At 55.9% G+C, this 47,397-nt stretch carries 35 protein-coding genes, 2 tRNA genes and 2 pseudogenes; 16 read left to right on the top strand and 23 right to left on the bottom strand.

Annotated features, from left to right (window positions below; all coding sequences use genetic code 11):
- The coding region (locus tag HMPREF2796_RS11485) for a hypothetical protein (protein WP_210385338.1) at window positions 1-277 on the top strand (277 nt) is incomplete at its 5' end.
- A complete protein-coding gene (gene hemB, locus HMPREF2796_RS02355; protein WP_064087325.1) occupies window positions 274-1,281 on the top strand; it encodes a porphobilinogen synthase in 1,008 nt (335 codons plus the stop codon). The genes HMPREF2796_RS11485 and hemB, both read left to right, overlap by 4 nt.
- Before the next feature lie 127 nt (window positions 1,282-1,408).
- Here the strand turns inward: hemB and HMPREF2796_RS02350 are convergent, their stop codons facing one another.
- The 6 genes from HMPREF2796_RS02350 to HMPREF2796_RS02325 all read right to left on the bottom strand — a co-directional run bounded on the left by HMPREF2796_RS02350 (window position 1,409) and on the right by HMPREF2796_RS02325 (window position 9,502).
- On the bottom strand, window positions 1,409-1,747 hold the full coding sequence (locus tag HMPREF2796_RS02350; protein ID WP_210385337.1) for a DUF4328 domain-containing protein: 339 nt from the start codon (window positions 1,745-1,747) through the stop codon (window positions 1,409-1,411).
- Complete coding sequence (locus HMPREF2796_RS11325; RefSeq protein WP_070630651.1) at window positions 1,738-2,049, bottom strand: hypothetical protein; 312 nt, start codon at window positions 2,047-2,049, stop codon at window positions 1,738-1,740. Before HMPREF2796_RS11325 ends, HMPREF2796_RS02350 begins: the two co-directional genes overlap by 10 nt.
- Before the next feature lie 208 nt (window positions 2,050-2,257).
- Window positions 2,258-3,361: a peptide chain release factor 2 gene (gene prfB, locus HMPREF2796_RS02340; protein ID WP_003824699.1), complete on the bottom strand. Its 1,104-nt coding sequence runs from the start codon at window positions 3,359-3,361 to the stop codon at window positions 2,258-2,260.
- Window positions 3,362-3,580: 219 nt separating this feature from the next.
- Window positions 3,581-4,897: a putrescine-ornithine antiporter gene (gene potE / locus HMPREF2796_RS02335; protein WP_023887953.1), complete on the bottom strand. Its 1,317-nt coding sequence runs from the start codon at window positions 4,895-4,897 to the stop codon at window positions 3,581-3,583.
- Between the two features lie 128 nt (window positions 4,898-5,025).
- A complete protein-coding gene (locus HMPREF2796_RS02330) occupies window positions 5,026-7,188 on the bottom strand; it encodes an ornithine decarboxylase (protein ID WP_003824702.1) in 2,163 nt (720 codons plus the stop codon).
- Between the two features lie 517 nt (window positions 7,189-7,705).
- Complete coding sequence (locus tag HMPREF2796_RS02325) at window positions 7,706-9,502, bottom strand: aminopeptidase P family protein (RefSeq protein ID WP_070630649.1); 1,797 nt, start codon at window positions 9,500-9,502, stop codon at window positions 7,706-7,708.
- A 141-nt stretch (window positions 9,503-9,643) separates the two neighbouring features.
- Here HMPREF2796_RS02325 and HMPREF2796_RS02320 point away from each other — a divergent pair, with 141 nt between their 5' ends.
- Window positions 9,644-9,871 carry a hypothetical protein gene (locus HMPREF2796_RS02320; protein WP_070630647.1) on the top strand — a complete coding sequence of 76 codons (228 nt, stop codon included), beginning with the start codon at window positions 9,644-9,646 and terminating at the stop codon, window positions 9,869-9,871.
- On the opposite strand, the gene HMPREF2796_RS02315 is transcribed toward HMPREF2796_RS02320, so the two are convergent.
- The 4 genes from HMPREF2796_RS02315 to HMPREF2796_RS02300 all read right to left on the bottom strand — a co-directional run bounded on the left by HMPREF2796_RS02315 (window position 9,868) and on the right by HMPREF2796_RS02300 (window position 17,232).
- On the bottom strand, window positions 9,868-11,355 hold the full coding sequence (locus HMPREF2796_RS02315; protein WP_246826827.1) for a peptide MFS transporter: 1,488 nt from the start codon (window positions 11,353-11,355) through the stop codon (window positions 9,868-9,870). The two genes, HMPREF2796_RS02320 and HMPREF2796_RS02315, sit on opposite strands and share 4 nt — an antisense overlap.
- A 726-nt stretch (window positions 11,356-12,081) precedes the next feature.
- Window positions 12,082-13,875, bottom strand: coding sequence for an aminopeptidase P family protein (locus tag HMPREF2796_RS02310; RefSeq protein ID WP_070630646.1), 1,794 nt, complete (start codon window positions 13,873-13,875; stop codon window positions 12,082-12,084).
- Between the two features lie 246 nt (window positions 13,876-14,121).
- Window positions 14,122-15,564 carry a peptide MFS transporter gene (locus tag HMPREF2796_RS02305; RefSeq protein WP_070630644.1) on the bottom strand — a complete coding sequence of 481 codons (1,443 nt, stop codon included), beginning with the start codon at window positions 15,562-15,564 and terminating at the stop codon, window positions 14,122-14,124.
- Between the two features lie 222 nt (window positions 15,565-15,786).
- Entirely contained in the window at window positions 15,787-17,232 is a 1,446-nt protein-coding gene (locus HMPREF2796_RS02300; RefSeq protein WP_070630643.1) for a peptide MFS transporter, read from the bottom strand.
- Between the two features lie 714 nt (window positions 17,233-17,946).
- Between HMPREF2796_RS02300 and HMPREF2796_RS02295 the strand changes: the two genes are divergently transcribed.
- Window positions 17,947-18,183: a GlsB/YeaQ/YmgE family stress response membrane protein gene (locus tag HMPREF2796_RS02295; protein ID WP_003824718.1), complete on the top strand. Its 237-nt coding sequence runs from the start codon at window positions 17,947-17,949 to the stop codon at window positions 18,181-18,183.
- 236 nt (window positions 18,184-18,419) lie between these two features.
- On the opposite strand, the gene topA is transcribed toward HMPREF2796_RS02295, so the two are convergent.
- From topA to dprA, 3 genes are all read right to left on the bottom strand, one after another.
- Window positions 18,420-20,720 (bottom strand): type I DNA topoisomerase, encoded by a 2,301-nt coding sequence (gene topA, locus HMPREF2796_RS02290; RefSeq protein ID WP_070630641.1) that lies wholly within the window; start codon window positions 20,718-20,720, stop codon window positions 18,420-18,422.
- 190 nt (window positions 20,721-20,910) lie between these two features.
- Window positions 20,911-21,381, bottom strand: coding sequence for a Smg family protein (locus HMPREF2796_RS02285; protein ID WP_070630639.1), 471 nt, complete (start codon window positions 21,379-21,381; stop codon window positions 20,911-20,913).
- Window positions 21,378-22,670, bottom strand: coding sequence for a DNA-processing protein DprA (dprA, locus tag HMPREF2796_RS02280; RefSeq protein ID WP_070630637.1), 1,293 nt, complete (start codon window positions 22,668-22,670; stop codon window positions 21,378-21,380). The genes HMPREF2796_RS02285 and dprA overlap by 4 nt, the downstream gene beginning before the upstream one ends.
- A gap of 224 nt (window positions 22,671-22,894) precedes the next feature.
- On the opposite strand from dprA, the gene HMPREF2796_RS02275 reads away from it, so the two are divergent.
- The 5 genes and pseudogenes from HMPREF2796_RS02275 to HMPREF2796_RS02260 all read left to right on the top strand — a co-directional run bounded on the left by HMPREF2796_RS02275 (window position 22,895) and on the right by HMPREF2796_RS02260 (window position 26,677).
- Complete coding sequence (locus HMPREF2796_RS02275; RefSeq protein WP_003824723.1) at window positions 22,895-23,332, top strand: type II toxin-antitoxin system RatA family toxin; 438 nt, start codon at window positions 22,895-22,897, stop codon at window positions 23,330-23,332.
- Window positions 23,325-23,630 carry an RnfH family protein gene (locus tag HMPREF2796_RS02270; RefSeq protein ID WP_070630636.1) on the top strand — a complete coding sequence of 102 codons (306 nt, stop codon included), beginning with the start codon at window positions 23,325-23,327 and terminating at the stop codon, window positions 23,628-23,630. Before HMPREF2796_RS02275 ends, HMPREF2796_RS02270 begins: the two co-directional genes overlap by 8 nt.
- Before the next feature lie 24 nt (window positions 23,631-23,654).
- Window positions 23,655-24,398 (top strand): annotated as a pseudogene (locus HMPREF2796_RS11815) (UvrD-helicase domain-containing protein); the annotation flags it as partial.
- A 24-nt stretch (window positions 24,399-24,422) separates the two neighbouring features.
- Complete coding sequence (locus HMPREF2796_RS11810) at window positions 24,423-25,676, top strand: 3'-5' exonuclease (RefSeq protein ID WP_371327459.1); 1,254 nt, start codon at window positions 24,423-24,425, stop codon at window positions 25,674-25,676.
- A gap of 377 nt (window positions 25,677-26,053) precedes the next feature.
- On the top strand, window positions 26,054-26,677 hold the full coding sequence (locus HMPREF2796_RS02260; RefSeq protein WP_070630632.1) for an apurinic/apyrimidinic endonuclease family protein: 624 nt from the start codon (window positions 26,054-26,056) through the stop codon (window positions 26,675-26,677).
- A gap of 409 nt (window positions 26,678-27,086) precedes the next feature.
- Here the strand turns inward: HMPREF2796_RS02260 and apbC are convergent, their stop codons facing one another.
- The 9 genes from apbC to tatA all read right to left on the bottom strand — a co-directional run bounded on the left by apbC (window position 27,087) and on the right by tatA (window position 36,105).
- Complete coding sequence (gene apbC / locus HMPREF2796_RS02255; protein ID WP_070630629.1) at window positions 27,087-28,169, bottom strand: iron-sulfur cluster carrier protein ApbC; 1,083 nt, start codon at window positions 28,167-28,169, stop codon at window positions 27,087-27,089.
- A 107-nt stretch (window positions 28,170-28,276) separates the two neighbouring features.
- A complete protein-coding gene (locus tag HMPREF2796_RS02250; protein ID WP_083308616.1) occupies window positions 28,277-29,527 on the bottom strand; it encodes a cell division protein ZipA C-terminal FtsZ-binding domain-containing protein in 1,251 nt (416 codons plus the stop codon).
- Between the two features lie 189 nt (window positions 29,528-29,716).
- On the bottom strand, window positions 29,717-31,156 hold the full coding sequence (locus HMPREF2796_RS02245) for a sensor histidine kinase (protein WP_070630627.1): 1,440 nt from the start codon (window positions 31,154-31,156) through the stop codon (window positions 29,717-29,719).
- A gap of 182 nt (window positions 31,157-31,338) precedes the next feature.
- A complete protein-coding gene (locus HMPREF2796_RS02240) occupies window positions 31,339-32,016 on the bottom strand; it encodes a response regulator transcription factor (protein ID WP_023887968.1) in 678 nt (225 codons plus the stop codon).
- A gap of 302 nt (window positions 32,017-32,318) precedes the next feature.
- A complete protein-coding gene (locus tag HMPREF2796_RS02235) occupies window positions 32,319-34,172 on the bottom strand; it encodes a PglL family O-oligosaccharyltransferase (RefSeq protein ID WP_070630625.1) in 1,854 nt (617 codons plus the stop codon).
- Window positions 34,169-34,516: a DUF2069 domain-containing protein gene (locus HMPREF2796_RS02230; RefSeq protein ID WP_371327458.1), complete on the bottom strand. Its 348-nt coding sequence runs from the start codon at window positions 34,514-34,516 to the stop codon at window positions 34,169-34,171. The genes HMPREF2796_RS02235 and HMPREF2796_RS02230 overlap by 4 nt, the downstream gene beginning before the upstream one ends.
- A 153-nt stretch (window positions 34,517-34,669) precedes the next feature.
- Window positions 34,670-35,419, bottom strand: a complete 750-nt coding sequence (gene tatC / locus HMPREF2796_RS02225) for a twin-arginine translocase subunit TatC (RefSeq protein ID WP_064104090.1) — start codon at window positions 35,417-35,419, stop codon at window positions 34,670-34,672.
- Window positions 35,416-35,868, bottom strand: a complete 453-nt coding sequence (locus tag HMPREF2796_RS02220; protein ID WP_246826832.1) for a twin-arginine translocase TatA/TatE family subunit — start codon at window positions 35,866-35,868, stop codon at window positions 35,416-35,418. Before HMPREF2796_RS02220 ends, tatC begins: the two co-directional genes overlap by 4 nt.
- A 27-nt stretch (window positions 35,869-35,895) precedes the next feature.
- Complete coding sequence (gene tatA / locus HMPREF2796_RS02215; RefSeq protein ID WP_023887973.1) at window positions 35,896-36,105, bottom strand: Sec-independent protein translocase subunit TatA; 210 nt, start codon at window positions 36,103-36,105, stop codon at window positions 35,896-35,898.
- 417 nt (window positions 36,106-36,522) lie between these two features.
- On the opposite strand from tatA, the pseudogene HMPREF2796_RS11480 reads away from it, so the two are divergent.
- The 5 genes and pseudogenes from HMPREF2796_RS11480 to dusA form a co-directional block, all read left to right on the top strand.
- Window positions 36,523-36,629 (top strand): annotated as a pseudogene (locus tag HMPREF2796_RS11480) (IS5/IS1182 family transposase); the annotation flags it as partial.
- Between the two features lie 111 nt (window positions 36,630-36,740).
- Window positions 36,741-39,986 carry an exodeoxyribonuclease V subunit gamma gene (gene recC / locus HMPREF2796_RS02210; protein WP_070630617.1) on the top strand — a complete coding sequence of 1,082 codons (3,246 nt, stop codon included), beginning with the start codon at window positions 36,741-36,743 and terminating at the stop codon, window positions 39,984-39,986.
- Between the two features lie 238 nt (window positions 39,987-40,224).
- A tRNA-Asn gene (locus HMPREF2796_RS02205) sits at window positions 40,225-40,300 on the top strand.
- A 2-nt stretch (window positions 40,301-40,302) separates the two neighbouring features.
- Window positions 40,303-40,378 (top strand) — tRNA-Lys (locus HMPREF2796_RS02200).
- A gap of 55 nt (window positions 40,379-40,433) precedes the next feature.
- Window positions 40,434-41,435, top strand: coding sequence for a tRNA dihydrouridine(20/20a) synthase DusA (gene dusA, locus HMPREF2796_RS02195; RefSeq protein WP_070630614.1), 1,002 nt, complete (start codon window positions 40,434-40,436; stop codon window positions 41,433-41,435).
- Between the two features lie 350 nt (window positions 41,436-41,785).
- Here the strand turns inward: dusA and yccS are convergent, their stop codons facing one another.
- Window positions 41,786-43,981 carry a YccS family putative transporter gene (gene yccS / locus HMPREF2796_RS02190; protein WP_070630612.1) on the bottom strand — a complete coding sequence of 732 codons (2,196 nt, stop codon included), beginning with the start codon at window positions 43,979-43,981 and terminating at the stop codon, window positions 41,786-41,788.
- Between the two features lie 523 nt (window positions 43,982-44,504).
- Between yccS and pnp the strand changes: the two genes are divergently transcribed.
- Both pnp and HMPREF2796_RS02180 read left to right on the top strand, forming a co-directional pair.
- Window positions 44,505-46,610 (top strand): polyribonucleotide nucleotidyltransferase, encoded by a 2,106-nt coding sequence (pnp, locus tag HMPREF2796_RS02185; RefSeq protein ID WP_003824754.1) that lies wholly within the window; start codon window positions 44,505-44,507, stop codon window positions 46,608-46,610.
- A 252-nt stretch (window positions 46,611-46,862) separates the two neighbouring features.
- A complete protein-coding gene (locus HMPREF2796_RS02180; RefSeq protein WP_070630609.1) occupies window positions 46,863-47,357 on the top strand; it encodes a winged helix-turn-helix transcriptional regulator in 495 nt (164 codons plus the stop codon).
- Window positions 47,358-47,397: the final 40 nt, after the last annotated feature.

The raw sequence follows: 47,397 nt of genomic DNA, 5'->3' as shown, positions 1-47,397 counted from the left end.
CGGTAATCTGATTGTTAAAGAGCTGCTGAACCAAACCGGCGACAAACAAATTGCGCCATGCGGGACAGCGAAGATGCGAACTATACGCCTCAAAAAAAACTTTGTCAAATACCTAAAAACAAAATATCCAACAAATAAGATTAAGCCTCTAACACAAAACAGAATTTCATTAGCAGAAAATTGCGCAACATCTCTACCACCTATCTTACTCACCCATTTCCCTGCTAAGCAGCGTAAAATATACGCCGTTAAAACTTTCGATAGGTTTTCAGTATGAATTTCCCATTCCGCCAAGTTCCCTTCATCCGCCCGCGCCGGATGCGTAGAGATGACTTTTCCCGCCGCCTCATGCGTGAGCATACCCTCAGCGTTGATGATTTAATCTACCCCGTATTCGTGTTGGAGCAAGGTTCCGGAAACGAACCCATCCCTTCCATGCCCGGCATTGAGCGGCAAACCTTGGATAATCTGCTGCGCCACGCTGAGCAAGCTTGCGAACTGGGCATCCCGATGCTGGCCTTATTTCCTGCTTCCGTGCCACACAAAGATTTGACCGCCAGCGAAGCCTACAACCCGAAAGGTATCGTACCACGCACCGTGCGCGCCTTGCGCGAGCGCTTCCCGGAGCTGGGCGTGATGACTGATGTGGCGCTCGATCCCTACACCAGCCACGGACAAGACGGCCTGATTGATAAAAATGGCTACGTATTGAACGATGAAACTGTGGAAGTTCTGATCAAACAAGCGCTATGCCACGCCGAAGCCGGAGCACAAGTGATTGCCCCATCCGACATGATGGACGGCCGCATCGGCGCCATCCGCGAAGCCTTGGAAGATGCCGGCCACATCCACACCCGGCTGATGGCCTATTCTGCCAAATATGCTTCCGCCTTCTACGGCCCGTTCCGCGATGCAGTGGGCAGCAGCGCCAACTTAGGCAAGGCCGACAAACGCACTTATCAAATGGACCCCGCCAACAGCAACGAAGCCTTACACGAAATCGCGCTCGACCTACAGGAAGGCGCAGATATGGTGATGGTGAAGCCGGGCCTGCCCTATCTTGACGTTATCCGCCGCGTGAAAGACCAATTCGGCGTGCCCACCTATGCCTACCAAGTGTCCGGCGAATACGCCATGCTCCAAGCCGCAATCCAAAACGGCTGGCTGGACGGCAAAAAAGTCATCCTTGAAAGCCTGCTCGCCTTCAAACGCGCCGGTGCAGACGGCATTCTCACCTACTACGCCATCGAAGCAGCCAAACAGCTGAAGCAGCAAAGCTAACTGCCTCGCCATATTAAAGGCTACCTGAAAACTGGTACACCGCTTTCAGGTAGCCTTATTGGCAAAATTACTCACTTCAGACAAACTTCAGGCAGCCCCCATCATGCACTCAGGCTACCTGAAAACCCTATTCCCCAGCCAGTCTATTCTGCCGCCGATTGATTTCGCCCACCAGCCGCAGCAAAGCATAAGCACTTGCCGCCGTTAGCCAAGCCGACAGTGTATACAGCAACAGTCTGATGCCCCATTCACCGCCCTGCGTTTCCCAGCCTGCCGATATATCGGCAAACCGGCTCAATGCCATGCTACCGAGCAAACCGAACCACCAAATTCTCAGCCATATGCTGTCCGGCTCACTATCCACCGGCCCATTTACCCAAATTTCCTTCACTGCCTGATAAGGCAGAGACAGATGGATAATCGGCACGAAAAAACCACTCACCGCCCAAGCCGGGCTCACCTGCATTCCCTGTGCCCCAAAGCCCGTGCATTGCAGGCCGCTCGGTACAGCCAACATAAAAACACCAAACCCGAACACAACAGCAAACCAATCAGCACCCAAGCGCCAAACTCCGCCACCCCCGCCAGGCTATCAAGCACCTCGTCCGATATTTCCAGCCAACCCAATGCTTTCGGCAAAGCTGTTCCTGCCAGCAGCAGCCAGCTCAATAATTGGCTCAGACATACCAAGGCTGCCAGCAGCTGCACCAGCTGGGTAAGGCTGTCGGCTGGGCGAAACGTATATTCGCATTGTCGTTTGGTCATCATGTTGTCTTTCGGATTAAACAGTTGAGGCTACCTGAAAATCCTGCTTACACTTTTCAGGTAGCCTGAGCTTTTGCAAAACCCACTCCCCCATCGGCTTCGGCAGTTCGCATGCCAATCGTGCTATTTTCGCCGGGCAAGTAAAGGCTACCTGAAACCTATCTAAATCTTTTTCAGGTAGCCTTTTGCGTTCAATTTGCTGAGGCGGTAATCACACGCCCTGCTTCAGGCTGGCTTCGATAAAGTCGTCCAAATCGCCGTCGAGCACGGCTTTGGTGTTGCCGGTTTCGTGGCTGGTGCGCAAGTCTTTGATGCGGGAAGAGTCGAGCACGTAGGAGCGGATTTGGCTGCCCCAGCCCACGTCTGATTTGCCTTCTTCCAGCGCCTGTTTTTCTTCGTTGCGTTTGCGCATTTCCAGCTCAAACAGTTTGGCGCGCAGCATTTCTTCACACACGCGACGGTTGTCGTGCTGCGATCGACTATTTTGCGACTGCACCACGATGCCGGTGGGGATATGCGTCATGCGCACGGCGGAATCGGTTTTGTTGATGTGCTGCCCGCCGGCACCGGATGCGCGGAAGGTGTCGGTGCGCACGTCTGCCGGGTTGATTTCCACTTCGAAGCTGTCGTCCACTTCGGGATAGACAAACACGGAGGCGAAGGAGGTGTGGCGTTTGTTGTTGGAATCGAATGGGGAGTGGCGCACGAGGCGGTGCACGCCGGTTTCGGTGCGCAACAGGCCGTAGGCGTACTCGCCTTCCAAGCGGATGGTGGCGCGATTGATACCGGCAATTTCGCCGTCGTCCTGCTCCATGATTTCCACTTTGAAGCCTTTGCGCTCGCCATAGCGCACATACATGCGCAGCAGCATGCCGGCCCAGTCTTCGGCTTCGGTGCCGCCGGCGCCGGCTGTGATGTCGATAAAGCAGTTGTTCACGTCGGCAGGCTGATTGAACATACGCTTGAATTCGAGCTCGGCCATTTGTTTTTCCAGCTCGGCTACATCTTCCTCAATCGCAGCAAAGCTGTCTTCATCGCCCTCTTCCAGCGCCATATCGATGAGCAGGCGGTTGTCGTCGATGCCGCCGGCGATGTTGTCGAGCGTGAGCACAATGCCTTCGAGCACTTTGCGCTCTTTGCCGATTTCTTGGGCGCGTTTTGGATCGTTCCAAAGCTCAGGATCTTCGGATAGGCCGACCACTTCTTCCAGCCGGTCTTTTTTGCCGTCGTAATCGAGATACACGCGAATTTCGCCACTGCGTTTTTCCAAGTCGGCGAGGGTGTTGTTGAGCAGGTTGATGCGTTCGGCTTCCATGATTATTGTCTTGGTGTTTAATACGTTAAATTCAGGGGGGCGTATTGTAACAGATTCAGGAAGAACGCCAGAAAAGCAGTGGTAGTATTTTTCAGGTAGCCTTTAATCCATGAGGCTACCTGAAAAAGCGCAGCCCCCGAATTCTCCTCTATTTAGAATTCGGGGGCTGCTTTTAGCAGATTTGTCTAAACTGTGTTCAGACCGGTTTGCTGTAACCGATTAGTACGGCTGTTTCAGGTCGAATTTTTTACCAGCAACTTGGCCGTAAATTACCCAACCGAAGAAGGTTACCAAACCGCCGCCGAGCATAGCTTCGGCACCTGAACCATACAGAGCATAGAAGCTGTAGATATTACCAATCAGGGCAACGAAATTGGTTACTTTCATTTCACCTGCCGGCACGTTGCTAACTTTCTGCATTACATTCAAGGCAGACATAGACAGTACGTAGGGCACAAGGTTAGTTACCACAGCGAGGTTCACCAATACGTCGAACTGTTCGCTCAAGCTCGGGCTCATGGTCATCAGGGAGAGCAGGGTTTGCACCACGCACAAGATGATCATACCTACCAGCGGAGTGTTAGATTTGGTAACAGAGCTGAATACTTTCGGGAAGTAGCCTTCGTCAGCACTGGATTTAAACACTTGAGCCACAGTGAACTGCCAACCCAACAGAGAACCAGTACAAGCCAGCACCATCAAACCCATTACCACTTTACCGATGGTCGGATTAAAGATTTGGGCAAATACCAAACCGAACGGGCCATCAGAAGCAGCCAAAGCAGGATTGTCTACAATACCGGCTACTACGTTGGTAGAAACGATGTAGATTACCGCAGTCATCAGGGTACCGCCCAATACAGCGATCGGTACGTTTTTCTCGGGGTTTTCTACAGCATCGGAGTTTGCACAAGCAGATTCCAAGCCAAGGAATGACCACAGAGTGATTGAGATGGATTTCGGCAGAGCTTCAAACACACCGTAGTTATGCGGGTTCCAAGCAGCAGCGTATTTAGCGCCATCAAACCAGAACCAACCGATAATGGAGATACCAACCACCGGGATCACCACGCCCCACACAGTGAAGCTACCAATCTTACCGGTAATTGACGCACCACCAAAGTTAGCTACTGTGGTAACCCATACGAAGATAATGGTCCACATGGTTACTTGTTGCGGAGAAAGGTGCCAGTCCATCAACTGAGCAAGATAGCCCACTGCAGTGATGGCGATAGCGATGTTGGCAATTACCAGAGAAACGGCATAGGTATAGTTGGCAATGAAGTTGCCGGATTTACCGAAGGCATACTCGGCATAGCCACCCATACCACCGGGGTTTTTACTAAAGCGGCCGCACTTAGCGAACGCATAAGCCAAGGCCAGAGAACCGCCAGCGGTAACCAGCCATGACAAAATAGAAATCGTACCAACCTGAGCCAATTTGGTCGGCAACATGATGATGCCTGAGCCCATCATATTTACCATGGTGAGAATGGTCAGTTGTACCACACCCATCTTGTTTTGAGAGGTTGACATAATACTTAATCCTTCTTAATGCGGCAGGCGGGTTTGGCCAATATTCCGGCAAAGCCTGCGCTGCCGCGCAATCAAATTTATCTAACAAAGGCTACCTGAAACCGTTTCAGGTAGCCTGATACGGCTTATTAGCCTTTAACCACTACGTGACCGAAGGCACGGCGGCTGCCGTCTTCCACGGTCTGCAGATATACACCTTGCAGCTCGGGTTCGAAACCAGGCAAGCAGTTGATGCCTTCTTCGAGAGCCAGGAAGTATTTCTGCACTGCACCGCCCCAAACTTCGCCCGGGATGGTACACAGTACGCCCGGAGGATAAGGCAGAGCACCTTCAGCAGCGATTTGACCAGCGATTTCGCTCAAGCGAACCAATTTCACTTCGTTGCGGATGAAGGCTTGCTGTGCATCGTAGGGCAGCATGGCTTGTTTCGGCCAGCCGTCGGCACGGAACATCTCGCTCTGCAACTGTTTCATGTTGTTGCGTTTGTAGAAGTCGTGCATTTCTTGGCACAGGCGACGGATGGTGTAGCCTTTGTAGTACTCGGCGTTGCGGCCGTATACAGTGGGCACCACTTCGCTCATCGGGCTGTCGGCTTCGATGTGTTTTTCGAAGCGAGAGATCAGAGCAACCAAGTGTTCCATCTTAGCCAGGTCTTCGGCCGGGGTCATCAGGAACAGAATGGAGTTCAAGTCGCATTTTTCCGGAACGATACCGTTATCGCGCAGGAAGTTAGCCAAAATGGTAGCAGGTACACCGAAGTCTTCGTATTCACCGGTTTCCACGTTGATACCAGGAGTGGTCAACAGGAATTTGCACGGGTCAACAAAGTATTGGCCTTTACCGTAGCCAGGGAAGGAGTGCCATTTAGCGCCCGGTTCAAACTCGAAGAAGCGCAGGTCGTTGGCAATCTTCTCGGTCGGGTAAGATTCCCACGGTTTGCCGTCGATAGTTTCCGGAATAAACGGTTTGATCAGCTTGCAGCTTGCACGCAGCATCTTACGAGCTTCAATACCTACGGTTACGCAGTCGCGCCACAGGTTGCGGCCTACTTCACCATCCAAAACTCGAGCGTTCACGTCCAGAGAAGCGAACATCGGGTAGAACGGGCTGGTAGAAGCGTGAATCATGAACGCATTGTTGAAGCGTTTGTGGCTGCAATAGCGTTTCTGGCCTTTAATGTGGCTGTCTTTTTTGTGAATCTGAGAAGCTTGAGAGAAGCCGGCCAGTTGTTTGTGTACGGATTGGGTAACGAAGATGCCAGGATCGTTTTCGTTCAGTTCCAGCAGCATCGGTGAGCAATCGCGCATCATCGGGATGAATTGCTCGTAACCTACCCAAGCAGAGTCGAACAGGATGTAGTCGCACAAGTGACCGATGCGGTCTACTACTTGGCGAGCATTGTAGATGGTACCGTCGTAAGTACCCAACTGAATAATAGCCAAGCGGAACGGACGTTCTTCTTTAGCACGTTCCGGAGCAACTTTAGCCAGCTGTTCGCGGATGTAGGCTTCTTCGAAGCAAGCGTTGTCGATACCGCCGATGAAGCCGTAGGGATTACGAGTAGTTTGCAGATAAACCGGAATAGCACCGCCAGTGATCAGCGCGCCAATGGTGTTAGATTTGTGGTTGTTACGGTCGAACAATACCAAGTCGCCTTTAGCCAGCAGGGCGTTGGTTACCACTTTATTGGAAGAGGAAGTACCGTTCAGAACGAAGTAGGTCTTGTCGGCATTGAACACTTTGGCAGCGTGTTGTTGAGCTGCACAGGCAGGACCTTCGTGAATCAGCAGGTCGCCCAAGCGAACGTCGGCGTTGCACAAGTCAGCGCGGAATACGTTCTCACCGAAGAATTCGTAGAATTCGCGACCGGCAGGATGTTTGCGGTAGAACTGACCACCTTGGTGTCCCGGGCAGTCGAACTGAGCGTTACCGATGCCTACATACTGCTTCAGTGCGCCAAAGAAGGGAGGAGCGAGTTTAGAACCGTATTGGTTTACGGCAGTATCTACTTGGCGGCCGTAGTACTCTTCGTTGCCGCGGCCCAGTTGAATCACACCGTTCACACGGGTCAGCAGGCTTTCAGGTACGCTTTCACCAGGTTGCAGAGCAACGAATACCGGAATGCCGAAGCCGGTGGCTTCAACCTGCTCTACAGCCTTGGCTGCATCAGCAGTAGAGGCAACAACGGCACCAATACCTGCGAGGTCGGCACCTTGCACGTCCACCACGTCTAACTGAGTGGTGAAGCCCTGTTGAACAGACGGGCTAGCTGCTACTTTCAAAAACGTCATATCAAACTCCTATATGTTAAAAACACCACCGCCAAACCACAGCGGCAGCAATGGGAAAAACTCTTTATTTGGAGTGATGAGTGTATGTTTTGCGTTTTTTGTGTAGTTTTGTGAATCGGCCTTCTGGCTCTGCATCCCATCTAAACAAATTTTAGCACTTTGCTTTTTATTAACCAAGTAACAAACTGCTGAATTCCAATGTGTTTAAATGAATGTGGTTCACATCTCTATTTCTTCTATTGCTAACATAGCGCAATTCTTAAAATTTTTTTCTTACCGCGCGGCGAAATAGTAGCATAACTGCCAAACAACTGCCAAATGTTTTTCACTAGAAAAACAGCAGAAAACGTCTCTATTGGCCGTAAGTCTATTATTTGTAAAAATAAGTTATGTAAAAATTTCTTTACACTAAATAGAAAATATTCCCGTTTGGAAGGAAAATCTGGCTGAAACGGCAAAAAAAGGCTACCTGAAATTTCAGGTAGCCTTTTATTAGCGCGTTATTAAAACCATATTATCAAATGGGCTGGGTATTTCTTTCCAGCCATTCTTTGGCTGCACCTTGGGTATGCGGGGCAAGTTTTTCACGCACAAGAGCATGGTAGTCATTAAGCCAGGCGGCTTCTTCATCGCTCAGCATACTGCGTTCAATCAGCTGCGTATCAATCGGACACAGGGTAAGCTGCTCGAAGTACAGGTATTGGCCAAATTCGGTTTCCTTCGGCTGTTTCACGCGGCGATGCACCACCAAGTTTTCAATGCGGAAGCCCCATTTGCCCGGACGGTACAAACCAGGCTCATTGGAGGTAATCATGTTTTCTTTCATGTTGTTGCATTTGAGGCCGGAGGTGTTATAGGCAATTTTCTGCGGACCTTGGTGCACGTTGAGGAAATAGCCTACTCCGTGGCCGGTGCCATGCCCATAGTCGCACTGCTCTTTCCATAGCGGTGCACGGCAGATGGCATCCAAAATCTGACCAGATAGATTTTCTGGGAATATGGCTTCAGCCAAGGCGATATGCGCCTTGAGCACGAGAGTGTAGTCGCGCTTCTGCTCGGCAGTAGGCTTGCCGATGGGGATAACGCGGGTAATATCAGTCGTGCCATCCAGATAGTGTGCACCGGAGTCGATCAGCAGAATGCCCTGCCCTTTAATGGTGCTATGGTATTCGGGGGTGGCAGCATAATGCGGTAAGGCAGCATTTTCATTGAAGCCGGCAATGGTATCGAAACTGAGCGAAATGTAATCGGCCTGACGGCTGCGGTGGTCGATTAACATGGTATCAATATCCAGCTCGGTAACGGTTTCGCCAGCAGCCAGTTTCTGCTCTAGCTCAGCAAAGAAGCCGCACAGAGCCACGCCGTCGCGCACCATGGCATTTTTGGTGTGTTCGATTTCGGCTTCAGGCTTGCAGGCTTTAAATAGAGTGCTGGGGTTGATGCTTTCAATAACGCATACACTAGCAGGGAGTTTACCCAAAGTGTAAACGGCGGTGCGGTCGGGATCGACCAAGAGGCTGCCACTGAGTTTGCCCACAGCATCCACTACACTTCGGTATTCCGCCACATCGATTTTGGCTTCGCTCAACACTTTACGGCAAGGATCGGTGAGCTTGGCGGGATTCACAAACAGAGTGGCTCGCTCCGCATCAATCAGCAAATAGGAGATAAACAATGGGTTGAACGGCACGTCGTTGCAGCGCAGATTAGTAATCCATGCGATATCGTCAAGCGAGGAAACCAAGTGGTGATCAGCACCAAGCTCTTTCATTGCAGCACGCACACGTGCAAGTTTTTCCGACACGCTCTCGGGCTCGAAACGGGCTTCATGCACGAAAATCAGATTCTCCGGCAAGCCCGGGCGGTCGTGCCAGAAGCTGTTGAGCAGATCAATATCAAGCCGCAGATGGATGCTCTTCTTGGCAAAATCGGCTTGCATTTCATGCTTGAGCGAGAGTGACAAACCGTCTGCCGGAATACCGACTACAGAGTTTTCAGGTAGCCTTTCAGCCAAGGATTCAATCATAGTGGGATAGCCCTGGCCCAGTTTTTGTAACACGAAGCCGCTGCCTTCGAGTTGGCGCTTAGACTGCTCCCAATAACGGCTGTCCACCCACAATTCAGCGAAATCGGCGCTCACGGCCAGCGTGCCAACTGAGCCGTCAAAGCCGGACAGCCAAGTGCGGCCGCGCCAATGTTCGGGTAGGTATTCGGAAATATGCGGGTCGGCGGAGGGCGCGATCCAAACATCGATCTTCTGCTCTTTCATCGCTTGCCGCAGGGCGGCGAGACGTTGCGCGTGAATATTACTCATAGCTTACTCCTTTGACAGTTGCTGGAAAGATGCTGCTGATGCAAGGTGTTGCTGCTTTAAACTTGCCCGGTTGAAGTATGTATGGTTGTCGGCTATTGTTTTCATATTAAGTACCGCCGACAGTTGTAAGGCTACCTGAAAATGGCTCGCTTGCAAAGCAGCAAATACGATTTTTCAGGTGCAAAGCTCACACTTCATCTTACTCAACAAGAAAACATGAAAACCGCCATGGCAACATGTGCCAATAGCGGTTTTCATGATTGGATAGCTTTAGGCTACCTGAAAATTATTTCATCGCAAATATTCTTCTCGGCTCATCCCGGCCAAACCCGGCTGGCGAAGAAAAATAATTTGTTTGAAATGACTTAATCCACATCACGCAACATGCGGTTCAGCATCGGCATCATCACCATCAGCAACACGCCGCCGCCGATACCCAATGCGCCGAGCAGGACGTAAAACTCTACAGCTTTTTCCGGCACATAGCACTCGTCCACCAACACCCCGCCCAAAGTGAAACCCAGCGACAAGGTCAGGAAATTGAACGACACCATCTGCGTTTTAAACGATTGCGGTGCGATTTTGGTGGCAAACGACAGCGAAATCGGCGAAAGCAGCAATTCGGAAATAGTGATGGTGAGCAGCAACAGCGCCATGATGATAAGCGGCATTACTTTTCCGGTGGACAGAAACGGGATGAAACACAGATATGACACGCCCAGAATGATCATGGCCATGGTGAATTTCATCGGCGTTCTTGGCTGACGGTAGCCCATTTTGGTCCACAAAGCCGCCATCACGCCGGCAAACACAATTACCCACAAGCTCTGCAAAGCACTCAGCCAAGCCACGGGGATTTCAAACCCGCCCACCACACGCTGTGAAGTTTGGTCGAAATACACGGTAACCACCGTGAACACCTGCGACCATACCGCCCAGAACAAGCACATCACAATAAACAGCGGCACGTAGGCCAGCATATGCTGTTTCTCGGTTTTGGTAACCTGAGAATCGCAAAACAGGCGCACAAAATATAGCAAGCTGGTAATAATTACGGTACCCAGCAAGATTTGCGAGAAATTATCCAAACGCAGCAGGCCAGTGGCGATACAGCCACCAATTACCGCCAACCCGGCAGCCGCCACGCCCAACGCAACGCCGTATTTCTGTTTGGGCAGCGGGTCAGACGGCGGCGTGTGAGGCAGGGAAACACGGCCGCGCCAGTATTGCCACAAGCCAAAAGCCATGCCCACGGCGGCAGCGCCAAAGCCGTAGTGGAAACCGAATTGCACCTGCAATACGCCCACAATCAGCGGGCCGACAAAGCCGCCGATATTGATGGCAGTGTAGAAAATGGAAAAACCGGCATCGCGCAAATCACGAGTAGATTCAGTCTCATACAATGATCCCACCATCGCACCGGCGGAAGATTTCACCCCACCGCTACCTAACGCAATCAACAGCAGACCGATCACCAAACCGCTCATATTGGGCAATGCGGACAATACAATGTGCCCCAGCATCACCACCACGCCAGACAGAAACAGCGTTTTTTCCGCACCCAAGATGCGGTCAGACAGCCAACCGCTCAGGATGGTGGCCAGATAGATACTGCCGTTATATGCACCCACGATGCCGGCAGCCTTGGTTTCATCCATGCCCAAGCCACCCTTGGAAACCTCGTAATACAAATAAATCAGCAGGATGGCCTGCATGCCGTAGAACGAGAAACGTTCCCACAGCTCGATGTGGAATAAAGTACCCAGCTGGCGCGGGTGGCCGAAAAATTTGCCTTGATCTTCTCCACCCGCGGGGGAAGGAGTGGCAAGCTGCTCATTGGTTGGTGTAGTCATAAGGTGTTCCTTACTAATAATCCGTTTTTCTATGCCTGTATGCAGGCTACCTGAAAAATGCTGCGTTGCGCCCATCCAACCATGGCAAGCCTGCTTCCGGCCAAGCGGCGCTGTTGCAACAAAAAAATAATTCCTCCTTTGGCAGAAAAATACGGGCGGTATCCAAATGAAAGCCGCATCCGTTTTCTCTTGCACAAAGGGGGACTTGGTGCGACAAATATTAGTATGCACTGCGCCTGCGTGCAAGCATAAATTTGCATTTCCCAACATTTATTTTCCCGGCCGCCAAACCGAAATGCTTTACAAGCGCCGAATACCGTGCCTTTCGGGGATTTTCGGGCAAACCGGATAGAGTGTGCGGCCTAGTGATTTTCTCGTTCTTATATAGCGGTAAAGGCTACCTGAAAATGTGCGTTGGGGTTTTCAGGTAGCCTCATTCGGCAGTATGGTGATACCGCCCTACCCCGTTGGAAAAATGGCGAAGCCGCGTTGCTGCGTCCAAACCGATTGGGGCGGCACGGCCCAATTTTCAGGTAGCCTTTGGCATAGTTGCGGGCGGACACCAAGCCCACAGTGGCAAACTATTATCCGGCCTTTCGCGGCAAGCTGTGTAGCGGCCTGTTTCATCCCCGCCGGCTGCAATAAAAAGGCTACCTGAAAACTTTCAAGTAGCCTTTCTTGCGCCAACTATTTCAACTTAGCTGATTTACCCAATAAGCCAACCGATTAAATCGGCCGGGTATTTCTTTCCAGCCATTCCCTGGCCGCGCCTTGGGTGCGTGGGGCGAGTTTTTCGCGCACGAGGGCGTGGTAGTCATTCAGCCATTGGATTTCGTCTTCGGTCATCAGGCTGCGGTCGATGAGTTTGGTGTCGATCGGGCAGAAGGTGATCGGTTCCATGCACAAATAGCTGCCGAACTGGGTTTCTTCTGGGTTTTTCACTTTGCGGGTAACCAGCAGGTTTTCAATGCGGATGCCCCATTTGCCCGGACGGTAGAGGCCGGGCTCGTCTGAGGTGAGCATACCGGCTTTCATCACGTTTTGGCCGTTCACGGGCTTGAAGTAGGAAATAATCTGCGGGCCTTGGTGCACGTTGAGGAAGTAGCCCACACCGTGGCCGGTGCCGTGGTTGTAGTCGCGCATGGTGCGCCACATGGGGGCGCGGGTAATCACGTCGAGCAGCACGCCGCTGAGGTTTTCGGGGAAGATGGCCTGTTCGAGGGCGATGTGGGCTTTGAGCACGAGGGTGTAGTCGCGTTGTTGCTCGGGGGTGGGCTCGCCCACGCACACCATGCGGGTGATGTCGGTGGTGCCGTTGTGGTAGTGCGCGCCGGAGTCCACTAAGAGCAGGCCTTGGCCTTCGATATAGCTGAATTTCTCCTTGGTGGCGATGTAGTGCGGCAAGGAGCCGTTGGCGTTGAAACCGGCATGGGTGCCGAAGCAGAGGCCGACGAAGTTGGGCTGTTGCTGGCGGTGTTTGAGCTGCATATCGTCAATATCTAGCTCGCTGATGCGTTCGCCGGCAGCCAGTTTTTGCTCGAGTTCGGCAAAGAAGCCGCACAAAGCCACGCCGTCTTGCACCATGGCTTCGATGTTGTGCTCGATTTCGGCATCGCTCTTGCAGGCTTTGAATTCGGTGCTGGGGTTGAGGCCTTCAATCAGTTTTACGCCGGCGGGCAGGTTGCCGAGAGTGGATACGGCGGTGCGATCGGGGTTGATGAGGAGGCTACCTGAAAGTTTGGCCACGGCTTTGCCCACGTCGGCATAAGGGGCAACGGCCACATGGGCATCGGCCAATACTTTTTTGCTGTCGGCATCGAGCTTGGCCTCGTCCACAAACAGGGTGGCTTCTTTGCTGCTAATCAGCAGATAAGATAGGAAAATCGGGTCGTATGGCACGTCGCTGCCGCGCAGGTTGGTAATCCAAGCGATATCGTCCAGGCCGGATACCAGATGGTGGTCGGCACCGGCTGCCTGCATGGCTTGGCGGATGCGTTCGATTTTCTGGGCAGTGCTTTCGGGCACAAACTGGGCTTTCTGGGCGAATACGGGTTTATCGGATGCGTCGGGGCGGTCGGTCCAGATGTCGTCCAGCAAATCGATGTCGTGGCGCAGGCTGATTCCTGCTTTGCCCAGCTGGCTTTCCAAATAGTGTTTTTCGCTCAGCGACAATACATCGGGGGCAATGCCGACCACGGCACCGGATTTCAGGTTTTTAATCAGGGAATCCACATGGGGCGTACCGGTAACGAGTTTGCCCAGTACGGTGCCGGTGCCAGCTAGGCAGTCTTCTGCGTGCTCCCAATAGCGGCCGTCCACCCACAATTCGGAAATATCGGTGGTGGTAATCAGCGTGCCGGCGGTGCCGCCGAAGCCGGTAAGCCAGTAGCGGCCTTCCCAGCGGGCTGGCAGATATTCGGAAAGATGCGGGTCGGCGGTGGGGATAATCCAGGCGTCGATGTTTTTTGCTTTCATGGCGGTGCGCAAGGCAGCCAAGCGTTGGGCATAAGATGCGGTCATTTCAATTACTCCTTGTATAATCTGTATTTTTTCAATTTTCCACTGCAACAGTAGGCGCAGCTAACCCGCCGGCCTGCAATCGGGTGCAATCGGATACGGGCGGGAATGCGGAAACTTAAGTTTGAATCAGTTGAATGAGCGTCGCCCCGTAGAAACTTCGCTCCATGATGCTTTCGCTATGTTGAAGTGGCGTTTTCAGGTAGCCTCACTTGGGAGGCTGTTGAGGCTACCTGAAAACGCTAGGCTTTAATCTACGTCGTGCAACAGTTTGTTGAGTTTCGGCAACAGCAGCAGCAGCACTACGAAGGAGCCGATACTTAGGCTGGCCAAAATTATGAAGTATTGCGTGGCGGCATCGTCTGAATACAGCTTGTCGCCCAGCACCCCGCCCAGCGTAAAGCCGAGGGAAAGGGTGAGGAAGTTGAACGCAACCATTTGGGTTTTAAACGCTTTGGGCGCAACTTTGGTGGCAAACGAGAGAGAAATCGGCGAGAGCAGCAGCTCGGAGACGGTAATCACCAGCAACAGCAGCATCAAGACGAAAATCGGCATCGGCGTACCAGAGGAAAGGAAGGGCACAAAGCCTAAGTAGCCCAAGCCCAACACCAGCATAGCCAAAGTGAATTTCATTTGGGATGTGGGCTGGCGTTTGCCCATTTTGGTCCACAGGGCGGCCATCGCACTGGCCAGCACAATCACCACCAAGCTCTGATAGGTAACCAGCCAAGCCACCGGCACAGTAAAGCTGCCGAAAGTGCGCGGCACAGTTTTATCGAAATACAGGGTTACAGAACTATACACTTGGGAATAAATCGCCCAGAACACGCACATGGCAAGAAATAGCGGCACATAAGCAATGATATGGCGTTTGTCGGCCTCGGTGGCCTGTTTGTCCTTCATCATCATCACGAAGTAACCGATACTGATGCAGCTTACCACGCCCAGCAGAATGCTGGAGAAGTTGTCTAAGCGCAGGATATTGGCTGCAATCAGGCCGCCGACAACGGCCAAGATAGCCACGCCCATACCGATGGCTTTACCACGCTGCTCTTTGGGCAGCGGGTTAGGCAGCGGCAAATCCGGCAGTTTGCTCTTACCTTTGATAAAAAGCGTCAAACCAATGGCAATACCCACCACCGCACCGGCAAATGCCATGCGGAAACCCATATTGGATTGCAGGTAGCCCGCCACTAGCGAGCCGCAGAAACTACCGATATTGATACCAGTGTAGAAAATGGAGAAACCGGCATCGCGCAGATTGCGGGTGGATTCGTCTTCATACAGCGAGCCCACCAAGGTACTACAGGCGGATTTCACACCACCACTGCCCAAGGCAATAAACGGCAGGCCGGCCAAGCTGCCCACACCGGAAATCATCACCAGCAGGATATGCCCCACCAGCATGGTGGCAACCGCAAAGAATAAAGTATTTTTAGGCCCGATCACGCGGTCGGCCAACCAACCGCCGATAATGGTGGAAAGATAGATACTGCCGTTATAGGCACCCACAATGCCCACAGCCAGCGCCTCCGGCATAGCCAAGCCGCCTTCACTCAATTGATGAGACAAATAAATTACTAGAATGGCCTGCATGCTGTAGAACGAGAACCGTTCCCACAGCTCAACTTGGAACAATGTTCCCAGCTGATGCGGATGGCCGAAGAATTTTTTCTCGGTCGACGTATTCATGTTAACGCCCTTACATTACTTATATTAATCAATACAGCAACATCCATCCAAATCATCTGTGCGGCACGGGGCTTTTGGCCATACTACTCCGGCACATCAAAACATCTTTATTGCAAACCAACCCCATGCTTCACACAACAACCTTGCAAATTGTTGCCGTTTCGGGAATCTGCCCGAAGGCAGATTCCCGGGTCGCGCTTAAACACAAAGCTAGCTGATACATTAGTCCACATCGTGCAACAGACGTTTGAGCATAGGCATCATTACGAACAGTACTACGGCAGAACCGATACCCATACCGGCCAGCATGATGTAGTAGCTGGTGGCCGTCTCGGCAGTATAGAGTTTGTCACCCAACACACCGCCCAAGGTAAAGCCCAAAGACAAGCTTAGGAAGTTGAACGATACCATCTGGGTTTTAAACGCCTCAGGTGCAACTTTAGTGGCGAAGGAGAGGGAAATCGGCGAGAGCAGCAGCTCGGCCACGGTCAGCAACACCAGTACCACCATCAACACGAAGATGGGCATCGGCGTACCGGTAGACAGGAAGGGGATGAAAGCCAGATAGCCTACACCAGCCACCAATGCGGCCAAGGCGAATTTCATCTGGGATGAAGGTTGGCGTTTACCCATTTTGGTCCACAAAGCAGCCATGGCACTGGCCAGTACGATAACGCTCAAGCTCTGGAAAGTAACCAACCAAGCAATCGGCACTTCGAAATCACCGAACTTACGCGGCACGGTTTCTTCAAAATACACAGTTACCACGCTATACATCTGCAAATACATCGCCCAGAACAGGCACATCACCACGAACAGGGGAACATAGGCAATCAAGTGGCGTTTATCGGCCTCGGTGGAGTTTTTGTCGCCGAACATCACGAAGAAGTAGCCAACACTGATCACGCACACCAAGCCCAACATCACGCTGGAGAAGTTGGTCAGATTCACCAAACCTGAGCCGATTGCACCGCCAATCACAGCCAAAATAGCCGCCACGATACCAACCACTTTGCCGCGTTGATCTTTAGGCAGAGGATTAGGAATCGGCGTTTCCGGTAATTTGCTGCGGCCTTGCAACAGGGTAATCAAGCAGAGCACCATACCCCCCATGGCAGCGGCAAAAGCCACACGGAAACCGTATTTAGGCTGTAAATAACCTACCAGCAGCGTACCAATAAAGATACCTACGTTGATGGCAGTATAGAAAATAGAGAACCCAGCATCGCGCAGCTCACGTTCGGATTCATCTTCATAGAGCGAACCCACCATGGCGCTGGCCGTGGCTTTGAAACTACCGCTACCCAAAGAGATGAATGGCAAGCCAACCAAGCTGGCATAGCCGGGCAGCAATACGAGGAGGACGGTACCACCAAGCATCACAACGGTGGCCAACAGCAGGGTATTTTTGGTGCCAAGCACACGGTCGGCCAGCCAACCGCCCACGATGGTGGTCAAATAAATACTACCACCGTACACACCCACAAGGCCTGCGGCAAGCGATTGCTCCATGCCCAAGCCACCGCCTTGGGTAGCCTTGTAATACAGATAAATCATCAAGAGAGATTGCCCGCCGTAGAAAGCAAAGCGCTCCCACATCTCGATATAGAACAGCGTACCCAGCTGTCGCGGGTGGCCGAAGAATCTTTTTTCGGTCGACGTAGTCATCATAGCGTCCTCTTTAATAGGGTTCACTTGAAAATCCGGCCAACCCGCCGAGTTACCTGGCGTTACAGCACTGAAACATTTGCCTTACAACATGAAAATGCCAGTGTCGGTATTCGTTGAATCGGCCATACTCTGTACAACGGCCACTTGCCGTTGCCGTTACAGTACCGCCGTCGGGTGATAAAGCTGCCGCCGAGCGGCACATGTTTTGACATCCCAGTTGGGGCAATACAGCACAATTGCTGCATCAACCGGGAAAATTTGTTAATGCAATCTTAATATTCGCAATAATATTCGTCAAGAAACATTAACTTTTTTCGTTGATGCAAGTCAAAAATGCCACAAGAACCGACATATCATGGTTGACGGCGTGCAAATAACCAGACCGAACATGAAAGATTTCTTTTATTAAATTATGTATTTACATTAACCATATTTATATACAAATCTTCCACAGACTGTCTTGGCAGCACACGCCATTTTTGAAAACTTCTGTAAACACGAAATGATAATAACCTAAAGCCATGCTAACAAAATAAATCTAATCTTGTACTTCCAATGTGTTCACCGCCAACAATATGAACTTGATTGCTACATTTTGGGTTTTCATGCCGTTAGATGGTTATCTACTTTTCAGGTAGCCTTTCTCTTGAAAAGCCGACCGTTTGCCTGATATGTATGCCACCTATCCACACCATAAGAGGAAAACCAACTATGATCAGCACCATCATCATTGGCTTCATCATCGGTATTTTGGCTAAATTCCTGTATCCGGGCGGGCAACGCTTGGGCATCATCATGACCACGCTGCTCGGCATCGGTGGCTCAGTGTTGGCCAGCTGGGTTGGGCAAACGATGGGCTGGTATGCCATCGGGCAGCCCGCAGGCTGGATTGCCTCCACGCTGGGTGCCATGGGTATTTTGGCTATCTTTGCAAGCCTGCGGAAATAAGGTTTCTGTCTCACCAAACAAACGAAAGCAGCCTCAACCGATAGCGGTTGGTAGGCTGCTTTTTTTGTGTTGGTGTGGTGCAGTAACTGTATTTGAGACCTATAGTGTTCACTCAACCCGAGAATTAAAAGCTCACCTCCTTATTTTGATTTAAATTTGATTTATCTATTTGCTCAATAAAAGGCTACCTGAAAAATATTGCTCATTTTCAGGTAGCCTTTCGCTTCTTTGCTGCTTTAGCCTTTCGGGGCGGGCGGTTCGATTTGCTCTTTCCAGCCGCATTCTTTCTGCGGGCAGACCTTTTCCACGCCCCAGCGCTTGGTGGTTTTGATGGTGAGCACCGGCCAGTGGCATTTCGGGCATTCTTCGGCCACGGGCGGGTTCCAGGTGGCGTAGTCGCAGTCGGGGTAGGTGTTGCAGCTGTAGAACAATTTGCCGTAGCGTGACTTGCGCTCGATCAGGCTGCCTTTGCCGCATTTGGGGCAGGCCACGCCGGTGTCTTTGGGTTTTTCCAAGGGCTCGATGTGTTTGCACTTGGGATAGTTGGCGCAGCCGATGAATTTGCCGAAACGGCCTTTTTTATACACCAGCTGGCCGCCGCATTTGGGACATTCGCGCCCTTCTACGATGGTGGGCTCTTCGGCGGCCTTGGCGGCTTCTTCGGCGGTTTCGTTGAGATTACGGGTGTAGTCGCAATCGGGGTAGCCGGAGCAGGCGATGAAGCGGCCGCGTTTGCCGAATTTGATTTGCAGCTTGTGCTGGCCGCATTTGGGGCAGGTTTCGTCCAACTCTTCGGTGGTGATCTTGGCGCGCTCGATGCCGGCTTTTTCCTCAATCTGTTTGTGGAAGCCTTTCCAGAATTTGTCCATCACGGGAATCCACTGCCGCTTGCCGTTGGCAATGTCGTCGAGCTGGTCTTCGAGCTTGGCGGTGAAATCGTAGTCCACGTATTGGGTGAAATGTTCGGTGAGGAATTTGTTCACGATTTCGCCGGTATCGGTGGGCAGGAAGCGGCGCTGGTCGATGGTTACGTATTCGCGGTCTTTCAGGGTTTTGATGATGCTGGCGTAGGTGGAGGGGCGGCCGATGCCGAACTCCTCCAAAGCCTTCACCAGCGTGGCCTCGTTGAAGCGGGGCGGGGGCTGGGTGAAGTGCTGCTCGCCGTAGAGCTTGTCCACAGGCAGGGCGTCGCCCACAGCCAATTCGGGCAGTTTTTTGTTGTCTTCATCCTCGTCGTCGTCATCGTGCCCTTCCTGATACACACTCAGGAAGCCGGCAAATACCAGTACTTGGCCGGTGGCGCGGAACACGCCTTCGCCCACGCCGATATCCACGGTGGTGGCATCGAATTTGGCTTCCACCATCTGGCAGGCCATGGTGCGCTGCCAAATCATTTGGTAGAGCTTGAATTGGTCGGCGGAAAGGAAGGGCTTCACGCTTTCAGGTGTGCGGTACACCGACGTGGGGCGGATGGCTTCGTGCGCCTCTTGGGCGTTTTTGGATTTGGTGCGGTACATGCGCGGCGATTTAGGCAGGAAATCGGCGCCGATTTTGTTGTCGATGTAGTGGCGGATTTCAGCTATCGCGTCTTGCGACAGGGTTACGCTGTCGGTACGCATATAGGTAATCAGGCCGACCGAGCCTTGGCCTACGTCCACGCCTTCAAACAGCTGCTGGGCAGTGCGCATGGTGCGGTCGGTGGTGAAGCCGAGCTTGCGCACGGCATCTTGCTGCATGGTGGAGGTGGTGTAGGGCGCGGCAGGCTTGCGGGTGGCTTTTTTCTTCACCACATCGAGCACTTGCGCCGGTTTGCCCTGCATGGCGGCCAACACGGCGGCCTGGGCGGCTTCGTTGGGCAGGGAGAACTGCTCCAGTTTGCTGCCCTGCCATTGGGTGAGCTTGGCGGCAAATTTTTGGCGGCCTTTGTGGCTGTCGAGGTGCACGCTCCAGTATTCCTGCGTTTCAAAGGCACGGATTTCGTTTTCGCGCTCGCAAATCAGGCGCAGGGCCGGGCTTTGCACGCGGCCGGCGCTCAGGCCGCGCCGGATTTTTTTCCACAACAGCGGGGAGAGGTTGAAGCCGACCAGGTAATCCAAGGCGCGGCGCGCCTGTTGTGCGTCCACCAAGCCCATATCGAGCTTGCGCGGCTGCTTAAGGGCTTCCTGCACGCCTTTTTTGGTGACTTCGTGGAACACCACACGCAGGGTGCGCTCGTCCAGATTTTTGATGCCGCGTTTGGTTTTGAGGATTTCGTAGATATGCCAGGAAATGGCTTCGCCTTCGCGGTCCGGGTCGGTGGCCAGATAGAGGGTGTCGGCTTCTTTGGCGGCGGCCACGATGGCGTCGATGTGCTTTTTGCTCTTGGCCGGCACTTCGTATTTCATGGCGAAATCTTGCTCGGGATCGACAGCGCCGTTTTTCGGCACCAAATCGCGCACGTGGCCGAAGGAGGCTAACACTTCAAAATCGCTGCCCAGGTATTTTTTAATAGATTTGATTTTGTTGGGAGATTCCACAATCAGCAGGTTTTTCGACATAGTTTCCTCGCATAATACTTTTGTTTTTGGCCACACTGCAGCTGAAGAAATATAGTGCTTTAGCTGATAAAAGCAAGCTTTCAGGTAGCCTTAATCCATCTTGGTGCAAGCGCGGCGTATTCAATCAAAGGCTACCTGAAAACCTTCATTTTTCAGGTAGCCTTTATAGATTAAAGAGCAGCGGCCTTTCTCAATTCATCACCGCCTGGCCGTGCAGCAGGGCATTGACCAAATCATCGCTGATGAGCATCGGCAGCTCGGATTTGTCTGCCCACAACACCAAGAGTGACAGCACTTTTACATGCGCATCGGTGAGCGGTTCGTCCGCCTTGTCTGCCAGGTGCATCAGCGCCAGCAGCACAAATTCCCGCTGCTCCACAGAGAGCGCGCCATTTTGCACCAAAAAGTGCAGTAAACCCAAAGCCTCGGGCGGCAAGGCGGCCAGCTCTTCGGGCAGATACACGCGCATTGCCTGCTCTTCGCGAAAATTGCGGTGTAGCGAGCGGCTGCGTTCTTGGAGCACGTTCATAAATAATAGCGTATCACGAATTTCCTCATCCTGGAAACCCACCTGCTCCAAGAGGCTGCCCAAGGTCTCGCTGGGCGGGCAGGTATCGAAGTCTTGGAAGTTGTTTATCAGAAAGGCAATTACATCAATCATTTGGTATTCCTATTTGGAGCAATACGTTGGTAACGGCCGCCGGAGAGCGGGGCAATTTGGCCGTTGATTTCTAATAAAGTCAGTTCGGCATACACATCGGCAGCGGGCAGTTTGAGCAGCTCGGCCAAGCTGTCGGGGTGTATCGCGTCGTAGCCCATGGCTTGCAGCAGCGGTGAAGTTTCCGTTTCAGTTGATGCCGGTGTGGCATCGGCCAAGGCTGGCTGTTCGCTTGGGAGCGATTTGGTTTGGCGATGTTCGACATCTGCGTTTTTGCTTTGCAGAAACTCACTACGTTCGTTTTTACTATGTAGAAACTCACTACGCTCGTTTTGGCGAAATTCACTGCGTTCGTTTTCAGGTAGCCTTTTGGTTTGGGCTGCTGTTTGGCGGTTAGTCGATGCGGTTTGCGGCAGCTGCGGGCATTCTTCCAAAATATCGGCCAGTGTTTCGGTGAGCTTCGCGCCTTGCTTAATCAGCGCGTGGCAGCCTTTGCTGTGCGGGTTGTCGATGGAGCCGGGCACGGCGAACACTTCGCGCCCCATGTCTGCCGCCAGCCGCGCGGTAATCAGCGAACCGGATTCCAAAGCAGCTTCCACCACCAGCACGGCAGAGGAGAGGGCGGCAATCAGGCGGTTGCGGCGCGGAAAGTTGCCGGCCAACGGACGCGTGCCCAAGGGGAATTCGGAGAGCACGCAGCCTTGTTCGGCAATGCGGTGCGCCAGTGCTTTGTTGGCCACGGGATATACGCGGTCGATGCCCGTGCCCCACACCGCCACCGTGCCACCCTGCTTGCGCAACGCGCCTTCGTGGGCGGCGCTGTCGATGCCGGCGGCCATGCCGGATACGGTTACGATGCCGGCAGCGGCCAAGGCTTCGCCAAATTCACCGGCAATCCGCATCGCTTGCGGCGTAGCGTGCCGACTGCCCACGATGGCCACCGAAGGCCGGTGCAGCCATTCGGTGTTGCCGCGGGCAAACAATAAGGGCGGGGCGGTGATGCCTTCGCCCAATTGCGGCGGGAAATCTGCGTCGCAAGCCAACAATAAACGGCAGTTTGCCTGCTGCTCCCATGCCAACGCAGCTTCAGCAGCGGCTTCGGCCTCGTGGCGGCGGCTGCGCCAGGCTTCCTGCGCCGGGCGGCTGGGCAGAATGGCGCCCACTTCCTGCTCAGCCGCCCACACGGCACCGGCCGAGCCGTAGTGGCGGCAGAGTTCGTAAAACGTTTCCGCGCCGATATACGGCATCAGTGCAAGCTGTATCCAGGCTAAACGTTCTGCGGAATTTTCCATGGGTTTTACGTGTGCGGGGAATGGGGTTGAAGAAGTAGATCGGCGGCGGCCGAACGGTATCGAATAAACTTCAAGCAAGTTTCGAGCCAAGAATAGTGGATTTGGATTAATCTATTGTTTACGATTGATAATCTGTGTTTTTAAGCGCCATATGCGTGCTTGGCGGTGGGGCGGCTTGGCGTTTCGCTATATAATGCGCACTTTGCATTGCCAAGGCCGTTTGTATGTCGCTCAAAACCGTGAAGAAATCCCTGCTCGTGCCGCATTCTGCCGAGCAGATGTTCGAGCTGGTGGACAAAGCGGAGGATTATCCGCAGTTTCTGCCGTGGTACAGCCGCACCGAAATCATCGAGCGCAGCGGCAACGAATTGAAAGCACGGCTGTTTATGGACTACATGGGCGTGCGCCAATCGTTTGCCACGCACAACCGCAACATCCCCGGCCGCGAAATCCGCATGGTGTTGCTGGAGGGGCCGTTTAAAAGCCTGAACGGAACTTGGCACTTCCTGCCCTTGGGCGACGATGCCTGCAAAGTGGAATTCGAGCTGCACTACGAATTTTCCAGCCGCGTGCTCTCCGCGCTCATCAGCCCCGTGTTCAGCCACATCAGCGGCACGCTGGTGGACGCTTTTGTGAAAGAGGCAGGCCGCCGCTATGCCTAGCAATCTCCCGCTCAATATCGAAGTGGCCTATGCCGAGCCGGGCAAACAAAGCCTGCAGGCTTTTCAGGCAGCCTGCGGCACCACCGCTCGGCAGGCCGTGCTGCAATCCGCATTGGCAACCGAATTTCCGCACGTTGATTTTGCCGCCGCGCCCATCGGCATCTTCGGCAAAAAAGTGAAAGACAGCACCCCGCTGCGCACAGGCGACCGCGTGGAAGTGTATCGTGCCCTGCTCATCGACCCGAAAGAAAACCGCCGCCGCAAAGCCGCCGCCAAACAGAAAAAAGAGGCTACCTGAAAGCCCAATCAGCCTTATCCCCCCATGTCCACATCACCCTTCCAACTCAACCCCCAGCAGCTCGAAGCCGTGCATTATCTCGGCGGCCCCCTGTTTGTGCTGGCCGGCGCCGGCAGCGGCAAAACCCGCGTGATCACCGAAAAAATCGCCCACCTCATCCGCGAAGTGGGCTACGCCCCGCACAACATCGCCGCCATTACCTTCACCAACAAAGCCGCCGCCGAAATGCAAGAGCGCACCGCCGCCATGCTCGGCAGCCGCCAAACCCGCGGCCTCACCGTCTGCACCTTCCACTCTCTCGGCATGCGTCTCTTGCGCGAAGAAGCCCAACACATCGGCTACAAAAAAAACTTCTCCGTGTTCGACGGCTCCGACAGCGGCAAAATCATCGCCGAGCTGCTCGGCAGTAGCGGCCGCGACGTCGTCTTCCGCGTCCAACACAAAATCTCCCTGTGGAAAAACGACCTGCTCACCCCCGAGCAAGCCTTTCAGGTAGCCTCCAACGAATGGGAGCGCCAAACTGCCCGGCTCTACGCAGGCTATCAGGAAACCCTGCACAGCTACCAAGCCGTCGATTTCGACGACCTCATCCTCCTGCCCACCCGCCTGCTGCAAAACGAAGCCGGCATCCGAATCAAATGGCAAATGCGCCTGCTGCACCTCCTAGTGGACGAATGCCAAGACACCAACACCTGCCAATACACCCTCATGAAGCTGCTCACCGGCGCCGAAGGCCGCTTCACCGCCGTGGGCGATGACGACCAAAGCATCTACGCCTGGCGCGGCGCCAATATGGAAAACCTCCGCCTGCTCCAGCAAGACTACCCCGCCCTCAAAATCATCAAGCTCGAGCAAAACTACCGCTCCTCCGCCCGCATCCTGCGCGTGGCCAACCAAGTCATCGCCAACAACCCCAAGCTCTTCCCCAAAACCCTCTGGAGCCAATACGGCGAAGGCGAGCCCGTTCGCATCATCGCCTGCCAAAACGAACAGCACGAAGCCGAATACGCCGCCGGCAGCATCATCCGCCGGCGCAACCAAAGCGGCGGCAGCCTCAACTACGCCGACTTCGCCATCCTATACCGCAGCAACCACCAAGCCCGCCTGTTTGAAGAAGCCCTGCGCAGCGCCCACATCCCCTACCGCGTTTCCGGCGGCCAAAGCTTCTTTGAAAAAGCCGAAATCAAAGACATCCTCGCCTACCTGCGCCTGCTCGCCAACCCCGACGACGACCCCGCCTTCCTGCGCGCCGCCACCACTCCCAAACGCGGCATCGGCGATGCCACCCTCAGCAACCTCAACCACTACGCAGCCGCCGCCTCCTGCAGCCTCTACGCCGCCGCCAACACCGCCGAAGCCCTAGCCCAGCTCCCCGCTGCCGGCCGCGAAGCCCTGCGCCAGTTCACCGCCCTTATGCAAAGCTACCAAAGCCGCGCCCAAAGCGAGCCCGCCGGCAGCCTCATCCAAGAGCTCCTGGCCGACATCCGCTACGAAACCTACCTGCTCGAACACGAAGAAGGCAAAAGCGGCGAAATCAAATGGCGCAACGTGCAAGATTTATGCGCCTGGCTGGCCAAAAAAGGCGAACAAGACGGCAAAACCCTGATCGAACTCTCCCAAACCATCGCCCTGATGAACCTGCTTGACAGCCGCAGCAAAGAAGAAACCGACACCGTCACCCTCTCCACCCTGCACGCCTCCAAAGGCCTCGAATATCCCCACGTTATCCTCGCCGGCTGCGAAGAAGGTCTCTTCCCCCACGCCGACAGCGTAGAAGAAGGCAACCTCGACGAAGAACGCCGCCTCATGTATGTCGGCATCACCCGCGCCAAACACAGCCTCACCCTCACCCACTGCGTCAAACGCCGCCGCCAGGGCGGCTGGCAATTCCCCGAGCCCAGCCGCTTTATCGACGAAATGCCCCAAGCCGACCTCAAAATCCTCGGCCGCAAAGGCGGCGAACCCATCGTGAGCCACGAAGAAGGCAAAGCCAACCTGCGCAGCATGCTCGATATGCTTAATGCCAAAATGGGGCAGAACAAATAAATATAGCCGTGCCAAATAGAAAAAACCCAACGGCAGGCCAACCCTGCCTCGTTCCTATTTAGCACGGCGATAATTTTGTTTGCAATTGCTTTTCAGGTAGCCTTTTGCCTGCCGCAGCAATCCGGCAAACGCCATGTGAGGCTACCTGAAAAAGAAACTCCAGCGACATGAACGCTGGCATCACATATCATAACCAGGTCGGTAATTGGTAAGCACCTTTCCAACTATGCTGAAAGATTTTCAGGTAGCCTTAATAAACAGCCAATTCAAAACCCAGCCAAATAAGTGAAGGACAGCTTGCTTCATGCTCCCCTAGAGCTGTTCTCTTTCTTTATAATCTGTTTGATTGCAGCCAAGATTAAAATAAGGATACACACATGATAGGCTTTGTAGTTTTGTTTGCTTTATTCATTTGGGTTATCGTAACCATCTTCTCCATGATGCTGTTTCATAAGATATGCCGAAAAATTTTCCCAAACTATCGCTGGTCAGGGATTGTTGGCGTGTTTATTGGTTTTATGCTACTGATGGGAGGATGGTGTATTTATTGGGGGATAGAGTATATTCAAGTTCGCTCTTATGTAAGTGAAATGTGCAAACAGTCTGGAATAAAGATTTATATCACACCGGAAGAGTGGAAAGAAAAAATAGGAGGAGAAGAAGCTTGGAGAAATATAAGAATAATTGATAAGAGTCCACCAGATAATATTAAAGATGAAACAATAGTATTTGAGGGAGATAAGTATTCCATTTCTTGGCAATATAATGAATTAGTTTACTCATATAAAATAAATAGAGATATTCAGCATGTACATGTTACAGATTATATTTATTATGACAGGGCGAATAAGATAGCACTGTTTAAATATAGGGATGTTAGTATATCAGCGGGGAATGTTGTAAATATATTAGGTGGTTTTAAATTTTGGATTGACAATATAGATGGATGCTCAGATGTTAACTCTTTAATTAAGACAAACAGTTCATTTTTCAATATTTAAATTTTTTGGCTGTCGAAGATTAACCCTAAATTCCACACGAATCCCGCAGGGTTTTAATCTGTCGAGACGATGTGTTGAAGCTAACCGCTGATGCGATTCTGACGATCTGTAAATCTGGCTCGCACAATAAGCCCGATCTATTGGCAACAGACTTCAGGCAGAAGGCTACCTGAAACCTGCTAAGCATCCTGCCTACAACATTAGACTACCTGAAACATCAACTTCGGCGAAGTGAAAACAACCTCGTGGCTTGTGCCTGCTCCCCAGTCCACCTATATCAGGCGGAGAAATAGCTTTCAGGTAGCCTCTTCCTAGGCTTACCCGATAACAAATACACAGATAACCAAAGGCTACCTGAAACCGCAGATAAACGGTTTCAGGTAGCCTTTTGGTATTCCCGCCGTGCTGTTTATTCCACCACAATCTGCGGGAAGCGGTTGCTGAAGTCTTTGCCTTTGGCGGCCACGGCCAGGGCGGTTTGCCAGGCGGCTTCGCTGTAGATTTGGGCGATGGCGGGGTGGGCGGCCTGCATTTGGGCGGCGCTGCCGCTATCCATGGCTTCGCGCACGGGCAGGCTCAGGGGCAGCTGGCCCAGCAGCGGCACACCGAGGCGTTCGGCCAGCGCTTTGCCGCCGTCTTGGCCGAAAATAGGCTCGTGGTGGCCGCAATGGCTGCAAATGTGCACTGACATATTTTCCAGCACGCCGAAAATGGGGATGTTGACTTTGCCGAACATATCCACGGCTTTGCGCGCGTCGATCAGGGCGATGTCTTGCGGGGTGGTCACCACAATGGCGCCGGTAACGGGGATTTTCTGCGACAGGGTGAGCTGGATATCGCCGGTGCCGGGCGGCAGGTCAACCAACAGGTAGTCCACATTATCCCATTCGCTTTGAAACAGCAGCTGCTGCAGGGCCTGGCTCACCATGGGGCCGCGCCACACCACGGCTTGGTCGGTATCGACCAGAAAGCCGATAGACATCACTTGGATGCCTTCGGCCGAGCGCACGGGGATGAAATGTTTGTTTTCCTGCTGCGGTTTGCGCTCAGGCACGCCGAGCATGGTGGGCTGGCTGGGGCCGTAGAGGTCGGCATCGAGGATGCCCACGCGCGCGCCCATGTTGTGCAGCGCCACGGCGAGGTTGGCGGCGGTGGTGGATTTGCCCACGCCGCCTTTGCCGGAAGCGACGGCGATGATGTTTTTCACGCCGCTGATGGTGCGCACGCCGGGCTGGACTTTGCGGGCGGTGATTTCGCTGCGGATGTTGGTTTGCACGTTTTGGGTGCAACCGGCTTGGGCCAGCGCGGCGGCGATGTTTTGCTTGAGCCGGTCGGCAATATGGCCGACGGGAAAACCGAAGCAAAGTTCGATTTGCAGGCCACTAGCAGTTTGTTCGATGGCTTGCAGGGCATGGCTGCGGCCGATGGTGAGGCTGCTGTTGGGTATGGCGACGGCCTCGACGGCGGCGCGTAGGGTGTTATCGTTGTGCATGATGTTTTTCCTTGAGGTGTGTGTGGATTGGGGAAACAGGCTACCTGAAAACGGGAAATGCCGTTTCAGGTAGCCTGTTTGGTTGGCCGGGTGTTTTAGCGGGTCGGCTACGAGAACAGCCGTTTGGCCAGCTCGCTGCCGGGCTCGATGCCCACCCGTTTCATTTCGTCTTGCCGCGCCACCACATAGCTGCGGATTTCTTTCAGCCATTGGGTGGAAAGCTCTTCGAGCTTGTCGTTTACCAAATCCAGGCCGAGCATGCTGGAAAGCTTAACGGCGATATCCATGAAGCGGTTGAAGTTTTTCTCGCCGTCGGGGATGTGCGGGGCATCAAACAGCATGCTGATGCCGCGATAATTCTGGGTGGAGAGCAGGGTGGCGGTGAAGGCGCTGTTGTCGAGGGTGGAGATGGCAAACAGCGGCTCGCCTTTGGCATCGTTCAGGTAGAACATGCCGTCGTGGGAAAGCTCGAAGCCTTGGCGCTCTACCGCGTTGCGCAATTCTACGCCGCTCACGTTGTTGCGGGACACCAAATGGATGGCGATGGTTTGATCCACGCGGGCGCACAGGTCGTCCAGCGGGCGGGCGATGGAAAGGAAGGTGTCGATGTCGGTGAGCAGCAGGCCGCCGTCCATTTTTTCGGCAAAGGCGTTGGCCTGTTCGCCGAATTGCTCCAAATCGGCAATGCTGGCCAAGCCGTTGCGGCTGATGGCTTGCAGGCCAATCACAAAGCCTTGGTAGTACACGCTGGGAATCGGCTCGGCGATTTGGAAGCGGTCGTCCATGGTGCAGCCGGCGATGCGGAAGCGGTGGCGGCTGGAAAGGCGCGGCATGGCATGCAGTTCCTGCGGCTCTTTCAGGGAAATGTAGCAGAGGTAGTCGAAGCGGCTGTCGAACCAGGGCAGCTGCTGTTTGGCCAAATCCTGCAAATCAAGCAGCAGCTTGCGTTTGGCCGGCTCTTGGGTTTGCGAGGGCGCGGCCGCCGGCACGGGCTGGAAGTTGAACGCGGGGGCTTCGGCGGCGGGCTCGGCCTGCAATACTGGCTCGGCAGGTGTGCTGCCGGCTTCGGTCGGCGTTTCGGCAACGGGCGTTTCGGCGGCCGGTTCGTCTGCACGGCTGAATTTAACGAAGGCCGGCTGCAGGCGCGGCGCAGCCTCTGCTTCGGCAGCGGGAGCTTGCTGCTGGCCGTCGCGCACGGAATGGGTGTGGCTTTCCATCAGTGCGTCTTTATCGGCATGGCCGAATTGGGCGCGGATGGAATCGCGGTATTTCTTTTCCTGATAGGTGTTGTACAGCAATACGCCGAACACGGGGGCGAAAATAAGGATGGCGATAATCAGAATGGTGTTGGTGCTCATTGATACTTCCGAAGGGGAGCTGTCGAAACAGCGGAATTATATAGCGAAAAGGCTTTCTTTCCCATAGACGGCCGTTTCAAACCCGGCCATATTGTGTTGGCTCGGTTTGATTTGAACGATTACTGGGGCATTAGTGGGAATAAGGCTACCTGAAAAATACGCGCTTCTGCTGCGGCAACGGCTTCCGGTTTATTTGCCTTCATCCTGCCCGCGCTCTTTTTCTTCGCGTTCTTTTTCTTCCAGCTTCTGCTGTTTGGCGGTGAGCTCGGGCAGCTCGAAGTGGATGTTGAGGCCGTTGGGCTGCACATTGGCGGCGCTGATGCGGCCGTTGTGTTTGCCGATTACATGGCGGGCAATGGCTAGGCCAAGGCCGGTGCCGGGCTTGTGCGCGCCGCTGTCGGCGCGGTAGAAGGCGGTGAAGATGTGCGGCAGCTGGCGTTCGTCCACGCCCGGGCCGTTGTCGGCAATGTCGATGTGCCAATGGTGTTTGTGGCCGGAGAGACGGACATGGATTTTGCTGCCTTCTGGGCTGTAGGCCATGGCATTGCGCAATACGTTGTCGAAAGCGCGATAGAGGTAGCCTTCGTTGGCAGAAACAGTGGCTTCGGCATCGGCCGGGTCGTAGGCAAAATCGATTTGCTGATTGTTCTGCACGGCGATGGCGCGGCAGTCTTCCACCAGGTTTTCCAAGAAGGGCACCAGCTTGAGCGGGTCTTTTTCCATTTCCACGTTGGCGGTTTCCAAACGGGAAAGGGTGAGCAGCTCGCCCACGAGTTTGTCCATACGGGTGAGCTCGGATTCGAGGCGCTTGATGTTTTGCTCCTGTTTGTGCGGCTGCACTTGCAGCAGGGCGAGCAGCGCCTGCATACGCGCCAGCGGGGAGCGCATTTCGTGCGAAACGTGGTGCAGCAGGTGGCGTTCGCGTTCCACCAGTTTTTGCAGGCGGCCGGCCATGTGGTCGAACTGGACGGCGAGTTTGGCCAGCTCGTCGCGCCGGCCGAGCAGCTGGTGGGAAATACGGGTTTCGAGATCGCCTTCGGCCAGGCGGCTCATGCCGCGCTCCAGCGTGCGGATGGGTTGGGAAATATTGCGGGCAAGGATGTAGGCCAGAAGCAGGCCGACGATGATGATGAAGCTGAGGATAATGAGCTCGTGCCACACCGGCGCCATTTCCACGCCGGGAATCATCAGCGGGGAAGGCAGGCGGGTGGGCTGTTGTTTGTCCCAATCGGCCAGCATGAAGATGTATTCTTCGCCCAATGGGTCGTAGGCCACGCGCACGGCGCGGGTGTTGGGGTATTCGGCGGCGAATTTGCGGGCGGCCAGGATGCGGGCGGGCTCGACCTGGCGCTGGAAAATATCGGCTTTGCTGTCGCCGGAAATCACGAGGATGTTGTCGAACGTGGGGGTGTTGTTCCAGTCTTGCAGGGTTTCGCGCACGCCGGAGAGGCCGCGGGTTTGAAACACGGTAACGGTGCTATTCAGCAGGCCGGTTTCGAAGGCGCGCTGCTGTTTGAAACGGCTTTCGGCCACTCTATCCTGCACCAGCCAGAAGGAGAAGCTAGCCACAAAAATGGCGGCGATGATAACGAAGAAGAAGGTGAGGAAAATCCGCTGGAACAGTTTCATGAATATGCTTTGGCGGGAAGGTTTGCCCAGCCACAAAACAATGCCGCCGTCAGTCGGTTTAGGCTTGGCGGCGGCCGTTGGGTGGATAGTGCAAATGAAGAAGCGGTATTTTCAGGTAGCCTTTATCCTGTTTGATGCAGGCTACCTGAAAGCGTAAGCTTCAAAAAAATAAAATTGAAATATCAGTTTTTCACAAACAGATAACCCAGGCCGCGCACGGTTTGGATGAGCGAGGCGTCGCCCAGTTTGTGGCGGATGCTGGAAATGTGCACATCGATGCTGCGGTCGAACTTAGCCAGCTTGCGGTCGAGCGCTTCGAGCGAGAGGGTTTCTTTGTTCACCACCTGGCCGGCATGGCGCATCAGCACTTCCAACAGATTGAATTCGGTGCTGGTGAGCTCCAGCGGGGCTTCGTTGATAGTGGCTTGGCGCTTGGCCGGATAGAGGGTAACGTCGCTCACGGAAATCACATTAGGCGTGTTGTTGTCCGGCTCGGCCAGGCGGGTACGGCGCAGGATGGCGTTGATGCGCGCCAAGAGTTCGCGCGGCTGACAAGGCTTGGGCACATAGTCGTCGGCGCCCATTTCCAAGCCGATGATGCGGTCGATGTCATCGCCTTTGGCAGTAAGCATGATGATGGGGATTTTGCTCTGCTGGCGCACGGTTTTGAGCACATCCAGCCCGCTCAGTTTGGGCATCATGGAATCCAGCACCACCACGTTGTAGTTACCGGAGAGAATTTCGCTTACGCCGGCTTCGCCGTCCGGCACGCTGCTAACTTCCAACCCTTCGGCGCTCAGGTATTCGGTTAAGAGCTCGGTGAGCAGGGCATCGTCGTCTACCAATAAAACACGGTTCATACTTACTCCTTAGTATTTTATGTGCCGTTGCAGCACGGAAACTTTGCTGCCGGGGCTTGCCCGGCAATATGGCCAACCAACGTGATTTTTCCAGCTCGGCAGCCGGGATTAGGCTGGTTGACTGTTGAATTTCAAGCGTCTTAACACTTTGCCTGATACAGGCGAACAAGCCAAATTCTTTTGCGTATCTTTGCGTAAGTCGGGCGGGATATCACGGATGTTATGCTTGTTTAAGCCCGGCAGGAAACGGCGCTTGGTTTTAACGGGGTTGCCGCTTCACTTTCAGGTAGCCTCATCCCTCGTCAAACCCCGCTGCCGCTGCGCGAAGCCGGCTGGCTGCCGCTATTGCCGGCAGGGGCGGAAGCATTGCCGCAAGTGAGGTTGCCGGCGGCCTGGGGCATGGTTTGCACATACAGCTGGCACTGCTCGCGCAGGGGCTGCACCACTTCGGGCGCGGCACGGAATGCAGCGGCGGTGCTGAGCAGGCCGGGCATTTGTTTGGGGTAGTAGCGGCCCATGTTCACCAGCCAATCGGCAGCTTCGCGCGGGTGGCCGTCTTGCTCCAAATAGAAGGCGCGCACGGCGGTGTTGGCATAGGGGCGGAACAGGCTGGCGCGCAGGGCGGCATCACGCCCCCACTCGGGTAGCGGGCGCAGCCAATCCACTTTGCGAATCAAGCCCATCTGTGCGTAGTATTTGAGGAAATAGTGTTTGCTTTCCAGCTCGCGCAAGGTATCCACCTGTTTGTATTGCGGATAGCTTTCGGTGGGATTGGCGTAGGCGAACACCAGGCGGTGGTAGGCAAAGCCGTATTGCACAATGATGGCGGCCGCCAGCGCGGCAAAGGCCATGCCGAAACGTTGCGGCCACTTGCCGGTCTGCACGATATACCAGCCGGGCGCTTTGGCCGGCGTGAGGCTCATCATCACAACAAACGGCGTGAGGAAATACACATACCACAGCGGATACTCCAGCAGGCTGTGGCACAGCGATACGGCCATCAGAGCCAGCATCAGCGCCGAAGACGCGCCCAATCCTTTTTTCAGGTAGCCTGTAGCCACCGCCAGCCAGCCGCCGAACACCAAAATGGCACCCCCCACGCCCATCTCGGCCAAAATTTCCAGCATACTGTTGTGGCTGTGGGTAAACAATACGCCCACGTCATAATTGCGAAACGCCGAGCCACGCATGGCCAGCGCGAAACTCTCGTGCGCATAGCCCTGCCAGCCCACGCCCAGCCACGGATGCTCCATAAACACCGTCCACGCCTTCGCCCATTCCGAAGAACGCCCCGGGCTGGCCGCATCGCCCGACACCAAACGCCCCACGCCGGAAGATTGCACATCGGGAGCCAGCCACGTATCCACCAGCCAAGGCATAATCAACTGCGCCGCCAGCACGCCCAAAACCAACAGCCCCGTCAGCGCGCACCAACGGCGCAGCGGCCGCCCGCCCAACACATACAGCAGCGGCACCAGTAGCAGCAACGCCCCCACATACACCATAATCGTGCGCGACGTAATCACCCCGATCACCTGCAGCAGAAACACCGCCAGCGCCAACGCAATCAGCCCCGGCAGCCGCCGCCTGCTCCACAGGTAGCCCAGCGCCAGCACGCCCCACATCATGTAGTGCCCCAAATGATTGCGCTGCCCCACTTGGCCGAACACAAAATACTTCTGCGGCGCGCGCATCATTCCCGGCAGCCAGGCAGTGTGGCCGATAAACTGAAACACGCACACCAAGCCCTGCAACACCGCCCCGCAAAGCAGCGCCCAGGCAAAAATCTCCACCACCCTGTCTTGCCCCAGCCGGGCTACCTGAAGCCGACAAGCCCAAGCCAGCAGCGCCATCACGCAAAACACCGCCGCCGTCAAATCCGACATTTCCGGATACGGCAGCCGCAAAATCCGCGCCTGCACCAGCCAAAATCCCGCCAGCAGCACAAAAAACACCATCGCCCCCGGCAGCCGCGCGCGCGCCGGATTGCGCCATAGCGTGAGCAATGCAAACAAAGCGGCAAACAGCAGCGAGCCGCTCTCAATAAACCAGCCTCCCTGTGGCCCCGTGCGCCAAGACGACAAAAACGGCACCACCGCCATCAGCGCCATGCCCAGCCACACCACCCAGCTTTCTTTCAACCGTTCCCACATCATGCCCGCTCCCTCTTGCCTGCTCGCATAAACATCAGGCACGACACAAAAAACAACATCCCCGAGGCCAAAGCCGCCGCCGCACAAACCCGGCTCGCCGGCTGCGCGTCAAACAATCGCACCACCGCCTCTGCCGCATAAAACAGCACTAACATCCCGCCCAGCAGGAAAGTTTGCCGGTTGCGCCGCAACACCCCCGGCAGCAGCAGGCACAAAGGCAGCGCCTTCAAAGCCAGCCAAGAGCCGCCCGGGCACAGCGGCGCCAGCCACAGCTCCCAAGATAGAGAAAGGAAAATCAGCGCAAACAGGCTGCACACAGCCGCGCGGTAGACAAAAGATGGCGAAATCGGCATTGCTTGTTCGAATTAAAAAAGAATCGGGTTGAATGAATAAAGAGGCTACCTGAAACCAGTAAAGGCAGGTTTTACACCCGCCTGCTGCAATGGAAAGGCTACCTGAAAATGCCAACGCAGGGCTTGGCGGCGCTAAAGCTGAGGCTTTCAGGTAGCCTCATCCGCTTCCGTGGCTTCCGCCGCATCCGCATTCGGCTTAAACAGCCGGCACATCAGCAAGCCCGCCTCATACAGCGCAATCAGCGGCACCGCCAGCAGAAACTGCGAAATCACATCCGGCGGCGTCACAATTCCCGCCACCACAAATGCCGCCACCACCACATAAGGCCGCGCCGTTTTCAGCGCCGCGAGCGATACCGCCCCCATCCGATACAGCAACACCACCAACACCGGCAGCTCAAACGCCATACCGAAAGCCACAAACATCCCCAACACGAAGGAAAGGTAGCGGTCGATGTCCGTCATCATGCTTACCCCTTCCGGCGTGGCCGAGGCAAACACTTTAAACACCAGCGGGAACACCAAAAAATAGCAAAACGCCATCCCCGCAAAAAACAGCCCCACGCTTGAGAGCAACAGCGGCAGCACCAGCCGTTTTTCGTGCCGGTAGAGCGCCGGCGCCACGAAGGCCCACAGCTGGTAGAGCGTATGTGGCAGCGACACCAAAAACGCCGCCATCAGCGCCACCTTCAGCGGCACAAACACCGGCGCAATCACATCAATCGCCTGCATATGCGCCCCCGGCGGCAGGCTCGCCATCAGGGGTTTGGCCACCAGCGCATACAGCCGGTTGGCAAACGGCACCGCTGCGAACAGGCACAGCAGCAACACCGCCGCCACCCACATCAGGCGGCGGCGCAATTCCTTCAAATGTTCCACCAAAGGCTGCGCGTTCATCTGCCACCTCCCGCCTGTTTGCGCACCCGCAAACGCGGCCGCACCCGCACGCGCGGCTGCAGCTTGCGCCGGCACGCACGCGAGCGCTGCCCCAGCGAAGGCGTGTGGAAGCCCGGCGCGGTCGGCGCATCCCGCAGGGCAGGCAGGCCGTCTTCGTCCAAGCCGAAATCCGCCGGCGTGCGCTGCGGCGGCAAACGCTCCCAGGCCGGCACATCCGGCGCGGCCGAAGAGCGCAAATGCTGCATTTCCTGGCGCAACTCGTTGGCCGTATCCGCCAGCGTTTCCTGCATCCGGCGCAAATCGGCCATATCCGCATGCTGCGCCAGCTCCGCCTTCAGGCTGCCGGCCAAACGTTGGAGTTTGCCCGCCATCCGTCCGGTAGCCCGCGCCGCCTGCGGCAGCCGCTCCGGCCCGAGCACCACCAGCGCCACCAGTGCCGCCAGCAGCATCTCGCTGAACGCGAAATCAAACATCGCCTATTCGCCCGGCTTCTCTTCTTTGTGTTCAACAATCTGCTTGGGCGCAGCCGTTTCGCTCTCGCCCTCGCTGCCTTCGTTTAGGCCCTTTTTAAAATCGTGAATTGCCCCGCCGAGGTCTTTGCCCACATTGCGCAGCTTCTTCGTGCCGAAAATCAGCACCACCACAATCAAAATCACCAGCCAATGCCAGCCGCTAGAAATACCCATCATTCTTTCCTTTCAATCCATTCAACGGCAGCACACATGAGGCTACCTGAAACCGGCGCGGCAGGTTTCGCCAAAACGTTGTTTCCGGCCGAATTAAACAGCCCCGCCGCCAATCTGTAAACAGCCGCGATTGTAACAGCGGGCGCGGCAAACCGAAAGAACGGCGCGGCAGGCGGATGGGATGACAGCGCAGCAGTAAGCAAGCTGCGGGTGTTGGGCAAGCCATGCCATGCCAATTTCAGGTAGCCCTTGTTAGGGCTGCGGGCAGATAGTCAGCCTATTCCTACGGGGTTTCAGCTAGCCTGCAAGATGGCGGGCTGCAAGTTATCCTGTTGGAACGGTTTTATCCTGCCAATCTGAATGAGGCTACCTGAAAACGGGTGGCAGCCCAAAAGCTGACTTGGCCACACCGCCATGTATAGTGAATTAAATTTAAATCAGGACAAGGCGACGAGCCGCAGACAGTACAGACGTTACGGCAAGGCGAGCCAACGCTGTACTGGTTTAAATTTAATTCACTATATTCCCGCCAAGCCCATCGTTGCCATTTCAGATAGCCTTCCGCCGCGCCGCCAAACCCGGCCGTTCGCTATATAATGCTGATTCCTTCTTAATTGCTTACTCCCGCCCGCTCCATGCTCCATCTTTATTCTTCCAACCGCCTAGAATTCCTTGCCGAAACCGCCGTTGCGCTGATGCAGGCTGCGCCGCCGGAAGCGGTGTTTGCGCCGGAGGAAATCGTGGTGCAGAGCCAGGGGATGCGCCGCTATCTCAACCACTATTTGGCCGAGCGCAGCGGCATTGCGGCCAATTTGAGTTTCAGCCTGCCGGCGGCACTGAGCTGGCAGCTCACGCGCCGCTTCCTGCCGGATGCGCCGCGCCTGAACCTGTTTGCGCCGGAAGTGTTGCGCTGGCGGCTGCTGCCGCTGTTGGAAAATGCCGATTCGACCCTGCCCGCAGTGTTGCAGGGCTACCTGAAAAGCAGCACGGCGGCGGCTTATCATTTGGCGGGGCGGCTGGCCGACGTGTTCGACCAATATTTGGTGTACCGCCCGCATTGGCTGGCGCAATGGGAGCAGGGCAAGCTCAACGGCTTGGGCGCAGACGAAGCCTGGCAGGCCGCGCTGTGGCGCACGCTCGCCGCCGAAGCCCCCGCCGCCCACCGCGCCGCGCAGCACGAACGGCTGCTGGCCGCGCTGAATCCGGCGCGCCTGCCGCAGCGTTATTTGGCGTTCGGTATTTCCACGCTGGCGCCGGTGTATCTGGATTTGTTGCAGGCCTTGGCCGAACACACCGATGTGCACCTGTTCGCGGTCAATCCCAGCCAGCAATACTGGGGCGACATCCAAAGCCCGAAACGGCTGGCCGCGCAGGCCGAACCCGCAGCCGAAGAGGCCGGCCACCCGCTGCTCTCCTCGCTGGGCAAACAGGGGCGTGACTTTTTCGACCGCCTGGCCGTGAGCACCCACGCCATGGAGCAGGTGGAACTCTTCCCTGTGCCGCCCGAATCGCCCAGCCTGCTGCAACGCCTACAGGCCGATATCCAGCTGTTGAGGCTACCTGAAAAAGGCAGCGCGCAGATGGACGGCAGCATCGTGATCCAAGCCGCCCACAGCCCCCTGCGCGAGCTGCAAATCCTCAAAGAACACCTATTGCGCCGTTTGGCAGACAAGCCCGAGCTGCAACCGCACCACATCGCCGTGCTCACCCCCGCCGTGGAAGACTACCTGCCCTTCATCCACGCCGTGTTCGGCGAAGCCGCGCCCGGCAGCCGCGCCCTGCCGTATTCCGTGGCCGACGTGCGCCTCAGCCGCAGCCAGCCTTTGATGTTGCTGGCCGAGCAGCTCATCGCCCTGATGCAAAGCCGCTTCGAAACCGAACGCCTGCTGCCCCTGCTGGATGCGCAAGCGGTGCGCCGCCATTGGCAGATGGATGCAACCGATGCCGAATTCCTGCGCCGCAGCGTGGCCGAACTCAATGTGCATTGGGGCGCGGATGCCGAAATGCGCGCCGAGCACGGCGGCAGCGGCAAGGCCTTCACTTGGCAGCAGGCCGCCGAACGCGGCGTGCTGGGTTGGTTGCTGCCCGAGGGCGAAGATGCGCTGTGGCAGGGCGTGCACCCTTGGGCGGCCGATTTTGCCCGCCAGCCTGCCCAAGCCGCTTGGTTTGTGTTGCTGGGCAAACTGCGCGAACACCACCGCCGCTGGCAAAGCCCCGCACCCGTTGAAGGCTGGATCGAACGCTTCCGCGCCCTCTTGGCCGATGCCGCGGGCGATACCCCCGCCGAAGCCGACCAGGCCGCATGGCAGCAAATCAGCCAGGCCTTGGCCGCATGGCAGGAAGAAGCCGCGCTGGCGGGCTATACCGAAGCCCTGCCGCCCGACACCGCCTGCCAGCATCTGAGCCTTTTCTTCGGCCAAAGCAGCGAAGCCGCCTTTTTGCGCGGCGGCATCACCTTCTGCAGCATGGTGCCCATGCGCAGCCTGCCGTTCGACACCGTGTGCCTGCTCGGCCTGAACGACGGCAAATACCCGCGCCAAACCCCCGCCCCCGCCTTCGCCCTGATCGCCCGCCACCCCCAATCCGGCGATCGATCCCGCCGCGACGACGACCGCTACCTGTTCCTCGAATCCCTGCTCAGCGCCCGCAGCCACCTCTATCTGTCCTACATCGGCCGCGACCACCTCAAAGACGAAGCCCAAGCCCCCTCGCCACTGCTGAGCGAACTCATCGACACGCTGGCGCAAATGGCCGGCCAGAGCAGCACCGATTTTGCCGCCGCCCATGTGCGCCAACATCCCCTGCAAGCCTTTTCCACCCGCTATTTTGCCCCGCCAGAGAATGGGGAAAACTCAGCCGGTCTCAGTGAAAACGAGCTTTCAGGTAGCCTGTCCGGCCTCCGCCAAGACTACGCCCAAGCCCTCAACCAGCCCGCCGCCGAAGCCGCGCCCTTTATCAGAAATACCCCGCCCGAAGCCGCTGTCGAGCCCACGGTATCGCTCGACAGTTTCCTAAACTTCTGGAACAACCCGGTGCGCTATTGGCTGCGCCACGCCCTGCAATGGAAAGTCCCCTATGCCGATCGTCCCGCCGATTCCGCCGAGCCCTACGCCATCGAACACCCCGACGAAGTGAAACAGCGCTACCTCGACGCCCGCCGCCAGCATGAAGATTTCGCCCAAACCGAAGCCAAGCTGCAGGCCGACAGCCTCCTGCCCGCCGGCCTGCTCGGCGAAATCCTGCAAGAGCCCGAGCGCAGCGCCGCCAAGCAGCTCGATTCCGAACTGCTCGCCAGCCCGCGCGAGCCCGACTTCCCCTTCCGTTTCGAGCACGGCGGCCACACCCTTATCGGCAGCCTCACCCACCTGCACCAACACGGCCAAATCTTCTACCGCGCCGCCGAACTCAAAGCCCCCGCCGAAATTAGGCTGTGGCTGCAACACCTGGTGTATTGCGCCGTCCACCCCCAAGCGCAAGCCACCCACCTCGTTTCCCTCGACAGTCCGCAAACCCTGCCGCCGCTGCCGCAAGCGGAAGCCGCCGAGCAACTTGCCCGCTGGTTCGACTACTACCTGCTCGGCCAACAACAGCCGCTGCCCCTTTTCCCCCGCACCAGCCTGGCCGCCGCCAAAGCCTGCACCGCCGAAGACCTCTCTGCCCAAGGGCTACCTGAAAAAGCCCTTACCGCCGCCCGCGGAAAATATCGCGACAGCCGCGACTACTCCGGCCAAAACCAAGATCGCGAAATCGCCCAAGTGTACGGCCGTGATGAAGACGAACCGATTAACAGCCCCCTATTTGCCCGCCTCGTTTTAGAGCTGCTTGCCCCGCTGCATTTATGGTTTGCTTCTGAAGAGGGTAAAGGCAAAAAGGCCGGTTAAACAGGCAGGCCGTACTAAAAACATGCCGCACTCAGACAGAGGCTACCTGAAATTTGTTTAGCCGCATCAGGCTTGCGAGCCGGTTTCAGGTAGTCTTACTTCAAATTGTATCACAATTTAACACACTGTATTTAAATTACATTTTTAAATTTTCGCACAAACTGTTAAAAAATTTCCTCATTCGTGCCAAATTTCTATTGACAACTCCCCGCCCCGTCTCTAAAATGCGCGCTTCCTTTCCCCGATAGCTCAGTAGGTAGAGCGACGGACTGTTAATCCGCAGGTCGCTGGTTCGAGCCCAGCTCGGGGAGCCAAAGGGTCGTTAGCTCAGTTGGTAGAGCAGCGGACTTTTAATCCGTTGGTCGAGCGTTCGAATCGCTCACGACCCACCAAATTTTAAAAAGCCTAAACATCCCGTTTAGGCTTTTTCTTTATCCCCTGCCCATCATGCCCGTTCGCCAAACCCTCCCCGCCCGCCGCCTATCCGTTGCCCCGATGTTGGACTGGACAGACCGGCATTATCGATACATGGCCCGCCAAATCAGCCGCCATGCCTGGCTCTACACCGAAATGATTCATGCCGGCGCCATCATCCACGGCCAGACCGAGCGTTTTTTGGGCAAAGACGAGAGCGAAAACCCGGTTGCCCTGCAGCTGGGCGGCAGCAATCCGGCCGATTTGGCCAGAGCCTCTGCCATCGCAGCAGGCTGGGGCTATGACGAAATCAACCTCAACTGCGGCTGCCCCAGCCCGCGCGTGCAAAAAGGCGCGTTCGGCGCCTGCTTGATGAACGAAGTGGATTTGGTGGCCGATTGCCTCAATGCCATGCAGGAAGCCGCGCCTAATTGTGCCGTAACCGTGAAACACCGCATCGGCATCGACCGCCAAACCGAATATCAAACCGTGTGTGACTTCGTGGGCACGCTCGCCGACAAAACCGCCTGCCGTACCTATATCGTCCACGCCCGCAATGCCTGGCTGGAAGGCCTTTCGCCTAAAGAAAACCGCGATGTGCCGCCCTTGAAATACGACTATGTTTACCGCCTCAAACAGGACTTTCCCCAGCTGGAAATCAGCATCAACGGCGGCATCAAAACCAATGCCGAAATTGCCGAACACCTGCAACACGTCGACGGCGTGATGATTGGCCGCGAGGCCTACCACAACCCGATGCTGATGCAATCGTGGGACAGGCTGTTTTACGGCGAAAGGCTACCTGAAACCGATTTCGACACCCTGATTCACGTGCTCTACCGCTATATGCAGCGCTCGCTCGCTACCGACCCGGGCCTCACCATCCGCCACATGCTGCGCCACTACCTCGGCCTGCTGCATGGCCGCAACCATGCCCGAGTGTGGCGGCAGATGCTCTCCGATGCCACCCTGCTGCAAAGCAACCGCCCCGAATTGATTTTGGAAGCGTGGGAGAGGGTTTCCGCCGGGGTTTAACTGCATAAAAGGCTACCTGAAAATTCAGGTAGCCTTTTGCTTGGGCGCTTGTTTGAGTAGCGGCATGATGCAAGACCGCATGAACAGGCTGCCAGTGCGGGCTACCTGAAAGCCATCTAGCAACGCAGCCGCCAATAGCAACCGTGTTTTATAGTGGATTAAATTTAAACCGGTACAGCGTTGGCTCGCCTTGCCGTACTATTTGTACTGTCTGCGGCTCGCCGCCTTGTTCTGATTTAAATTTAATCCACTATAGCTTCGCAGAAACTCAGCCTTGGCTACGCCAAGACATCGTTTTAACTCCGTTGAAGCTTACGCTTTCAGGTAGCCTCTTCGGGCACAAGCATCACCTAGCCGCTGGCGCCCGTTGCAACCGCCTCCTGCGTTTCGGTTTGGGTATCGTCCACATCTTGCAAGGCCTGGTAGGCGGGGAGCAGGAGTTTGGCAATCAAGGAAAGCTGCTGCCAGAGGGTGTGGGCGTGGGGGCTGGCGCTGCTGTCGGGGCGCAGGGCGGTGAGCTGTTGGCGCAGGGCGCTGTAGGCTACCTGAAATTCGGCTTCGGTCAGGCCGGGCAGTTGTTCGAGCAGGCGGGCGGTTTCATTGGCGGCCTGGGCGAAGGCGGCGTTGAAATCGGGCTCGATTTGGCCGGGGCTGAGGCGGCTGCGGTAGGCGCCGAGGGCGGAAATGTAGCCGTTGATGGCGTAAACGGTTTTGAGCAGGGTGAAACCGCCGGGCAGGTGTGCGGCGTATTTTTTCGGCTCGCCGGACATGTCGGAAAGGGTGCTGCTCAGTTGGGCGGCGCGTTCGTGGGCGCGGCGGCGTTCGCTGCGGTAGGCGGCATCGTCGCACTGGCCGCCTTGCTGGAGCTGGTCGGTGATGCTTTTCAGGTAGCCTGCGTTGCCGGCCAGGGCACGTTGGGCGGTGCGGGCGAGGGAAAGGTAGCGCCAATCCGGCCAGAGCATGGATACGGCCCACCAGGCCAGCGCGCAGCCGACGATGGTGTCGAGCAGCCGCCAAGGCAGGGCGTCGATGCCGTGCAGGCCGGCGATGTAGAGATTGGTGATGGCTTGGATAGTGATGAAGAAGGTGGAGTAGCTGTATTTGTTGGTGCGGAAGAAGAAAAACAGGGTGCTGGAAGCGGCCACCACGGCCAGCTGGGTGGCCAGCGAGGGGGTGAAATAGGGCAGTAGCGAGCCGACGGCCACACCGGCCATTGTGCCGACCACGCGTTGAATAAGGCGGCTTTTGGTGGCGGAATAGTTGGGCTGGCACACGAATACGGCGGTAAGCAATACCCAATAGCCCATGGGCAGCTTGAGGCTTTCCACTAAGGCGATGCAGAGGAACACCACAATGGAAAGCCGCACGGCGTGGCGGAATACGCCGGATTCAAAGCTGAGATGATGGCGCAGGATCTTGAGATGGCTGCGCCAGCTGCCGGCATCTTCGCGCACGATGCGGGTTTGCTCGCTGGCTTCGGTATAGCCCGCTTGCTCGCCGGCCAGGTGGGTGAGTTGGTAGTTGATGCCGTAGAGGTTGTCGATAAGGCGGCGCAGGCTGCGCGGGCTCTTATCGGCTTGGGTGGCTTGGTGGTGCTGGTATGAGCGGCGGATGCCGGCGGCCAGTTTGTCCAGCTTGGCATTGTCCGGCGCCGCGCTGCCGCGTTGCAGGCTGTGCGCCATGTCGCGGCAGGCCTGCGCCTGCCATTCGATCAGCCGCTGGATGCGGAAGATGAGGTCGCTGTGGCTGAGCTCGGCCACAAAGCGGCGGTATTCGCCGATGTAGCTGGAGCTGGCGCGCTCGTGGATGTCTTGCGCGGCAAAGTAGTAGTGCAGCATGCGGGCGGTGCGCGGGTGGCGGTGCTGGCCGCGCATGCGGTAAAACAAGGCGCTGCGCACTTGGTTGAACGCGGCAATCACTTTGCCGTTTTGCATGGCCAGGGCGATTTGCCGCTGCTCGAGCTGATCGGTGTCGTCGGGGTCGAAAAATTGGGCTTTGATGTCGAGGTAGCCCGCAAGCTCGGTATAGGCCGCAGCCATGCTGTCTTGCACCGGGCGGTGCGGCAAAATAAGGTGCAGCAGCAGGGTGTTGCCGCTGTAGAGCAGTGTGCCGCACAAAATCAGCAGGGTGTTGGCATACCAAACCATACTATGGTTGATGGTGAGGATGGTGTAGAGCGCCACCACCAGTGTGCCGAAGGAGATGGTGCGGTAGCGCAGGCTGATGGCGCCGGACAGGGTAAACACGAAGGTGAGCAGCGTCATCGCGGGCAGAAACAGCAGCGGCTGGCCGAACGTAAACTGCACGGTGAGCGAAGAAACGCTGAAGGCGGCAATGGTGGAGAGCAGATTTTGGATGCGGCCGGTGAGGCGGTTGTCTAAATCCACCAGGCCGCCGGCAATCACGCCGAGCACCAGCGGCATACACATCAGCGGCTTCTGCCAATACCACACAGCCAGCACGGCCATGCACACGCTAACCAGCATCGGCAGCGCGGCCAGCACGCGCGCGGAAAGCCATTTGAGCCGGGATGGGATAAGGGGCATGGTGGGTAAATAAAGGATGAGTGGGAAAGGGCGCTATTTTAGCGCAGGCAGGCGCGGCATGATACGGCTGCACCTTCGGCGGCAGGGTTTTCAGGTAGCCTTGCAATGCGGAACACGAGCACCCCTATCGTGTTTGTCCGCACCGCAGCAAGTATGGTCGCCTGCTTTTGTAGCGGAAAAGACGGACGGCAGGCTACCTGAAAGCGCAAACTTCAACGAAGTTATAGTGGATTAACAAAAATCAGGACAAGGCGGCGAGCCGCAGACAGTACACACGTTACGGCAAGGCGAGCCAACGCTGTACTGGTTTTTGTTAATTCACTATATCTTGTTTATACAGTGCAATCTGCCCGGCAGCGTGTTAGAATGCGCGCCGGTTTCGGGCTGCGCTTTCAGGCAGCCTCAAGCCTTTGTTTTATTTCCAACCTGCCCTGCCTGTCTGAAACCCTAACCATGCGCCTGCGTCTGTGCGGGCTTATGCTTAGTGTTTTAGCGGCAGCGGCCTTTTCCTAAAGGAATCCTAATGTTTAACAAACACGTCAAATCCTTCCAATACGGCCAGCACACCGTTACCATCGAAACCGGCGAAATCGCCCGCCAGGCTGCAGGTGCGGTGAAAGTATCCATGGGCGAAACCGTGGTGCTGGTGGCTGTTACTGCTAACAAAGAAGTGAAAGCCGGGCAGGATTTCTTCCCGCTCACCGTGGATTATCTAGAGCGCACCTATGCCGCAGGCAAAATCCCCGGCGGCTTCTTCAAGCGCGAAGGCAAACAGAGCGAAAAAGAAATCCTCACCAGCCGCCTGATCGACCGCCCCATCCGCCCGCTGTTCCCCGAAGGCTTCTTCCACGACATCCAAATCGTGGCCACGGTGGTATCGGTTGATCCGGAAATCGATTCCGACATTCCCGCCATGATCGGCGCCTCTGCCGCGTTGGTATTGAGCGGCGTGCCTTTTGCCGGCCCCATCGGTGCCGCCCGCGTGGGCTACCTGAACGGCGAATACGTGCTGAACCCGACCAAAACCCAGCTGGCCAAATCGCAGCTGGATTTGGTGGTGGCCGGTACTGCACAAGCCGTGCTGATGGTGGAATCCGAAGCCCAAATCCTGCCCGAAGACGTGATGCTCGGCGCCGTGGTATACGGCCACAATGAAATGCAGGCCGTTATCCGCGCCATCAACGAGCTGGCCGACGCGGTCAACCCCGAAGTGTGGGACTGGAAAGCACCCGAAACCGATGCCGCTCTGGTGGCCAAAGTGCAGGAAATTGCCGGACAAACCGTGGCCGAAGCCTTCAAAATCCGCCAAAAACAGGCACGCACCGCCAAGCTGGACGAAGCCTGGGCCGCCGTGGAAGCCGCGCTGATTACGGAAGACACCGACACCCTGGCCGCCAACCAAATCAAAGGCATCTTCAAGCATTTGGAAGCCAACGTGGTGCGCAGCCAGATTCTGGCCGGCCAGCCGCGTATCGACGGCCGCGACACCCGCACCGTGCGCCCCATCAACATCCAAACCGGCGTACTGCCGCGCACCCACGGCTCCGCCCTCTTCACACGCGGCGAAACCCAAGCCCTGGCCGTGGCCACCCTCGGTACCCAGCGCGACGAGCAAATTATTGATGCCTTGAGCGGCGAATACACCGACCGCTTCATGCTGCACTACAACTTCCCGCCCTATTCTACCGGCGAATGCGGCCGCATGGGCGCGCCCAAACGCCGCGAAATCGGCCACGGCCGCCTGGCCAAACGCGCCCTGCTCGGCGTGCTGCCCTCGCCCGAAGAATTCAGCTACACCATGCGCGTGGTGTCTGAAATCACCGAATCCAACGGCTCTTCTTCCATGGCCTCCGTGTGCGGCGGCTGCTTGAGTCTGCTCTCCGCCGGCGTGCCGCTCAAAGCCCATGTGGCCGGTATTGCCATGGGCTTGATTCTGGAAGGCAACAAATTCGCCGTGCTCACCGACATCTTAGGCGACGAAGACCACCTCGGCGACATGGACTTCAAAGTGGCCGGTACCACTGAAGGCGTCACCGCCCTGCAGATGGATATCAAAATCCAAGGTATCACCAAAGAAATCATGCAGATCGCCCTGGCACAGGCCAAAGAAGCCCGCCTGCACATCCTTGAGCAGATGAAAGCCGCCGTGGCCGGCCCGCAGGAGCTCTCGCAGCACGCCCCGCGCCTCTTCACCATGAAGATTAACCAAGACAAAATCCGCGACGTTATCGGCAAAGGTGGCGAAACCATCCGCGCCCTCACCGCCGAAACCGGCACCGAAATCAACATTGAAGACGACGGCACCATTACTATCGCCGCCGTGAATGTGGAAGCCGTGGAAGCCGCCCGCAAACGCATCGAAGAAATCACGGCCGAAGTGGAAGTGGGCCAGGTGTACAACGGCGTGGTGATTAAGATTTTGGACAACAACGTTGGCGCCATCGTATCCGTGATGCCCGGAAAAGACGGCCTGGTGCACATCAGCCAAATCGCCCACGAGCGCGTGAAAGACGTGAACGACTACCTCAGAGTCGGCCAAAACGTGCGTGTGAAAGCGCTGGAAGTGGACGACCGCGGCCGCGTTCGCCTTTCCATGAAAGCCCTGCTGGATCAAACCCGCGAACAATAAGCGCAGGATGATTAGATAAAGCAAAGGCTACCTGAAACCTTTTCAGGTAGCCTTTGTTTGAAAAAAGAGAATTAAAATAAGAATGCTACGGCATTGGTTTGCCTAGCCGTATTGCCTGTACTATCTGCAGATCGCCGCCCTGTCCCAGCCTTATTTTAATCCGCTATACCAATGAATGCTGAAGCAGTGATTTGCCCGTATGGCAAGCAATCGCCGCAGAGAAAACAGTGTTCCAGCACCTAGGAGAAGCCCATGCCCAACCGCCCCACCTTCAAAGAAGCCGACAGCATCGACCTCCACATCCTCAAGCTCTTGCAGGAAAATGCCCGCTTGAGCATGACCGAGCTGGCCGAACGCGTCGGCCTGTCCGCCACCCCCGTCACCGAACGCGTGCGCCGCCTGGAGCGCGACGGCTACATCACGGGCTACCACGCCCGCCTCAACCCCGCCCGCCTGGGCTATGGCTTGCTGGTGTTTGTGGAAATCAAACTGCATTCCAAATCCGGCGATATTTTTGAAGAATTCCGCCGCGAAGTGCTGAAAATCCCGCAAATCCTCGAATGCCACCTCGTGTCCGGCGAATACGACTACCTGATCAAAGTGCGCCTGCAAGACATGTCCGCCTACCGCGACATGCTCGGCAAAATCCTGTTGCAACTGCCCTCCGCCGTGGAAAGCCGAAGTTATGTGGTGATGGAGGAAGTGAAGGAAAACGGGCCGCTGGCCTTGGAAGATTGGGAAGATTAAACCGAAGTCTACCTGAAAGCGTAAGCTTCAACGGAGTTAA

It is taken from the genome of Eikenella sp. HMSC071B05, assembly GCF_001811325.1.
GTDB lineage: Bacteria > Pseudomonadota > Gammaproteobacteria > Burkholderiales > Neisseriaceae > Eikenella > Eikenella corrodens.
This window is presented reverse-complemented; position numbering and strand designations above follow the sequence as displayed.

What these genes read in the sequence shown, in the direction of transcription:
- hemB (WP_064087325.1), top strand. Translation starts at nt 274, where the DNA reads ATGAATTTCCCATTCCGCCAAGTTCCCTTCATCCGCCCGCGCCGGATG.
- HMPREF2796_RS02350 (WP_210385337.1), bottom strand. Translation starts at nt 1,747, where the DNA reads ATGCAGGTGAGCCCGGCTTGGGCGGTGAGTGGTTTTTTCGTGCCGATT.
- HMPREF2796_RS11325 (WP_070630651.1), bottom strand. Translation starts at nt 2,049, where the DNA reads ATGATGACCAAACGACAATGCGAATATACGTTTCGCCCAGCCGACAGC.
- prfB (WP_003824699.1), bottom strand. Translation starts at nt 3,361, where the DNA reads ATGGAAGCCGAACGCATCAACCTGCTCAACAACACCCTCGCCGACTTG.
- potE (WP_023887953.1), bottom strand. Translation starts at nt 4,897, where the DNA reads ATGTCAACCTCTCAAAACAAGATGGGTGTGGTACAACTGACCATTCTC.
- HMPREF2796_RS02330 (WP_003824702.1), bottom strand. Translation starts at nt 7,188, where the DNA reads ATGACGTTTTTGAAAGTAGCAGCTAGCCCGTCTGTTCAACAGGGCTTC.
- HMPREF2796_RS02325 (WP_070630649.1), bottom strand. Translation starts at nt 9,502, where the DNA reads ATGAGTAATATTCACGCGCAACGTCTCGCCGCCCTGCGGCAAGCGATG.
- HMPREF2796_RS02320 (WP_070630647.1), top strand. Translation starts at nt 9,644, where the DNA reads ATGGCTCGCTTGCAAAGCAGCAAATACGATTTTTCAGGTGCAAAGCTC.
- HMPREF2796_RS02315 (WP_246826827.1), bottom strand. Translation starts at nt 11,355, where the DNA reads ATGACTACACCAACCAATGAGCAGCTTGCCACTCCTTCCCCCGCGGGT.
- HMPREF2796_RS02310 (WP_070630646.1), bottom strand. Translation starts at nt 13,875, where the DNA reads ATGACCGCATCTTATGCCCAACGCTTGGCTGCCTTGCGCACCGCCATG.
- HMPREF2796_RS02305 (WP_070630644.1), bottom strand. Translation starts at nt 15,564, where the DNA reads ATGAATACGTCGACCGAGAAAAAATTCTTCGGCCATCCGCATCAGCTG.
- HMPREF2796_RS02300 (WP_070630643.1), bottom strand. Translation starts at nt 17,232, where the DNA reads ATGACTACGTCGACCGAAAAAAGATTCTTCGGCCACCCGCGACAGCTG.
- HMPREF2796_RS02295 (WP_003824718.1), top strand. Translation starts at nt 17,947, where the DNA reads ATGATCAGCACCATCATCATTGGCTTCATCATCGGTATTTTGGCTAAA.
- topA (WP_070630641.1), bottom strand. Translation starts at nt 20,720, where the DNA reads ATGTCGAAAAACCTGCTGATTGTGGAATCTCCCAACAAAATCAAATCT.
- HMPREF2796_RS02285 (WP_070630639.1), bottom strand. Translation starts at nt 21,381, where the DNA reads ATGATTGATGTAATTGCCTTTCTGATAAACAACTTCCAAGACTTCGAT.
- dprA (WP_070630637.1), bottom strand. Translation starts at nt 22,670, where the DNA reads ATGGAAAATTCCGCAGAACGTTTAGCCTGGATACAGCTTGCACTGATG.
- HMPREF2796_RS02275 (WP_003824723.1), top strand. Translation starts at nt 22,895, where the DNA reads ATGTCGCTCAAAACCGTGAAGAAATCCCTGCTCGTGCCGCATTCTGCC.
- HMPREF2796_RS02270 (WP_070630636.1), top strand. Translation starts at nt 23,325, where the DNA reads ATGCCTAGCAATCTCCCGCTCAATATCGAAGTGGCCTATGCCGAGCCG.
- HMPREF2796_RS11810 (WP_371327459.1), top strand. Translation starts at nt 24,423, where the DNA reads ATGGAAAACCTCCGCCTGCTCCAGCAAGACTACCCCGCCCTCAAAATC.
- HMPREF2796_RS02260 (WP_070630632.1), top strand. Translation starts at nt 26,054, where the DNA reads ATGATAGGCTTTGTAGTTTTGTTTGCTTTATTCATTTGGGTTATCGTA.
- apbC (WP_070630629.1), bottom strand. Translation starts at nt 28,169, where the DNA reads ATGCACAACGATAACACCCTACGCGCCGCCGTCGAGGCCGTCGCCATA.
- HMPREF2796_RS02250 (WP_083308616.1), bottom strand. Translation starts at nt 29,527, where the DNA reads ATGAGCACCAACACCATTCTGATTATCGCCATCCTTATTTTCGCCCCC.
- HMPREF2796_RS02245 (WP_070630627.1), bottom strand. Translation starts at nt 31,156, where the DNA reads ATGAAACTGTTCCAGCGGATTTTCCTCACCTTCTTCTTCGTTATCATC.
- HMPREF2796_RS02240 (WP_023887968.1), bottom strand. Translation starts at nt 32,016, where the DNA reads ATGAACCGTGTTTTATTGGTAGACGACGATGCCCTGCTCACCGAGCTC.
- HMPREF2796_RS02235 (WP_070630625.1), bottom strand. Translation starts at nt 34,172, where the DNA reads ATGATGTGGGAACGGTTGAAAGAAAGCTGGGTGGTGTGGCTGGGCATG.
- tatC (WP_064104090.1), bottom strand. Translation starts at nt 35,419, where the DNA reads ATGAACGCGCAGCCTTTGGTGGAACATTTGAAGGAATTGCGCCGCCGC.
- HMPREF2796_RS02220 (WP_246826832.1), bottom strand. Translation starts at nt 35,868, where the DNA reads ATGCTGCTGGCGGCACTGGTGGCGCTGGTGGTGCTCGGGCCGGAGCGG.
- tatA (WP_023887973.1), bottom strand. Translation starts at nt 36,105, where the DNA reads ATGGGTATTTCTAGCGGCTGGCATTGGCTGGTGATTTTGATTGTGGTG.
- recC (WP_070630617.1), top strand. Translation starts at nt 36,741, where the DNA reads ATGCTCCATCTTTATTCTTCCAACCGCCTAGAATTCCTTGCCGAAACC.
- dusA (WP_070630614.1), top strand. Translation starts at nt 40,434, where the DNA reads ATGCCCGTTCGCCAAACCCTCCCCGCCCGCCGCCTATCCGTTGCCCCG.
- yccS (WP_070630612.1), bottom strand. Translation starts at nt 43,981, where the DNA reads ATGCCCCTTATCCCATCCCGGCTCAAATGGCTTTCCGCGCGCGTGCTG.
- pnp (WP_003824754.1), top strand. Translation starts at nt 44,505, where the DNA reads ATGTTTAACAAACACGTCAAATCCTTCCAATACGGCCAGCACACCGTT.
- HMPREF2796_RS02180 (WP_070630609.1), top strand. Translation starts at nt 46,863, where the DNA reads ATGCCCAACCGCCCCACCTTCAAAGAAGCCGACAGCATCGACCTCCAC.